The organism is Atopobium sp. BS2, assembly GCF_000565075.1.
GTDB lineage: Bacteria > Actinomycetota > Coriobacteriia > Coriobacteriales > Atopobiaceae > Lancefieldella.
This window is the reverse complement of the sequence record NZ_JDFG01000039.1, coordinates 115,343-166,243: the sequence shown is the minus strand read 5'-3', so window position 1 is coordinate 166,243 and position 50,901 is coordinate 115,343. Positions and strand designations below refer to the sequence as shown.

Annotated in this window: 45 protein-coding genes, 4 tRNA genes and 1 pseudogene (1 of these 50 running past the window's edge); 13 read left to right on the top strand and 37 right to left on the bottom strand. The window is 47.8% G+C overall.

Annotation, left to right across the window (positions count from 1 at the left end; translation table 11 throughout):
* Positions 1-176: pseudogene (locus HMPREF1492_RS07915) on the bottom strand (transposase); the annotation flags it as partial.
* 461 nt (positions 177-637) lie between these two features.
* On the opposite strand from HMPREF1492_RS07915, the gene HMPREF1492_RS05445 reads away from it, so the two are divergent.
* Both HMPREF1492_RS05445 and HMPREF1492_RS05440 read left to right on the top strand, forming a co-directional pair.
* A complete protein-coding gene (locus tag HMPREF1492_RS05445; protein WP_035436700.1) occupies positions 638-1,144 on the top strand; it encodes an EXLDI protein in 507 nt (168 codons plus the stop codon).
* Positions 1,145-1,249: 105 nt separating this feature from the next.
* On the top strand, positions 1,250-2,023 hold the full coding sequence (locus HMPREF1492_RS05440; protein ID WP_035436697.1) for an alpha/beta fold hydrolase: 774 nt from the start codon (positions 1,250-1,252) through the stop codon (positions 2,021-2,023).
* On the opposite strand, the gene HMPREF1492_RS05435 is transcribed toward HMPREF1492_RS05440, so the two are convergent.
* Complete coding sequence (locus HMPREF1492_RS05435) at positions 1,987-2,256, bottom strand: type II toxin-antitoxin system RelB/DinJ family antitoxin (protein ID WP_035436695.1); 270 nt, start codon at positions 2,254-2,256, stop codon at positions 1,987-1,989. The genes HMPREF1492_RS05440 and HMPREF1492_RS05435 overlap by 37 nt on opposite strands.
* A gap of 267 nt (positions 2,257-2,523) precedes the next feature.
* Here HMPREF1492_RS05435 and HMPREF1492_RS05430 point away from each other — a divergent pair, with 267 nt between their 5' ends.
* From HMPREF1492_RS05430 to HMPREF1492_RS05415, 4 genes are all read left to right on the top strand, one after another.
* Positions 2,524-3,132, top strand: coding sequence for an L-2-amino-thiazoline-4-carboxylic acid hydrolase (locus tag HMPREF1492_RS05430; protein WP_035428206.1), 609 nt, complete (start codon positions 2,524-2,526; stop codon positions 3,130-3,132).
* Positions 3,133-3,219: 87 nt separating this feature from the next.
* Positions 3,220-4,209, top strand: a complete 990-nt coding sequence (locus HMPREF1492_RS05425; RefSeq protein WP_035428208.1) for a CPBP family intramembrane glutamic endopeptidase — start codon at positions 3,220-3,222, stop codon at positions 4,207-4,209.
* A 168-nt stretch (positions 4,210-4,377) separates the two neighbouring features.
* On the top strand, positions 4,378-6,957 hold the full coding sequence (locus HMPREF1492_RS05420; RefSeq protein WP_035436693.1) for an InlB B-repeat-containing protein: 2,580 nt from the start codon (positions 4,378-4,380) through the stop codon (positions 6,955-6,957).
* Positions 6,958-7,209: 252 nt separating this feature from the next.
* Entirely contained in the window at positions 7,210-7,473 is a 264-nt protein-coding gene (locus HMPREF1492_RS05415; RefSeq protein ID WP_035428211.1) for a SemiSWEET family transporter, read from the top strand.
* A 141-nt stretch (positions 7,474-7,614) separates the two neighbouring features.
* Here the strand turns inward: HMPREF1492_RS05415 and HMPREF1492_RS05410 are convergent, their stop codons facing one another.
* The 3 genes from HMPREF1492_RS05410 to HMPREF1492_RS05400 are packed head-to-tail and all read right to left on the bottom strand — an operon-like array spanning position 7,615 to position 9,919.
* Entirely contained in the window at positions 7,615-8,304 is a 690-nt protein-coding gene (locus HMPREF1492_RS05410; protein ID WP_035436692.1) for a tRNA (cytidine(34)-2'-O)-methyltransferase, read from the bottom strand.
* Between the two features lie 3 nt (positions 8,305-8,307).
* Positions 8,308-9,303 (bottom strand): inorganic phosphate transporter, encoded by a 996-nt coding sequence (locus tag HMPREF1492_RS05405; protein WP_035431342.1) that lies wholly within the window; start codon positions 9,301-9,303, stop codon positions 8,308-8,310.
* Entirely contained in the window at positions 9,296-9,919 is a 624-nt protein-coding gene (locus HMPREF1492_RS05400; RefSeq protein WP_035428216.1) for a DUF47 domain-containing protein, read from the bottom strand. Before HMPREF1492_RS05400 ends, HMPREF1492_RS05405 begins: the two co-directional genes overlap by 8 nt.
* 149 nt (positions 9,920-10,068) lie before the next feature.
* Between HMPREF1492_RS05400 and HMPREF1492_RS05395 the strand changes: the two genes are divergently transcribed.
* The 3 genes from HMPREF1492_RS05395 (at position 10,069) to HMPREF1492_RS05385 (ending at position 11,246) form a co-directional block, all read left to right on the top strand.
* The gene (locus HMPREF1492_RS05395) at positions 10,069-10,422 is read left to right on the top strand and encodes an MmcQ/YjbR family DNA-binding protein (RefSeq protein ID WP_035436690.1); all 354 of its coding nucleotides are present in this window, start codon (positions 10,069-10,071) and stop codon (positions 10,420-10,422) included.
* A gap of 68 nt (positions 10,423-10,490) precedes the next feature.
* On the top strand, positions 10,491-10,775 hold the full coding sequence (locus HMPREF1492_RS05390) for a SemiSWEET family transporter (RefSeq protein WP_035436688.1): 285 nt from the start codon (positions 10,491-10,493) through the stop codon (positions 10,773-10,775).
* Between the two features lie 57 nt (positions 10,776-10,832).
* Positions 10,833-11,246 (top strand): hypothetical protein, encoded by a 414-nt coding sequence (locus HMPREF1492_RS05385; RefSeq protein ID WP_035436685.1) that lies wholly within the window; start codon positions 10,833-10,835, stop codon positions 11,244-11,246.
* Positions 11,247-11,262: 16 nt separating this feature from the next.
* Here HMPREF1492_RS05385 and HMPREF1492_RS05380 read toward each other — a convergent pair whose 3' ends face one another.
* The 6 genes from HMPREF1492_RS05380 to purE form a co-directional block, all read right to left on the bottom strand.
* A complete protein-coding gene (locus tag HMPREF1492_RS05380) occupies positions 11,263-12,396 on the bottom strand; it encodes an acyltransferase family protein (protein WP_051479413.1) in 1,134 nt (377 codons plus the stop codon).
* Positions 12,397-13,011: a phosphoribosylglycinamide formyltransferase gene (gene purN / locus HMPREF1492_RS05375; protein ID WP_035436683.1), complete on the bottom strand. Its 615-nt coding sequence runs from the start codon at positions 13,009-13,011 to the stop codon at positions 12,397-12,399.
* Complete coding sequence (gene purM / locus HMPREF1492_RS05370; protein ID WP_035436681.1) at positions 13,001-14,089, bottom strand: phosphoribosylformylglycinamidine cyclo-ligase; 1,089 nt, start codon at positions 14,087-14,089, stop codon at positions 13,001-13,003. The genes purN and purM overlap by 11 nt, the downstream gene beginning before the upstream one ends.
* An 11-nt stretch (positions 14,090-14,100) precedes the next feature.
* Positions 14,101-15,594, bottom strand: coding sequence for an amidophosphoribosyltransferase (gene purF, locus HMPREF1492_RS05365; protein ID WP_035436679.1), 1,494 nt, complete (start codon positions 15,592-15,594; stop codon positions 14,101-14,103).
* 219 nt (positions 15,595-15,813) lie between these two features.
* A complete protein-coding gene (srtB, locus tag HMPREF1492_RS05360) occupies positions 15,814-16,752 on the bottom strand; it encodes a class B sortase (protein ID WP_035436676.1) in 939 nt (312 codons plus the stop codon).
* Positions 16,753-16,986: 234 nt separating this feature from the next.
* Positions 16,987-17,448: a 5-(carboxyamino)imidazole ribonucleotide mutase gene (purE, locus tag HMPREF1492_RS05355; RefSeq protein ID WP_035428223.1), complete on the bottom strand. Its 462-nt coding sequence runs from the start codon at positions 17,446-17,448 to the stop codon at positions 16,987-16,989.
* 116 nt (positions 17,449-17,564) lie between these two features.
* Here purE and HMPREF1492_RS05350 point away from each other — a divergent pair, with 116 nt between their 5' ends.
* On the top strand, positions 17,565-18,434 hold the full coding sequence (locus HMPREF1492_RS05350; RefSeq protein ID WP_035436673.1) for a pyridoxamine kinase: 870 nt from the start codon (positions 17,565-17,567) through the stop codon (positions 18,432-18,434).
* Positions 18,435-18,996: 562 nt separating this feature from the next.
* Here HMPREF1492_RS05350 and HMPREF1492_RS05340 read toward each other — a convergent pair.
* The 14 genes from HMPREF1492_RS05340 to HMPREF1492_RS05275 all read right to left on the bottom strand — a co-directional run bounded on the left by HMPREF1492_RS05340 (position 18,997) and on the right by HMPREF1492_RS05275 (position 33,113).
* On the bottom strand, positions 18,997-19,911 hold the full coding sequence (locus HMPREF1492_RS05340; RefSeq protein WP_035436669.1) for a hypothetical protein: 915 nt from the start codon (positions 19,909-19,911) through the stop codon (positions 18,997-18,999).
* A gap of 211 nt (positions 19,912-20,122) precedes the next feature.
* Positions 20,123-21,931 (bottom strand): ABC transporter ATP-binding protein, encoded by a 1,809-nt coding sequence (locus HMPREF1492_RS05335; RefSeq protein ID WP_084054991.1) that lies wholly within the window; start codon positions 21,929-21,931, stop codon positions 20,123-20,125.
* A 6-nt stretch (positions 21,932-21,937) separates the two neighbouring features.
* Positions 21,938-22,783, bottom strand: a complete 846-nt coding sequence (locus HMPREF1492_RS05330; protein ID WP_035436664.1) for an NUDIX domain-containing protein — start codon at positions 22,781-22,783, stop codon at positions 21,938-21,940.
* Between the two features lie 14 nt (positions 22,784-22,797).
* Positions 22,798-24,912 (bottom strand): phosphoribosylamine--glycine ligase, encoded by a 2,115-nt coding sequence (gene purD, locus HMPREF1492_RS07880; RefSeq protein ID WP_084054990.1) that lies wholly within the window; start codon positions 24,910-24,912, stop codon positions 22,798-22,800.
* Between the two features lie 3 nt (positions 24,913-24,915).
* Entirely contained in the window at positions 24,916-26,196 is a 1,281-nt protein-coding gene (locus HMPREF1492_RS05320; protein WP_035436662.1) for an adenylosuccinate synthase, read from the bottom strand.
* Positions 26,197-26,337: 141 nt separating this feature from the next.
* Positions 26,338-27,777: a replicative DNA helicase gene (gene dnaB / locus HMPREF1492_RS05315; RefSeq protein WP_035436660.1), complete on the bottom strand. Its 1,440-nt coding sequence runs from the start codon at positions 27,775-27,777 to the stop codon at positions 26,338-26,340.
* Between the two features lie 500 nt (positions 27,778-28,277).
* Positions 28,278-28,802 (bottom strand): 50S ribosomal protein L9, encoded by a 525-nt coding sequence (gene rplI, locus HMPREF1492_RS05310; RefSeq protein WP_035427096.1) that lies wholly within the window; start codon positions 28,800-28,802, stop codon positions 28,278-28,280.
* 32 nt (positions 28,803-28,834) lie between these two features.
* A complete protein-coding gene (locus tag HMPREF1492_RS05305; RefSeq protein ID WP_035436658.1) occupies positions 28,835-29,893 on the bottom strand; it encodes a DUF2232 domain-containing protein in 1,059 nt (352 codons plus the stop codon).
* Positions 29,894-29,925: 32 nt separating this feature from the next.
* Positions 29,926-30,198: a 30S ribosomal protein S18 gene (gene rpsR / locus HMPREF1492_RS05300; RefSeq protein WP_012808120.1), complete on the bottom strand. Its 273-nt coding sequence runs from the start codon at positions 30,196-30,198 to the stop codon at positions 29,926-29,928.
* A gap of 48 nt (positions 30,199-30,246) precedes the next feature.
* Complete coding sequence (locus HMPREF1492_RS05295; RefSeq protein WP_035436655.1) at positions 30,247-30,699, bottom strand: single-stranded DNA-binding protein; 453 nt, start codon at positions 30,697-30,699, stop codon at positions 30,247-30,249.
* Positions 30,700-30,751: 52 nt separating this feature from the next.
* On the bottom strand, positions 30,752-31,045 hold the full coding sequence (gene rpsF / locus HMPREF1492_RS05290; RefSeq protein ID WP_035427103.1) for a 30S ribosomal protein S6: 294 nt from the start codon (positions 31,043-31,045) through the stop codon (positions 30,752-30,754).
* 307 nt (positions 31,046-31,352) lie between these two features.
* The gene (locus HMPREF1492_RS07825) at positions 31,353-32,774 is read right to left on the bottom strand and encodes a DUF4013 domain-containing protein (protein ID WP_051479412.1); all 1,422 of its coding nucleotides are present in this window, start codon (positions 32,772-32,774) and stop codon (positions 31,353-31,355) included.
* A 119-nt stretch (positions 32,775-32,893) separates the two neighbouring features.
* Positions 32,894-32,984, bottom strand: a tRNA-Ser gene (locus tag HMPREF1492_RS05280).
* 38 nt (positions 32,985-33,022) lie between these two features.
* Positions 33,023-33,113, bottom strand: a tRNA-Ser gene (locus HMPREF1492_RS05275).
* A 126-nt stretch (positions 33,114-33,239) separates the two neighbouring features.
* Here HMPREF1492_RS05275 and HMPREF1492_RS05270 point away from each other — a divergent pair.
* Positions 33,240-33,983, top strand: a complete 744-nt coding sequence (locus HMPREF1492_RS05270; protein ID WP_035436652.1) for a trimeric intracellular cation channel family protein — start codon at positions 33,240-33,242, stop codon at positions 33,981-33,983.
* 176 nt (positions 33,984-34,159) lie between these two features.
* On the opposite strand, the gene typA is transcribed toward HMPREF1492_RS05270, so the two are convergent.
* The 5 genes from typA to HMPREF1492_RS05245 all read right to left on the bottom strand — a co-directional run bounded on the left by typA (position 34,160) and on the right by HMPREF1492_RS05245 (position 39,599).
* The gene (gene typA / locus HMPREF1492_RS05265) at positions 34,160-35,998 is read right to left on the bottom strand and encodes a translational GTPase TypA (RefSeq protein ID WP_035436650.1); all 1,839 of its coding nucleotides are present in this window, start codon (positions 35,996-35,998) and stop codon (positions 34,160-34,162) included.
* 127 nt (positions 35,999-36,125) lie between these two features.
* Positions 36,126-36,584 (bottom strand): hypothetical protein, encoded by a 459-nt coding sequence (locus HMPREF1492_RS05260; RefSeq protein ID WP_035436648.1) that lies wholly within the window; start codon positions 36,582-36,584, stop codon positions 36,126-36,128.
* A 169-nt stretch (positions 36,585-36,753) separates the two neighbouring features.
* Positions 36,754-38,034 (bottom strand): class II D-tagatose-bisphosphate aldolase non-catalytic subunit, encoded by a 1,281-nt coding sequence (locus tag HMPREF1492_RS05255; protein WP_035436646.1) that lies wholly within the window; start codon positions 38,032-38,034, stop codon positions 36,754-36,756.
* Positions 38,035-38,163: 129 nt separating this feature from the next.
* A complete protein-coding gene (locus HMPREF1492_RS05250; RefSeq protein WP_049754767.1) occupies positions 38,164-39,234 on the bottom strand; it encodes a PTS fructose transporter subunit IIC in 1,071 nt (356 codons plus the stop codon).
* 44 nt (positions 39,235-39,278) lie between these two features.
* Complete coding sequence (locus HMPREF1492_RS05245) at positions 39,279-39,599, bottom strand: PTS fructose transporter subunit IIB (RefSeq protein WP_035427112.1); 321 nt, start codon at positions 39,597-39,599, stop codon at positions 39,279-39,281.
* A gap of 251 nt (positions 39,600-39,850) precedes the next feature.
* Between HMPREF1492_RS05245 and HMPREF1492_RS05240 the strand changes: the two genes are divergently transcribed.
* Positions 39,851-40,849, top strand: a complete 999-nt coding sequence (locus tag HMPREF1492_RS05240) for a LacI family DNA-binding transcriptional regulator (RefSeq protein WP_035436644.1) — start codon at positions 39,851-39,853, stop codon at positions 40,847-40,849.
* A 60-nt stretch (positions 40,850-40,909) separates the two neighbouring features.
* Here the strand turns inward: HMPREF1492_RS05240 and HMPREF1492_RS05235 are convergent, their stop codons facing one another.
* From HMPREF1492_RS05235 to HMPREF1492_RS05215, 5 genes are all read right to left on the bottom strand, one after another.
* Complete coding sequence (locus tag HMPREF1492_RS05235; RefSeq protein WP_035436642.1) at positions 40,910-41,989, bottom strand: ABC transporter ATP-binding protein; 1,080 nt, start codon at positions 41,987-41,989, stop codon at positions 40,910-40,912.
* Between the two features lie 3 nt (positions 41,990-41,992).
* Positions 41,993-43,702, bottom strand: coding sequence for an ABC transporter permease (locus HMPREF1492_RS05230; RefSeq protein ID WP_035436640.1), 1,710 nt, complete (start codon positions 43,700-43,702; stop codon positions 41,993-41,995).
* A 139-nt stretch (positions 43,703-43,841) separates the two neighbouring features.
* Entirely contained in the window at positions 43,842-44,981 is a 1,140-nt protein-coding gene (locus tag HMPREF1492_RS05225; RefSeq protein ID WP_035436638.1) for an ABC transporter substrate-binding protein, read from the bottom strand.
* Positions 44,982-45,170: 189 nt separating this feature from the next.
* Positions 45,171-45,246: transfer RNA gene (locus HMPREF1492_RS05220), tRNA-Ala, on the bottom strand.
* An 88-nt stretch (positions 45,247-45,334) separates the two neighbouring features.
* Positions 45,335-45,411 (bottom strand) — tRNA-Ile (locus tag HMPREF1492_RS05215).
* A 153-nt stretch (positions 45,412-45,564) separates the two neighbouring features.
* Here HMPREF1492_RS05215 and HMPREF1492_RS05210 point away from each other — a divergent pair.
* Positions 45,565-46,071 (top strand): bifunctional nuclease family protein, encoded by a 507-nt coding sequence (locus HMPREF1492_RS05210; protein ID WP_051479411.1) that lies wholly within the window; start codon positions 45,565-45,567, stop codon positions 46,069-46,071.
* Positions 46,072-46,219: 148 nt separating this feature from the next.
* Here HMPREF1492_RS05210 and gyrA read toward each other — a convergent pair whose 3' ends face one another.
* Together gyrA and gyrB are read right to left on the bottom strand one after the other, a co-directional pair.
* Positions 46,220-48,982, bottom strand: a complete 2,763-nt coding sequence (gene gyrA / locus HMPREF1492_RS05205; protein ID WP_353573410.1) for a DNA gyrase subunit A — start codon at positions 48,980-48,982, stop codon at positions 46,220-46,222.
* Between the two features lie 62 nt (positions 48,983-49,044).
* On the bottom strand, positions 49,045-50,901 hold the 3' portion of the coding sequence (gyrB, locus tag HMPREF1492_RS05200) for a DNA topoisomerase (ATP-hydrolyzing) subunit B (RefSeq protein ID WP_035436625.1). It continues 87 nt past the right edge of the window; only the last 1,857 of its 1,944 coding nucleotides appear in the window; its start codon lies beyond the right edge, outside the window — the gene reads right to left on this strand; the stop codon is at positions 49,045-49,047.

Genomic DNA, 50,901 nt, shown 5'->3' with positions numbered 1-50,901 from the left:
TTACTTACGATATCGTCAGGAAAATAGGTTCCTTCACGGAGCTTAGGAATTTTTAAGGTAAGAGTTCCAACTGACGTTACAAGCTTTCGCTCACACTATCCATTGCGAACACAACCAAGCTCTTCTACTTGTTCAACCATTACGGTATTTACTAAGTCTTCAAGTAGTGTTCGTGCCATACCGTTTAAATCTAATTTGTGATCTTGGGTGTAGGAGACTCAGTTTCGTGTAGAGTTTGCATTGCGGTTATTTCCTTTCTGAATTGGTTATGGTGACTATATTTTAGGAAATAACCGCACTTCTTTTAAACACCTGAAATGCTTGCTTACACCACTTTTCGGGACACGACCAAAATCAATTAAGGGAAATGTTTATAACTGGAATACTACGAATCAATTTATGCAACAAGATAGTAGATACTTTACTGAAGGTGTAAAAGGTGCAAAAACGAAGAACTTTGTATATTGCATTTTGATATTAGGCTCCCAGTATCAGTGAAGAATCACAGTCTTCAACATCATAATGATGGAAAGAAAGTCTATTTTGACAAAATACCTCTATATGATTATAACTATGTTCATAGTTATATAGATACTAAACTTAAGATACAAGTTACAAAAAATAAGGAGGTATGGTTATGGCCACAAAAAATATTTATGTTGCAGAAGCAGACCTACATTTATTTGATGATGCTGCCAAGTACGCCGGAAGTGTTTCTGCCGCTGTGATACAGGCACTTCAGGACTTTCTAAGTGTTCAACGCAACAAAAGCGAAGGATATGACAAGATTGAGTTAAACCTCTATGAAAAAGGGATAAGAAGAAAGGTAATGTTCTATGGTATGGAGATTACTCGTGTAGAACGTCCGGTAGACGGTGGAATAAGGATTGACACGATTTATAAAACTGCAAAAGGGCAGCTTGCGGTGGCAACCAAGGTTCGCAAGGAGCTTCCGAATTGGGCGAAAGGAAATCCACGCGTATGGGAAAACCCGCAGTCTTGGTCACATGATTTTTGGAATCTGGGGGACAGAGTGTTAAACGTATATCCGGACGTAGAGGGCCTAGAGGAGAAGGACGCGTATCTTGCCGAGTGCTGCGAATCTTCTCTTTCGGAAAAGCCTTATGAGTTTTTGGATATTTAGATTAGGCATAAATGCTAGATTTACAGAACTATAACAAGCAAATAATGAGATAGCTTTGTGTTTATATATCACTTAGATTAAAGTCGCAAATTGAATTGAGCAGCTATGAAAACGGTAGAATTTGGAAAACAACATAACGACGTAATCATGCTGCTTCATGGTGGCGGTTTATCTTGGTGGAACTATAAAGCCGAGGCTGAACTGCTGAAGGATCAATATCACGTTGTGCTGCCAATTCTTGACGGACACGCAGGTAGTGACGATGATTTTATAAGCATCGAGAAAAACGCAAGTCGGCTCATTTCTTTTATCGATAAAGAATTTGGAGGCTCAGTTCTCCTTATTGGAGGGCTGTCCCTTGGCGCACAGATTTTAGTAGAAATGCTGACGCAACGAAACTCAATTTGTCAAAACGCTGTCATTGAAAGTGCATCTGTCATTCCGTCCAAGCTGACAAATGCCCTAATTAAACCAATGTTTTCTCTAAGTTATGGCTTAGTGAAAAAGAAGTGCTTTGCTCAAATGCAATTTGACTATCTTCATATTCGTAAAGATTTATTTGAAGACTATTATCGGGACACGTCACAAATCTCAAAAGAAAACATGATTGCATTCTTGGAAGCAAATACATCCTATGAGATAAAACCCAACCTTCAAAATGTCCACGCCAAAGTCCGTATACTTGTCGGAGAAAAAGAACAGAAAAAGATGATCCGTTCAGCAGAGCAATTGCATAAGGCACTGCCTGGTAGCGTTCTTGAAATAAAGAAAGGCTTATATCACGGCGAGTATTCCATCAATCATCCCGAAGAGTATACAAAAGAACTCCTAGACATGATTTGCTACATATCTTTAAACAGCTCATCTGTAGTGTTGTAGGATGTTGCTTGAATTTTACCTGACATGATATCGCGTGCTTCTTCCATGGCAGCCAGTGTTTCAGCATTAAACTTTGGGATTTCCACTTTAAAAGGAAGGCCACCGTGCAAAACGCACTGGCGTAAGAAGATGTTTACGGCGCTTGACATATCGATGCCGAGTTCTTTAAACAGTTCATTTGCTTCTGTTTTGACATTACTATCGATGCGAATTTGAGTAGGACTTGTTGCCATAGTATCAGCTCCTTTTTTAGGTGATTTTGATACAAATGGTATACGTTGTCAATCAAAAAACAGATGTATTATTTATTTCACATGGCGAGAAAATCTGTTTAGTTCAATCCCCTACTGGATCTGCTTCGCCCATACAGGTTATGAACATACTGGTTAGCCGTGGATGCAAGAAAGTAATTGCAGTTGATTCAAAAAATTTAAGCATACAATTGTTAGCATGTTCTACTTGCTTTTCATCAGGGCATTTCTACAAATAGTGAGGCTCATATGAAAGTACAGCAGCTCATTAAAGATACATGTGCGATAGTCTCCGAGGACATCGGCACAGCAAAGGCAGAGCAAATTGCACGGGATGCTCAAAAGCGATACGAAGCGCTCTGCACAGAAAACGCGTCCGATTCTAAAGAGCTCCGCGCCCACTCTTACAAGCGTATTTACCCTGGTATTGCAGTATATGAGGCTCTGCGTGCGGAGGGTATTTCTCAAGAAAAGGCCGTCTGGTATATTCGCGAATACTTCCAGCGCTTTGCCGCCAAGCGAGTTCCTCTGTTCCAATGGGCCATTAAAACGTTTGGCCTTGCGCGCAAGTTTCCTAGTCTCTTTAAATCAGGTATCGAGAAAAGCTGCACATCAAGCGCAGGATTTGCCTTTGAATATCCAGATAGTCATGGTAACGAAGCTCGCCTCAATATTGTGAGCTGCCCCTACTATGAGATAACCAAAAAATACGGCTGCCCCGAAATAACCGCTGCATACTGTGACAGTGACGATGCGGGATATGGCAATCTGCATCCGCAGCTTATCTGGGGCCGCACAAAAACCATAGGCCATGGTGGCGATTGCTGCGATTTTCTTTTAGAGTATAAAGAAAACTAATCACAGGTAGACGCTGTTTGCCTGCGCCGCCGCTAGAAATTCTGTCATCTACATGACGCGCTTTGAGCACCTCTACTAGGAGTTTTTATGCAAGAAAATCGCATGTTTTCCGACGTCAAGCTGGCAAAAAGACTGACTCCGGCTTGGCTTAGTCCTTTTCTGGCTGTGTTCTTGTTGATTGTTGGGCAAATTATTGGTGCTATTGTAATGACCATTTCAGCAGCTCTTATTATTGCCCCTTACTACATGGCGCACCCAGATCTACCAGATCGTCTTTCTGATTCCCTCAATCTGAGAGAGATTTTTGGAGACTACTATCTTCTGATAACGCTTCTTTCCTTTGTCTTTATCGCAGGCCTCTTTTTCCTGTGGGTAAAACTCTTTGAAAAACGTCCGATTGTCACTCTGGGATTTTACAAAGATAACTGGAAGAAAGAGCTACTCAAGGGCTTTGGTCTAGGAATTCTTCTCTTCTCTATTGTGATGTTGATTCTCATTTTGACCGGATCTTATCAATTGGTTGGCACTACTTTTACGCCTTATGCCTTCGGTTTTGTTCTTCTCACCTTTCCGTTTTGGCTGATTCAGGGAGGAACAGAAGAGCTTGTTACCAGAGGCTGGCTTCTTCCTGTCATGGCAGAAAAATCCAACAAAATTATTGCAATCGTGGTTTCAAGCAGCCTATTTGGTCTTCTGCACATGTTTAACAGCGGCTTTACTATGCAATCCCTGATCGACCTAATTCTTTTTGGCATCTTAGAGACGTTCTACATCATCAAAACTGACAATCTCTGGGGAGCTGCTGGCATTCACGGAGCCTGGAACTTTGCTCAGGGCAATCTCTTTGGCGTTCTGGTAAGCGGTAGCACTACAGGCAGTTCTTTGCTGCAGTTTGCTCCCGGCAATGGGCCAGATTGGCTTACCGGCGGTAGCTTTGGCGCAGAAGGCTCCATCGTCTGCACGCTTGTTATGGTGGTAACTGTCTTGATTCTTGCCTATCAGCTCAAGAAATCTGGCAAACTTTTTGTAAAGAAATCTGCCGAGAAACCCGTTGAAGCCGAAAGCAACAATTTATAACTCCTATAGTTCTATGAATTTTACAGATAGACCGATTTTCTCGTCCACTTCTCCTGCAACTTAAGGAGAAGTGGATTGTGTATATACGGTCAATTTGCAGCTTGAACAGCAAATCCTTCTCGCCATTTATTATGATTTACCCATCTTGTTGCTGTTTGAGGAGAAATAATGCGCGCCAAGAAAGTTTTGAGCATTTTATTTGCTCTTGCTCTTGTTTTGAGCAGTCTTCCTGCATCTGCTATTGCAGAGTCTATTGAAGACGCAGGTAAATACTCTGTTGTAATCTCGTACGTTAATGTACTTACCGATGAAGAGATTCATGCGCCTTCTAAGCAAGTTGTAAATGAGGGAGAATCTTGGTCTGTTACAGCTCCAACAATCACCGGCTATGACCTGGAAGATCCTGCTCAAGCAACTGTTACTGGCGTTGCTTCTGGCTCAGATCACTACATCAAGCAGACTGTCTATTACATGCCTGGTTATGTTACCTACACCGTTAAGCGCATGAAGGAAATGACTACCGGCAATTATGTTGAGGCGTCCTCCGAAGAAAATTACGGTGTGCCCGATTCGATTGTTACCGCTTCCGATGTCACCTATCCAGGTTTTGTGCGCACAACTACAGACCTTTCGCTCAAGGTTACCGCAGATGGAAAGGCTGTTAAGTACATCTATTACGATCGCAATCCTCGCAGCGCAATCTACTTCTCAACTTCCGGCAGTGAGCTGTCTCCTGTAATTGGAAATCCAGGAGATCCTGTTCCTGCCGTCCCCAACCCAACACGAACTGGTTATACCTTTGCTGGTTGGGACCTTAATGACGATGGTATTGCAGATTCTTTACCTACCGCAATGCCTCAAGAGCCTGTTACTGCAAAGGCACTTTGGACTCCAGCAACAGCAACGTATCACTATGCCTATTTTATTCAGGATCCAAACAACCCTTCTGACTACAACTACGTTACAACCACCGCAGCTTCCGGAACTGTTGGAACAATGACTGCAACTGCTCCCGTCCAACCAAATACAGGCGTTTTCCGCTTTGAAACATACAGTCACGAGAGCGATCCAACTCCTATTGCAGCAGATGGTTCCACCACTATTAACGTTTACTACAACCTTGCAACTATCACCGTTAACGTGCGTCCAAAGAGAAATGGCTCCATTCTTGCAACGCTGACGCTTCGTTATGGTGACTCATTTAATCCTTACGCCATCAACCCCAATACCGGCAACAAGTACAGCGACGACATGCTCGCCGCCATGCGTGCAGACGACCCTTCTGGAACCTACTATTGGTATGGCATAATCCCTGGTGTTGGCGGTACTGCAACCACCGTCCAAGCAAAAACAACTGACCCAGGAGCCGCAATTACTGCAGATAATGTGCTTGAAATTTTTGGTCGCTATACCAATTCCACTGCTCTTGGTCCACGTTATCGCTTCTACTACTATCAAAATCTTGATGGTACCTACGATATGGGCGGAGATCACACGCTTTCTCGACCTGGCATGATTACAGAAATTGCAAACAACGATGGTGACGGATATCTTGAAAGCGAGAATAAACATCCTGGTTTTTCGTATGACGGCTACCGCATGAGCATTGGCCATTTTGATGGAACCAATTACGATGCACTTGGTTGGACCAGTTGGCAGCCATACAACTTCGACTACCTCATCACTGATTACAATTCCAACTTGATTGAGCACCGCTATAAGCGCAATACCTATACCGTTACCTACGTAAGCTCTGGTACAACTGTTGCTACGCACTCTCATCTCTTTGGAGAGCCCTTTAATGCCAGCACCGATGTTCCTGGCACCTCTTTAACTTCTCCACGTCCTGGTTATGTTTTCAAGGGCTGGTACGACAATTCAGAGACTGTGGGCACTCCTGTTACCGACACCACTATGCCTGCAACCAATACCGTGTTGTATGCCAAATGGGTACCTCTAACCGCAACCGTTACCTTTGACTCTGAGGGTGGCTCACCAGTCAACTCGCAGGAGCTCACCTACGGAGATGCAGCTACCAAGCCTGCCGATCCTGTACGAGAGGGCTACACCTTTGCTGGCTGGATTCTCTACACCAACGGAAACCCCTCTGTTTACAGCTTCTCCGCAGCAGTTACAGGCGATATCACCCTGCACGCACTGTGGAAGAAGAATGATTCTTCCGTCTCCTACACGGTCATTCACCAAACAGACGATGGTCAGATTCTCTCAACCACAACCGAGACTGCTCCAATCGGTTCCCTCGTCAGCAAGTGGGCTCTCGACGCAGCTGATCGCGGAGACTACGCCTATGTAGACGTTTCTTCTCGCTCTATGATTCTTGACGAGAATGCCGAGAATAACGTCTTGACCTTTACGTATAGCAAGGAAGCTCGCTACAGCTATACCATCCATTACGTTGATGCACAGACCGGTGAGCAAATCCATTCCGACGATATTATTGGCAGCCAGACGCTCAACCTGCAGAATGTTTCTGCTCGTGAGATTGACGGTTACACACTTCAGGGTGACAGCACCGGATATGTTTCTGCTGACCAGCTTGAATACACGTTCTACTACACAAAGAACCCTGAAGCACCTGCAGCACCTCAGGCCCCAGCAAAGCGCAAGAGCGCTCTGCCCGAAACTGGCGATGCTTCAAGCGTGATTCTTGTTAGCACAGCGCTGACCTCTGTGGCTTCCTTAGGAACCTCTCTTGTTTTGCGCCGTAGGAAAAGAACCGAAGCATAACAGAAAGCTCTAATGCAACTACAAAACCCGGGTGCCTCGCACTCGGGTTTTTTGTTTGCGTATTCTTAAAGTAGCTACAGGCGGGCACAACTCTACAATCAGAAAAGCCTAATGAGGCTCATTACTTTAGCCATAAATCTGTAAACCAATCTTCACAACTAAAGCAACAGTATTAAATTCTGATTTCACAGGTAGTTTGATTTTCTCGTTACCTCATCCTTGTAATTAAAATAACGAAGGAGGAGGTGTTTTATGTCAAAGAAACAAATCAATCTATTTGTAGGCTCTATCGGAGCTTTTATCGGAGTATTTGTTTTTATCGCTTATATTCCACAAATTATTGCAAATCTACAGGGAGTAAAGGCTCAACCTTTTCAGCCACTATTTGCAGCAGTTTCTTGTCTCATTTGGGTCATTTATGGTTGGACTAAAGAGCCTAAAAAGGACTGGATTCTCATTATTCCAAATACTGCTGGTGTAATTTTAGGCGGATTAACATTCCTCACCGCTTTATAGTGATTAAGCAGCAAGTTTAATTTAGAAATCCGACAGCACCTAATGGTGTTGTCGGATTTTAATTAACACGCATCTCACCTCTGTAGCCATTCTTGACACTTTTTTCGTTCTACATCATAAACAAACTCAACAAACTAATTCTTAGACATCCATTCCCGGAAAGCCAATCTGTCGCAGCGCCTCATACAGCACAATGGCGGCAGCATTTGAAACGTTTAGCGCACTGACCGAGAACTCGTTAGGATCGATAAAGTTTCCGCAGATATCCTGCTGCAAAAGCGCTGGGTGAGCATACTGGTCATCGCCATCAAGCGCATCGTGTTTTTGACTCCAGTCCTCACGATTAACCAGGCTTGCGGAGTCTTGCAGCATTGGGATTCTCTCGCACTCATCTGCGTGCTGTGCCAGAAGCTCCTCGGATAATCCCAGGCTTTCCTTACCAAAGATGAGATAATCTCCATCACGATACGTTGCCTGAGTGTAGGTCTTCTTAGCTTTCTTAGTCAGGAAGTGCAGCGGAGATCTACTGGCCGTAAGAGTGCCGTTGACAGCGGTGCCTGCAGCGGAGACAGCGTCGTGTGCAGCGTCCCCAGTAGGTGCGCCAGATGCTTGGGCAAGACCGTTCTTCTCCAGAAATTGATCCCAGTTATCGTAGACAGAAACGGTAAGGCTTTGCCAGTAGGCCATGCCTGCTCGTTTGAGGCTTTTGTCATCAAGCGAGAAGCCCAATGGGCCCACTAAGTGCAAGTGAGTCCCACTCACTACGCAGGTGCGACCAATGTTTCCCGTATTTGCAGGAATCTCGGGCTCTACCAGTACAACATTGAGCATAGGTTATGCCAGAACAAAGCTGGTCAGGAATGCAATAAGTCCGCCGAGCGCCATAGTAGCTGGCAGCGTCACAAACCAAGCAGCAATAATCTTGCGCGCAACGCCCCAGCGCACGGAGCTGCGACGACGAGCAGATCCTGCGCCCATGATGGATGTGGTAATGACCTGCGTAGTGGAAACTGGTGCGCCAAGAGCGGTCATAATCTCGATTGCAACGGTAGAACTTGTTTCGGCGACAAAACCAATAACTGGCGTGAGCTTGGTGACGCCGTCGCCAACGGTGCGCATGATGCGGCCGCCGCCAATGGAGGTGCCCAAAGCCATAGTAGTTGCGCAGAGAAGCTTGACCCACAGAGGAATGCCAGTAGAAGGGTCGTGAAGACCGGCGGTAACCAGCGCCAACGTGATGATTCCCATAGTCTTCTGAGCGTCATTATTGCCGTGGCTGTATGCCATAAAGGCAGCTGAAAGCACCTGAAGACGGTGGAACAGGCCATGTGCCTTTTTAGGTGGCCAGTCAGCAAAAATCTCAAACACCAGCTTCATAATAAAGTAGCCCAGTGCCATACCAATAAGTGGTGAGGTAAACAGTGGAATAACGACCTTCTCCACAACGCCAACCCAGAGGATGTGACCAGTGCTGCCGGTAAAAACAATGGTTGCACCAATAAGGCTGCCGATGAGCGCATGCGAAGACGAACTTGGGATTGAGAACCACCAGGTAAAGAGGTCCCAAATAATGGCGCCCATCAGTGCAGCAAAAATAACGTAAAGCTGTAGCTGAATATCAACCAGACCAGACGCAATGGTCATAGCAACTTTCTCGCTCATAAGCGCGCCGATAAAGTTCATGATAGCCGACATGATAATTGCTGTGCGTAGAGGCAAAGCCTTGGTATACACCGTGGTAGCAATAGCATTTGCGGTGTCATGGAAGCCGTTAATGAATTCAAATATCAGAGCGGAAACAAGTACCGCAATAAGCAAGATACTAGCCATTTTTCACAATGACATTCTGAACGGCGTTTGCAACGTGCTTGCAAGCGTCAAGAGTAGACTCAAGTCTATCCAAAAGGCTCTTCCACTTAAGAACCTCAATCGGATCATCAACGTTTCTGAAAATAGAGCTCAGGGCGTTACGATAAACAACATCACCCTGGTCCTCATACTCATTTGCAGAGCGTGTATGGCGAATGACCGAGTCATCCTTGTGATAATCAGGGAGACGATCAAAGGCCTTTTGCAGCTCCTCTGATGCAAACAGAATCAGATGGGCTACCTGAACAGCCTCTGGGCGCATTTCTTTGATGTCATACATGCTGAGGTGTGCAGAGACGCTCTCAATACCATCTGCAATCTCGTCCATTAGCAGAGCAAGACGCGAGATATCCTCGCGATCAAATGGCGTGATAAAGGATGTGTTGAGGGTGGAAATAATCTTTCCTACCTGGTCATCGCAGAGTGTCTCGTAGTTCTTGATTTGGACTTCATAATCTTCTGAACTTGGGAATGACTCCATATAAGAGACAAACAGTTTTGCTGTTGAAACAATCAACGCTGAAAACTCAGAAAACATGCTGTAGAACTCATCTTCTCTACGAGAAACTCGGCTCATATGGCGCCCTTCGCTCGGACTTTTTATTACCTATACAAACACATTTAGTATAGCTGTTTAGGGCGCATATGCTGGAGATAATGACAATTTCAACTTCTCCATAGAGAAGCTGCCGATCATAATAAGATGTGGACGAGGGAGGCCAGATTATGCGAGAAAAGCTGTTTGAATACGTTGCAAATCAGTACGGTATAAACCCCGACTATCCCTTCTCGACAGCTCCAACCTATGCGGTTTTACGGCACCCTCACAATAACAAGTGGTTTGCACTTGTTGCCGATGTGTCCGGTCAAAAGCTAGGATTAAAAGAACCCGGCCGCTTTGATCTTGTTAATGTGAAAATAGATGATCCATTTCTTCTAGAAATGCTTCTGCACCAGGAGGGTTATCTGCCTGCATATCACATGAATAAAGAACATTGGATTTCTGCACTTTTAGATGGCTCTGTTGACTTTGATGAGCTGTGCCAATGGATTGATGCAAGTTATTCTGCAACGAACTGACGAATATCTTGTTTAGTACTTGGGTAAGTATCAGCAATCTGTTTGTTAGGCATTGGAGGTTACTTTACATGACAGAAAAGCACGCACTTTCTTTTGACGAGAATTTCTTCAACAAGCTAGGTCAATTTGGCAGCATTCTATCAGTCATGATGTATGTTTCTTATATTCCGCAGATTACCAACAATCTTGCTGGCAATAAAGGTAGCTTCATCCAACCACTAGTTGCCATGATCAACTGCACTGTCTGGTTTGTTTACGGCGCTTTCAAGAAAGAACGCGATGTTCCCATTATGATTGCTAACGCCCCTGGTATTCTCTTTGGACTTGTTACTGCGCTAACCGCGCTACTATAATCTGGCAGTCGGTCAGGCCTATCAGCTTACTAAGACTCAACGATAAGGACGGTTCATGTGGCACTTATAGGTTTTTTTAAAGTTATCTATATTCCCCTGGCCGTCCTGTATCTCATAGCGGCATATGTCCTTCTTGCAAAGCAAAGCTTGAGCAAAATCTTTAAGCGCACAAATTTTGACCTCTTCCGCGGTGGAGTGCTCGCACTTTATTACTTTTTTATAGCTATGGTCTTCTTTGTAAACATAATGCTTCTTACCACTAAAACTGTAGTTAAGCAGCAATTTCTTGTTCCTTATATAGTTGGAATTATTGCTATTGCTGTTGCGTGCGCAATCTTTACGCAAATAGCAAAACACTCTAAATCAGATTGTTTTATTACTATTAGAGACTTGGTTGTTCCGCTTATTTGGCTTGTTTCCTCATTTGTTTATACGCAAAGAATATTTGAGCTTTTACTTGCAACAAAATAGTAACGCAGCCGTTCCATTACTGCTTAATGGACTTCTCGCCTTTAGAAAGTTCCTTATTCTTGTCGGCATTATTTTGCTCTTCGGAAGATTTCTGCGCATCAAGAGCTTTCTGACGGCGCCCTTTAAGGAATCTTCCAAGCGGAGCAGTAACAACAAAATGATTCACAAACGCTCCGCAAGTTGCTAGCAAAGCTGCAACCAGCGCATTTATGTAAGGATGCCATGCTGGGAAGAACTGAACTAATACTTGCTGAATAGGAAAAGCCCAAAGGTAAATGCCATACGAGAGCTCAAACTTTGTGCCAAATTTACTAAAGTGGTTGCCCATTCCGTATGCAAGGCAGAAGCAAGCGATAGGGAAAACCGTCAGCATTGCCAGATTATCGATACCGCGGAAGACCATAACAAACCACAGAACAATCGTCGCAAGGCCCAAAACAGGCGAGATAGTAATATGGTCTCTGAGCACCCAAATCAAAACACCTAAGTAAAACAGGAGAACCGCGCGCACAACACTGAGCTGAAGCGGAGAAAATTTCACGTAATACACTGCTGCCAACGCAAAAACAGGTATCGAGAGCAGCAAAAATTTCTTTTTATCAAACTTGGTGAGTTTGTAGCTGATAAAACACAGGATATAGCAGATAAACTCAACAGGAAGCGTCCATAGTGCAGCATTGACCACATCGCCCGAAGGATTGTTGGTAAACACTCCCGGCAACTGATGAACCATAATCAAGACACCATTGAACAGGTACTTGTACGTCTGTGGATTAGTAAAATACTCCACAGGTGAAAGCGTTGAGAATAGTGGGCCAAACACAAATGCGGTCAGAATCACAACAAACAAAAGCTCCGGAAAAAGCCTCAAAATACGTGCCGAGAAAAACTTTTTTGCCTCAGGATGGTGCTCACAGCTGCGTGCAATCAAAAATCCACCAAAGAGGAAGAAAACGCCAACAGAAACACCGCCTGGACTCAAGCGGTCACCAGTAAACTTCAAGAGATAACTACCGGCATCGCCACCCAAAACAACTGCATAGCAGTGAGAAACAATGACCATCAGTGCGGCAACAAACCTTATAAAGTTCAGGTTATTGACTCGCGATGTAGCAACGTCGCTCAGCTTAATCCGGGCACTTCTCGACATTTACTCACCTAACTCTATGCGAACCTTTTGACCCTCAACGTGGACTCTGTCTTGGGCAAAGAGCTGCAAAACCTCTGGATAAAGCTTGTGCTCTACCTGGTGAATTGCCTCTTCAAGCTGGTCAACAGTCCAACCCTCTTCAACCACAACAGGTCGCTGGGCAATAATAGGACCGCGATCATAATCAGCGTTTGCCAGGTGAACGGTGACGCCCGTCACCTTGACGCCGTACTCATACGCATCTTGAATAGCGTGCGCACCACGGAAGCTTGGCAGCAGCGCTGGGTGCAGGTTGAGAACGCGATTAGGGAAGGTGTTCAGAATAGGAACGCCAACTTTACGCATGTAACCAGCCATAACAACGTAATCAACGTTATAGCGCTTGAGCTCGGTGGCAATAACCATATCTGCAACAAACGGATCCTCGTACGTCTCTTTTGAGAGCGTCAGAGTTTGCAGACCGGCTGCCTCCGCCCTCTTCAGACCATATGCATCGGGGCGAGAAGAAACAACCAGTTCAATGGTTGCGTCTAGCTTGCCAGCATCAATGGCGTCAATAATGGCCTGCAGGTTGGTACCTGAACCGGAAAGAAGAACGCCAAGCTTAATTGGCATCGTTGTAGACCACCTTTCCGGTGCCTGGGATAATCTGGCCCATGACAAATGGCTCAAATCCCTGGTCAGAGAGGGCTTCTGCTACATCGTCAACGTCATCCATGTCCACGATAAGAGCCATACCAACGCCCATGTTGAAGGTGCGATACTGCTCGTCAAGAGACAGGTTTGCAGCGTTAGAAACGTATGAAATAACTGGTGGAATATCCCATGCAGGACCAGCCTCTCCACCACGATCAACCTCTGCGTCAAGGTGAGCTGGCAGTGCACGGTTAAGGTTCTCGGTGATTCCACCACCGGTGATGTGTGCCATAGCCTTGATAGGAGCTCCTGCGCGGAGTGCAGCAAGCAATCCACCTGCGTAAATAGTAGTTGGACGCAAAACAGCGTCTGCGAGTGACTCTCCACCGAGTTCCTCTAGTGGCTGGTTAAGCTCCTCGACAGTCTTACCCTCAATGGCTACCTTACGTACCAGCGAATATCCGTTGGAGTGAATGCCAGAAGAAGGAAGTCCCAGGATGACGTCACCTTCACTGACCTTCTCGGGACCTAAGATCTTTGGTTTGTCGACAACGCCTACGACAAAGCCAGCAAGATCGTAGTCGTCAGGATTCATAACACCTGGATGCTCGGCCATCTCGCCGCCTACCAGCGCACATCCGCTCTTGCGGCAGCCTTCTGCAATACCACCAACAACTTCGGCGACTGCCTCGGCTTTAAGCTTGCCCACAGCAACGTAATCCAAGAAAAACAGCGGCTCGGCGCCCATGGGAACAATGTCGTCGACGCACATGGCAACCAGGTCCTCACCTACCGTATTGTGGCGATTGAGAAGCTGAGCGATGGCAAGCTTAGTGCCAACGCCGTCGGTGCCACTGACCAGTACAGGCTCTTCCATGTCCTTCAGAGCCGCTGCCGAGAAGCAGGAACCAAAGCCGCCCAAGCCACCGATGACCTCGGGACGAGTAGTTGTAGCAACAGCAGCCTTGATGGCGTCGACCGCGCGAGCGCCTTCATCAACGTCAACGCCTGCGTCGGCGTAGGTAATCTGCTTGGTTGGATCAGCGGAAGTAGTCATTATTCTCCTTCTTACTGCTTTGAGGGGACAAAGCCCTCGTCAATTAACTGCTGTTCTACCTGGTCAAACTTACGTGCAAAAGATGGGTTTAGATTATCTGGAGTGTTTTCTGGCAAGAACCTCTGGTGGAAGTCTTCCGGAATTGCCACAGGATACCTACCGCTAAAGCAAGACTCGCAATAACCGCGAGAAGGAACGCAGGCAAGCAGACCTTCTAGGCTCAAAAAGCCTAAGGAATCTGCACCGATATATTCGCAGATCTCTTGAGTAGTCATTTTTGCCGCAACAAGCTGGTGCTGATCGGCAGTATCAATACCGTAGAAGCACGGCCAGATAACCTTTGGAGATGCACTTCTGACGTGTACTTCAGTAGCTCCTGCGTCTCTAAGCAGTTGAACAATCTGCTTGGAAGTAGTGCCGCGAACAACAGAATCATCTACCATTACGATGCGCTTACCTGCAACAACGTCCGAAAGCGCATTGAGCTTCAAGCGTACACCCAGCTCACGAAGCTGCTGTGTAGGTTGAATGAACGTTCTTGCAACGTAGCGGTTTTTGATCAAGCCAGTGCCAAAAGTCACGTCCAGCTCTTGTGCAAAACCCTCAGCTGCAGGAACGCCGGAATCAGGTACACCGATTACCAGGTCAACGTCTGCTGGGGTCTCTTTTGCCAGTTGGCGACCCATCTGATGACGGACAGAATATACCGAGCGACCACTAATAATAGAGTCAGGGCGCGAGAAGTACACCTGTTCAAAGATGCAATCTGCTTGCTGACGAGGAGAAAGTCCCATCTCAGAAGATAGGCCGCTGTCGGAAATACGGATAATCTCGCCAGGAGCCACCTCGCGCACATACGTAGCGCCCACAATATCCAGCGCGCACGTCTCAGATGCAACTACCCAGTTATTCTCGCCTTCCTCGCCAATATGGCCGAGTACCAGCGGGCGAATGCCGTTAGGATCCCTAAACGCATAGAGGGCGTTCTCGCGGATGAGCACCATGGCGTAACCACCCTCAATGAGGTTCATGGTTGCGGCAATACCGGTGCGCAGACGGTGTGTACGACGAGTAAAGTAGCCGATGAGCTGGGCTGCTACCTCGGAATCCGTGTGCGATCTAAAGGAAATCTGGCGAGAAGACAGTTCTTCTCGCAAGGAGTCAAAGTTAACGAGGGTACCGTTATGCGCTAGGGCAATGAGGGTCTCGTCGATGGACGACATGTGAGGCTGGGCCGACTCCCAACCCTTGGCGCCTGCGGTGCCGTAGCGGCAGTGACCGATAGCCACTTTACCTGGCATTGCGTTGAGGTCGTCGTTGTTGAAAACTTCGGTTACGAGGCCCGTATCTTTTCTGATAAGCACGGTATGGCCGTCGCCGACAGCTATACCTGCGGAATCTTGTCCGCGGTGCTGCAGGGCGTGCAGCGCAAAATAAGTGAGTCGAGCAACGTCACGGTCAGGCGCCCATACTCCAAAGACGCCACATTCCTCGTGAAGTTCCATTGGATCCCCTCCGGATGCCTCAGCTTGAGCCACCCTTGATCAAACGCCTCTCACGTCTGGCAACAATACATACAGTGTACCTGGAAATTTACAAGAAAAAGCGCTCCGAACAAATATGTTCGGAGCGTGTAACAATTTTTTAAGAAAGTAGCATTTCACTGCCCTGACTGGAGGCTTCTTGCTGTATCCAATATTCCTTCTGAACCGCCAGTATACCGGCTACTGAGCCTTTGGCTGTGCCTCAGTCTTTGGAACACAGATGAGCATGGTGCGACCATACTGATCAGTATAATTGCAGGTAAAGAGCGTAAGAACATGATCCGCGCGAGAAATAACCTCTGCTGCATCTGAACGAGAGCTTACTGCCCTTGAGAGCCTGTCCTTCATATAAGACCTGAACTCATCAACAGAAGCAAAGTTAAACTGCCTGACTTCCTCGTCGTCTTCGTCGGTGTGATAGGTGAATACCGGCTCAAGCTCATATGTCTGAGTAGGCGTGACGTACCAGATGGTCTCAACCTTATCGAAGGTAGATTGGTCATTCATTGCTCCAATGTACTGGAACATGGAGCCGTTTCTCATGTGGTGACCATAGAGAATGGTTTGCTGGTCAGTGAGGCCATTTGGATTGTTTTGGTAGTCCATAAAAATCTGACCACCGATTGACCACTCGCCCTTTGCGTTTGTATGCAGGTAGTGATCGTTATCTGTGGTCTGATACACAGGGTAGTTAACCTGCGTATCTGGAATCTGAATCCAGCCGACAACCTGGTTGTTTACTGCCTGAAGACCAGCCCAATCAATAACTGGAGCCTCGTCTTTTTTCTCGGAAACTGTTGCGTATGTAGCGAGTTCTTCGTTGATGACGTCTTGCTCGTGGTATTCAAGCTGAGTCTTGCCAAACATGACGCCAGCGACAACCAAGAGGCCAATGCCAACTACCAGCAAGAGCGTGGAAAGAATATAGGCAAAGCCCTTCTTCTTAGCGGGTTTCTCGCCAGACTTTTTAGGAGAGGTTTTTTTGTTTCCCTCTTTTTTTGAAGACGCGGAATTTTTCATAGAAACTATCTCGACGGATGTTTTTGAGGTGTGAGTATTTCCAGCCGTCTGATCGTCAGCGGCGAATGAAGCAAAATGCTTGCCGTTTTTTGATTCCATGCACTTCCCTTCTGAAGGTACTCTTTGTCATTCCTTTGTCATACCCTTTAAAAGTTTAGCTATGCACGAAACAAAAATCTCTGTACATCTTATGAAGTCATCGCATAATCACATTTTGCGGTATGCAAAACCCGCGCCTCAGGTCTCCTAAAGCGCGGGTCTCGTGTGCGATTGCGGGTGCAAGTACGCATGCGAGTTCTATTTGCGGACTACGTGCGTGCGGTACGCGTTAGCTTATGCGTCAGCCATCTCGGCTTTAAGCTGGACGATCTTCTCGCGATACTCTGGAAGAGATGCGCCCAAAATTTGAGTGGCGTAAATAGCTGCGTTTTTGGCGCCGTTGATGGCAACGCAGGCAACGGGCACGCCGGATGGCATCTGGACCATGGAAAGCAGGGAGTCCATGCCGCCGAGGTCAGAGGTCTTCATTGGAACGCCGACGACAGGCAGTGGGGTGAATGCAGCAACAACTCCACCCAGGTGAGCAGCCTTTCCTGCGGCCGCGATGATTACCTTGAGGCCGCGGTCAGCAGCGGTCTCGGCCCACTGATGGACCTTGTCTGGAGTGCGGTGTGCGGATGCAATGACCAGCTCATATGGAACGCCAAGGCGCTCAAGTTCAGCGGTACATCCCTCCATAGTTGCAAGGTCGCTCTTTGATCCCATGATAATGCCGACAACAGGCTGATCTGCCATCTCTGCTCCTTTGTTACGTCTCATAAAATAGGCGGATACGTCAAATATCCATCTCACAGTATAGAGTATGATTTTCTAGAACGTTGGTCCATCAGTCCACGTGAAAGGAAACTGTAATGAATGAAACCAACTCTGTTCTGTACCAGCGAGAAAGCTCGTACATCCCTCGCATTGCCGCAGTGCATGACCTCTGCGGATACGGAAAATGCTCGCTTGGCGTAGCTATTCCGGTTCTGTCAGCAGCGGGATGTGACGTTTGTCCAGTACCTACGTCGCTTTTCTCGGCACACACCAAGTTCCCTACGTTCTACATGCACGACACCACCAACATGCTCGAGGATTACCTGAATGCATGGCAGGAAGAAGGTATTGACCTGGACGTCATTTATTCTGGCTTCCTTGGTGCAGCAGAGCAGGTTGCAAGCATTCAGCGCTTGTACCAGGAGCATCCAAAGGCACTCCGCGTTGTTGACCCAGTTATGGGCGATGGCGGCAAGATGTATCCAACCTATACGCAAGAGCTTTGTGACGCAATGAAGTCCCTGGTAAACGGCGCAGATATTTTGACACCAAATCTTACTGAGGCTTCAATTCTGACGGGTATTCCATACGCTGGTCAGGATTTGACTGATGAGCAGGTAGATGAGCTACTTGATTCGCTGCTTGCAATGGGTGCAAAGTGCGTCGTTCTTAAGGGTATCGTTCGTGGCGACGGCCTCATCCGCAACTTTGTTGCTACTGAGTCCGAACGAGGCGAGATTGTTTCTGAGCTTCTGCCTTACATGCTGCACGGCACCGGCGATTTGTTTGCTTCTGCGCTTTTAGCTGCAGTTATGTGTGGTCAGGAAATCGCTGACGCCGTTGAATTTTCTGGTGAGTTTGTTTGCGAATCCATGGAAATTACTCGTGAGCAGCCAAACTTTGAGCTTCGTGGCGTTTCGTTTGAGACAAAGCTTGGCTTGATTGCCCAGCTTCTGCAGGAGTAAGACGCTTCTACAAAAGCAAACTGCTTCCGCAGGCCTTTGCGTCGCAGAGAAGTATTCTTTTTCTTTGTCGTAGGTGCTCACTCGCGTAGAGTGGGCACCTATTTTTACGCAAGCAATCTTTGCTATGCATGAAAATGTATTTTACAGGCACTTTATTCGTTTCATTTTTTATCAAGCAAACATTGAGTTCCAAAATAGGGCGAAAAAGGTAAAAAAGCCGTTTAGTTGGGGATCGAGGGAATTAATTAAAGATTTGATATTACTAAAAGGCCAGTTGGCGCTAATCGAACGGCACATTACTGGCTCTAAATGGCTCAAAATCGTCATGCATAAAGACTAAAACCTCCAACTAAACGGCTTTTTTACCTTTTTGGGACCAAAATTGTCTTGGAAACACCAATTCTGCGATTTTCAGCGAAATTAACGTGCAAAATCGTTCGCCGTGACACCATTTTGAGGCGCGCCAACCTTCTGGTAAGTCACTTCCAGTAGCGTAAGTAAAAGAGCCGCTGGTGTCAGCGGCTCTTTTGCACGTTTTACTTTGTTGTTCGCGGTGCGTAGGTTACTTGGTGCTTGAAGAACTGTCTGATGTTCCTGTGGTGTTAGTGGTACCAGTGGTTCCTGTTGTTCCAGTTGTGGTGTTCTTCTTTGTTGAAGAATCTCCACCAACAATACCGCCAAGCACGCGGACCGGCGTAAATGACGTTGCAATCTGGTCACGCAATTCTTTTTGGATGGTGTCGTTTGCACCAGTAATGACCATGGTGATATTTACTCCATCAGAAGATTGCGTCTTTGAGAACGTAAAGGTAAAGATAGGTGTTGCATCTCCGCCAGGTTTAAGGAATCCAAAGAGCTGAGATTTCTGAAGCTCGCCCTGATCATTCCTGTGAACACTGACGTGATAGACAACGGTATTGATTCGTGGGTTGAGCAGCGCGTTAATTGCAAACGCCTGAGCCTGGACACTGGATCCCGCATAGCATTCAAGCACGTCTTTTGAGGTCGTATCGGTAACTGTTACCTCAACGCGACCAGTGTTCTCGTCAGCTTCCTGAACCGAGAAATCCTCGGGGAACTGCGTAAATCCATTACCCCACTCAACACCGCCACGCAATGCAGATGCAACAGATCGCACCGTAACTGATTCAGTTAGATTTGCTGTGTTAGCTCGACGAATAACACCACAAGAGACCTGCATCAGAACCACGATTACCAGGAAAACCAAAACAAAAAGGACCGCCGTCTTTGTAATGACCTTCTCGATATTTGAGCCTGAAGGATCAGATCCCGAAAGTGGATCAACGTCCACTGCCACAGCTCCGCCCTGCCTGCGAGCACGCTCTAGAGCTGCGCGTTCCTCGTTAGGATGACCCGTCTCGTCTACCTTGGTAAACAACTCTTCAGCTGCGTCAGCATCAAGCGCGCCCTTCTGGCGGCGCGCGAAGCGTGAACGTTCTGCATCATCTTTAGCCATGTAGCTCTCTCATTCAACCTGCATAAACACACTTTAAAGCGTGTGATGCGTTGACTTTTGATCTTTAGTTCCACTCGTCGGTTTACAGGCCGCAACTTGCAGCCGCAAGTTGCGGCCGCAAGTTGCAAACCACAAACCTACGGTTAAGCGCATCGCGAGAAGAACGATTGCTGCTGCAAACCACAGTTCGCAAAGCACTTAAGGCTCTATTTTACCGCCTTGCGATGTTTGGTGCACCACCAAACTGCATTTGATAGTAATGAGCGTAGATTCCGCCTTTTTCTAGCAGCTCATCATGGGTTCCACGCTCAACTGCACGGCCTTGGTTGATGGTAATAATCTCATCAGCGCCCATAATAGTCGAGAGTCGATGGGCAATGACCAGCGTAGTTCTGTTCTTTGCCAGCTCGGAAAGGGACTCCTGGACCGCACGCTCGGACTCGTTGTCCAAAGCAGAAGTTGCCTCGTCTAGGATGAGCAGTGGCGGGTTCTTCAGGAACACACGCGCAATAGAAATGCGCTGCTTCTGTCCGCCGGAAAGTCTGGTTCCACGCTGTCCTACCTGCGTGTCATATCCATCTGGCAGCGATTCAATGAACTCAGCGATGTTCGCACGCTTTGCTGCTAGTGCAATGTCTTCTGCAGAAGCTTCAGGGCAGCCGTATGCAATGTTCTCCGCGATAGTGCCGTCAAAGAGGTACACGTCCTGCTGAACCATGCCAATTGCCGAGCGCAAACTGTGCTGCGTAACGGAGCGAATATCCTGCCCATCAATGGTGATACTTCCACTTGTGACATCATAAAAACGCGGCAATAAAGCACAGGTAGTTGACTTACCTCCACCTGACGGACCAACCAGTGCAACAGTTTTTCCACTCTCAATATGAAGGTTCAGGCCGTCAATAACCTCTTCAGCATTGTTGTAAGCAAAATGAACATCCTGGTAGATAATCTCACCCGCGGTAATTTGAATGTCCCGGGCACCAGGTGCGTCTTGAATGTCAGGCTGCGTTTCAAGAATCTCTGTGAATCGTTTAAAGCCAGCAAGGCCCTTCTGGAATGTCTCGGTAAAATTCAAAATGTTCATGATTGGCGTGGTAAACAGCGAGATATAGAGTGCATACGTAGCCAGGTCAATGGCTTGCATCTGACCCTGAGCAATCATCCAGCCGCCCAAAACCAACACAACAGTGTTCAAAACACCCATCATGCCTGAAATTGCCGCTTGATACCTGCCCATAGCCTGGTACATATTGGCCTTGGAGTCTAAGTATGCCGAGTTACTTGCTCTAAATTTCTTACGCTCGTGATCTTCCGCCGCAAAGCCCTTAACCACGCGAATACCAGAAAGTGAGTCTTCTAGCTGGGTATTTACGTCGGAAATTCGCATGCGGTTCTCTTTAAAAATGCCGCGCATGTGCATGTTAGCAAAGAAATTGAACACTACCAGCACTGCAGCGATTCCAGCAAGCACCAGCGTAAGAGGCACGTTAATAAAAGCCAGAATGACAAAAGAGCCGGCAATCTCAAGCAAGCCAATAATCAGGTACTCAGGACCATGATGCGCCGTCTCTGAAATGTCAAACAAGTCGGATACCAGGCGACTCATCAGATCGCCCGTCTTGTGACGGTCGTAATACGAGAAGCTCATGCGCTCGTAGGCGTCAAACAGGTCTTCTCGCATCTTGCTTTCCATGCGCGCGCCCATGATGTGTCCCCAGCTAATAACAAAGTAGCGACACAGAAAGTGGACAGAGTACATGACCACAAGGCCAACGGCAATGAACACTAAGCTGCCGAGAATGGCATCTTTACCCTGCACAAACAGTCCCTTGGTGAGCGAGCGCAAAATCTGGGGGAACGCGAGCTCGATACAAGCCAAAATGATGGCGCAGATAGTGTCCAGAATAAACAGATGCTTTTGCGGAGCGTAATAAGAAAGAAAACTGGCAAACAGCGATTTTCGATGTTTGCCAGAAGCGTTGTTACCAGGTACAGGGCGAGAAGAACGATCAAGCATGCGTAATTACTCCATAGGCAATCGGTGTGAAATTGAATCGCAGATAAGAGCTCCAATGATAGTCTTTGCGTCCTCGATTTTGCCATCGAGAACAGCGTCTACCAGCTCAGATAGTGGAACAAGATCCACGTTTATAAATTCGTCGGCATCTGGGTCTGATCCCTCAAAGGTCAACTCAGTTGCCATATAGAGGTGAATAAGCTCGTCAGTAAATCCATCGGAAGTGGCGGTAGTGGTGAGAAAAGCCATCTTTCCCGCCTTCATTCCGGTCTCTTCCAGCAACTCACGGTGAGCGCAATCAAGAGGATCCTCGCCTGGATCAAGCTTTCCTGCAGGCAGCTCAACTGTTACGCGACCAAGCGCAGTTCGGTACTGACGAACCAGACAAATTCTACCCTCATCAGTCAATGCAACAATAGCCACAGCACCGGGATGACGCACAACATCACGAAGAGCAGTGCGTCCATCAGGAAGAGAGACGCGCAGACGATTCACGTCAAAAATGCGACCAACCCAAACGGTATCTTCAGAGAGTGGCTTCTCTTCTAGAGAAGCATCACGCGCATCCTCTGTACCTGCAACAAAGCTGCGCTTTTGTGGCTCCCCAGAATGATGGTAGGCAGCATCGGCCACAGCAACACGCTCACCGTCGTAGGTAAGCGAATCAACTGCCGAGTGCAAATCATTGCGAGCAGAATCAAATACCTCAGGAGTTACCTGCATGTCAGCGTCGAGAATCTCTGGCTCAGCAGACTGCATATCATCAAACACATCACTTAGCTGCGCGTTATTGTGACCTTTGTCCCATACGCCATCCTGTACGTTGGTTTTCTCGTCATTTTGATTTGCCATAAGCGCTAACCTAACTATTTTTCTGGACGACCTTGAAGAGCCTTAAGTCCAATATCGTGCCTGAGCTGCTTGCCTTCAAAGTTGATAAGGTCGCAAGCCTCATATGCACGAGCGCGAGCTTCCTCAAAGGTTGGTGCAAGCGCAGTGACGTTGAGCACGCGGCCGCCTGCTGTGACAATCTTTCCGTCATCGATCTGAGCAGTTCCGGCGTGATACACAGAAACACCCTCAAGCTGCTGAGCGGCCTCAATACCGGTAATCTCCTTGCCCTTCTCGTAAGAACCAGGATATCCGGCGCTTGCCAGAACAACAGAAACAGCCACTGTATCAGACCAGGAAACCTGCTGATGACGGAGGGTACCGTTATCGCAAGCCATCAAAATTGAAACCAAATCGCCCTGGAGGCGAGGCAGTACAACCTGAGTTTCTGGATCGCCAAAGCGAGCGTTAAATTCAAGAACCTTAGGGCCGTCTTTGGTCAGCATAAATCCGCCGTAAAGGCAACCAGAATAGTTGATGCCCTCTTTTTTGAGCTGGTCAACAACGCGCTGCTCAATGGCAATCATCTGGGAAAGTTCTTCATTGGTCACAAAAGGAACAGGAGAATAGACGCCCATTCCACCGGTGTTAGGTCCCTTATCGTCGTCGTAAGCGCGCTTGTGATCCTGGGCTGTTGCCAGCGGAACAACATACGATCCATCAGTCAACGCAAGTAGCGAGCACTCTGGCCCCTCAAGGAACTCCTCGACAACAACGGTTGCTCCCGCATCGCCAAAGTGACCCGAGAAACACTCGCGGACGCCTTCGAGGGCCTGCTCAAGCTCAGTTGCAACAATAACACCCTTACCTGCAGCAAGACCGTCTGCCTTAACAACAACAGGTGCGCCGATATGGCGAACATATGCCTCGCAAGACGCCTGGTCTGTGAAAGACTTCCATGCAGCAGTTGGAACGTTTGCTCGCTCCATAACGCCCTTAGCAAACGCCTTTGAGCCCTCCATCTGCGCTGCATTCTGATTAGGGCCAAAGCATGCAATGCCGGCCTGGCGAACAGCGTCTGCAACGCCCACAACAAGAGGCGCTTCGGGACCAATAACTACCAGGTTAACGCCTTTTTCCTTGGCAAAAGCAACAACCTCGTCAGGGTTATTTTGATCAATAGGAGCAATCTCTGCCTGGGCAGCCATGCCACCATTGCCTGGAGCAACGTAAATTTTTCCAGCGCGCGGTGACTCCTGCAGCTTTGTCAGGAGCGCGTGCTCGCGACCGCCCGCACCAAGCAACAAAATATCAACGGTGTCATTCATAAGTACTCCAGCCTTCTGATACAACGCCTTTGGGATACAAGCAACGCCAACAGCGCCTTCTCCAAGATGTTTTTTAAACTCAGGGGAAGCAAGTCTTTCTGCAATACATTCTGCATCATATTCATTGGTTTTAAGCGGCTTTTTGAGATGCTTTTCTATGCGTTTCTCGCCACTTGAAATCACTACATACTTGAGCTCGCCACGCTTTACAAAACAAGCGCTCATAAGGCGAGAAATTCTTGCTGCTAGATCGGTAAAATCTGATGAGCGAGCCACCTCTGTACATTTTCCGCCAACCAAACGATACAAATACATATCGTTTGAGATGCGCCTATGCAAATGCTCAAGTCGAAGTCGCAACGAAAGCCTGGGGCGTTTGTCCTTGCTTTTATGAAGGACAACCTTGTTCATTGCAATGTACATTGTGGCAACTACCTCAGCAAGCTCTTGTGCATACGCGCAAGCAGCTTCAAATGAAGCTCCAGACTTTCTTGCCACACTTAAGCGCTCAAGCATGATTCCCATAGCAGTGGGCATATTTCCGCTATCTACCAGGCAAATTGAGCTTGAAATATCAGGATTGTTCTGACAAGCCTTTTTTGCCGTAAGAAGCGAGTCAGAAAATTCTGAATACACATGGAGCGAGAGGATCTTTTGAGCTCCTGACTCAATAATGCCTCGGTAAAACTCGCCCACCTGATCAGCATCTGAACTCAGAGCTCCAGGTATTACAGAAACCCCCAGGGCTTCAAGCTGGGAAGCTTCAAGCCCACAGGGGTTATCGCAAACTATTGCAAAAGTTGAGCAGTCCGAAGACGCCACGGGTTACCTCCAGTAGCGGTCGATTGTCTGCTCGCGATCTGGACCAACGGTGATGATAGAAACGCGTACACCAGCAAGTTGCTCCAGGAAGTCAATGTAGTCCTTAGCCTCACGAGGCAGCTGGTAGAAGTTACGAACGTTAGAAATGTCGCACTTCCAACCAGGAAGGGTCTCATACACAGGCTTTGCGTGATAGAAGACGCTCTGGTGCTCTGGGACGGTCTTGTAAATCTTGCCATCGCACTCATAAGCAACGCATACCTTAATCTCATCCAGGCAGCCAAGAACATCAAGCTTGGTAATTGCCAGGTCAGTGAGACCATTGATACGAGCTGCGTAGTTAACAACTACTGCGTCATACCAACCGCAGCGGCGCTTACGACCAGTAGTAACGCCATACTCATGTCCAACTTCGCCAAGAAGTTCGCCCGTCTCGTCAAAGAGCTCTGTTGGGAATGGGCCAGAGCCAACGCGTGTGAGGTATGCCTTTGCAATACCCAGGACACGGTCAATGTTGGTTGGGCCAACGCCAGAACCAGTTACTGCGCCACCAGCGGTGCAGTTAGAAGAGGTAACAAATGGATAGGTGCCGTGGTCAATATCAAGCATGGTTGCCTGAGCACCCTCAAAGAGAATGTTCTTACCAGCCTCAAGCTCTTCATTGAGGAAGAGAGAAGACTCAACAATGTAAGGACGAATGCGATCTGCATAAGGCAGGTAGGTCTCGCAAATTTGGTCAACGGTATAGGTTGGAAGGCCATACACAAGGCTCAAGATTGGATTGGTGTACTCAAGTGCAGCTTCAAGCTTCTTGCGGAAGATCTTCTCGTCAAGCATGTCCTGAATACGCAGGCCAGTGCGGTTCATCTTGTCCATATACGTTGGACCGACACCGCGCTTGGTGGTGCCGATAAGGTTCTTACCCAGCTTCTTCTCGTGGACGCCGTCAAGATCTTTGTGATATGGCATAACAATGTGAGCGTTGCCGGAAATCTTAAGCAGATTGCAGGAAATACCCTTGCTCTCCAGCATGTCAATCTCGCCGAGAAGAACCTCTGGGTCAACAATGCAGCCATTACCAATAACTGGATAGGTGTTCTCGTACATAACGCCAGATGGAACCTGGTGAAGCGCAAGCTTTGTGTCTCCAGCAATTACCGTGTGGCCCGCATTTGCACCACCTGCGTAACGGCAAACAACGTCAAAATCTCCGGAAATGAGGTCGGTAACTTTACCCTTACCCTCGTCTCCCCACTGAGCACCAACAAGTACGGAAGCTGGCATAAGTTCTCCCCTATCGCAGCTATCTACAAACACGACCATTACATGACGGTTGCAACCTCTTTAGGGGTTGCTTCATAAGTATATCTAATACCACTCGCAAAAGCACAGAAGCGCAGAGGTTTTGTCACACATAAGAAACGATTAATGTGTAGGGTTTGCCATCGCAGCGTACTGAGCGGCTTCACTTTCTGAGTAATTATTTCCCTGGTAGATCTCAACAAACTTAGTAGATGTTGGCATAAACATAACAGGAACATCCCTCAGAGCACCTGCACGGTTCTTTGCAACAATGATGTTAGTAACGTCTTTATCAGGACGGTCATCTCGTGCGGCTTCTTCATCGCTCAGTGAGCGGTCAAGCAGCAAAACAATATCTGCATCCTGCTCGATTGCACCGGACTCACGCAGGTCAGAAAGCTGTGGACGCTTGCCATTTCTGTTCTCAAGCGTACGGTTGAGCTGAGAAAGTGCAATAACAGGCGCCTTGAGGTCTTTAGCCATAATCTTAATGCCACGAGACATCTCAGAAACCTCAGTTGCACGACTGTCTGCACGGCCCTTCTCGGCTGGTGGAGAAAGCAGCTGGAGGTAGTCGATGATAATGACGCCCTTCTCGGCCTTATTAAGCATTCTGCGGGCTTTTGCGCGGATTTCTGTGACTGTTGTGCCCGGAGTATCGTCAACGATGATTTTAAGGCGAGAAATGCGCTCTGCTGCCTCCAGAAGGGTGGGCCACTGCTCATTTCTGATGTTGGAAGAACGGATGGTCTGCAAATCAACCTTTGATTCAGAAGCCAACAGCCTCTGCGCAATCTCAATCTTGCTCATCTCAAGCGAGAAGAGCGCAACAGTTGCACCGGAAACTGCAGCGTTATAAGCCATGCTGAGAGCAAAAGAAGTCTTACCAACACCAGGACGAGCGCCGATAACAACCATCTGACCAGGACGAAGACCTTGGAAGAGGTTATCTAGGGTTGCAAATCCAGTTTGGACACCCAACTCCGACGCATCTTTACCAGCATTTTGCTGAAGCTCTTCAAAGAGATCAGTCATGATGTCTTCAATGCCCTGCTCAGACTGCTGAACATCTCTGTTGGTTACATCAAAAATGAGCTTCTCTGCCTGGTCAACTACTTCTTTTGTATCTTCTGGAGCGTTGTAGGCAAGCGCAGAAATCTTTGCAGAAGCACTAATCATCTTTCTGAGCGTAGTATCACGGTGCAGCATAACGGCGTGGTTTTCCCAACCAACCATAGCAAGTGGGTTGTTTCCAAGCTCTGCTAAACGGACAGCTCCTCCAGCGCGCTCAAACTTGCCGTTACTCTTAAGGTGGTCTGCAAGCGAAATGACATCTACTGGCTTGTTATTGTCAAACAGAGACTTAATTGCCTCAAAAATAATTTGATTGGATGGAATATAGAAATCCTCGGAAGAAAGCCTAATGAGGCACTCTCCTCTGATTTCTTCCGAAAGAATCATTGCAGAAAGAATGGAAAACTCGGCATCAGAATCTTGTGGCATAGAGGCGTTCTCTAGGGCCGTCAATTGCGTAGGATTCATCTCAAACGAGTCTTGTGCCATCGTCTTTTCCAATCATGTTTTTTGGGAATGAATCTGAATAGTAGTGTACTTTTCAAAAAAATAAAGAGTCATTTTGGCTTGCAAAATTCGAAAAGTTAAGTCTTCAACACAATTTTCCAAAACTCGCATACCCTGAGCGGGATTTCCTTGAGTTTTCAACGTTTTCAACATTTTTTAGACTTTTTTCGACACGTGGTATTTTCTACACAATTGCTTATCTGCATTTATACAAATCAAATTACAATTCCGCAGGTTAAGTGAATATGTTTTACATAACATTTTGAATAACCGCAGGTAGAGTATAAGAAAATATACCGTTCTGTCTACACATAAAAAGACCACCCCTTTGTTATGTTTCACAAAGGGGTGGTTCGAACAAACATTCCATTCTTTTAAGATGGCCTTGCTTTTTCTAAAAGCTTACAAATCTGTAGAAAACTGCAGAAATTGTATAAACCACCAAAAAATGCAGGAGAACAGTGTTTTATGCATGCATAAAACTACTCTGCGGACTCAACCTCAACCTCGACGGTTGCCTCAGCGGCGACCTCCTCGGTCTCCTCCTCTGCAGGAGCAGCATCGTCCTCGCCAACAAGAACAACGACGGTAGCGGTGATGTCACGGTAAAGCTCAATGGTGACATTGTGGCGACCAGCGGTCTTGATAGCAGCGCTACGAGCAATGCGCTTACGATCAACGGTGACGTTGAGCTGTGCCTCGATTGCGTCAGCAATCTGAGCGGTGGTGACGGAGCCAAAGAGCTGGCCCTCCTCGCCAATGCGAGCGTCAACAGTTACGAGCTTGCCATCAAGAGCTGCCTTGGTAGCATTTGCGTCAGCAATACGCTGCTCTTCGCGCTTAGCGATATTGTGACGACGCTCCTCAAGCTGCTTGATGTTACCCGGTGTAGCAGGCTGGGCAATCTTGTTGGGGAACAGGAAGTTCTCCGCGTAACCCTGTGCGACCTCTACGATGTCGCCTTCGCCGCCCTTACCGCGAAGCTCGCCCAAGAGAATAACTTTCATGGGAAACTCCTTTGATGAGTCGATGGTATCGACTAGTTGTTGTTTATCGTGGACTCTGAATCCTGGCTTCCTAAGCGATTAAGCTTTCGGAAGTTTGCCCAGGCGTCAATAAGTCCTACGAGAGCCATAACGCCTAACTGAACTTCTAACATGCCTGCCAATACAAACAGTGACAGAGAAAGTGCTGGCGAGAAGTGCTTCTCGCGCACAAACCATGTGAGCACCGCAAGGCCCTGAAGAGCAAACACAACCCTAAGAGCCATAAACACATTCAACGTAATAAGCTGAAGTATGTCTTGTGCAGGCAAAATGGTGCTTGAGAGTGCATATACAAACAAGTTGGCCACGGTAAGAACACACATCCAAAATGGAACGTCCATCAGTTGGAACTGTGGTAATTTCTGTGGGTCTCTTGTCAGTGCTTTATACACTGTTCGAGCTCCAAAACGCGCAATTACAAAATATAAAAGCGCCATGCCGGTATAGCTGGTTGGCCAAAAGAGCATAAAGAGTGCCTTTGCTGTTGAAAGACCTTCTTGGATCTCTGGAGAAGCACCTGAGACCTGCGAGGCGTATTGATTAAATACGTTCTGAGCAAGCTCGGGAAGAGTTGTTCCTGCCATTGCGGCAAAGAACGCGTCGTATCCCAGAAGTGCCAAAGCCGTTGCTCCTACAAGAAGAGATCCAACACCAACGGTGAGTTTCTCTGTTGCAAAAGCGTAGCCAACTCCAAGAGCAAGTGCACAAGCGGTAACTGAAGTAGCCGCCTCCGTTGGTCCCGAGAGCAAATAAGCTGCTACACCCGTAACAAGTACTGAAGTAATAGCAGGACCAAACCATCCGTGCCCTTTTTTGCAATAGACAGCAATTACCATGCCATACGCAACCAAAGCTGCTCCAATAAAAGAAAGGAGTCCGGTAATTACTCCGCCAACAACGCAAAGAACAAAGCCTTGCTTGTAGGTTGGAGCTTCAAACGGACGCGGCTTGCCTCCGTTTTGGTTGCTTGGACCAGTAAAATTCTGTGGGCTACTCTCTGGGCGAGAATACCCTTCAGGTGCCTGAGGAATATTTGAATCCGGTCTATCCATTGCTAACCAACTCTACCTGAAGAACAGATAGGTTATCCGCGACTACGGCCACCGCGGCTGGAAACCACAGGGACAGTGTAGGGCAGAAGTGCCATCTCGCGTGCGCGCTTGATAGCAAGTGCAATGTCGTGCTGGTGCTGCGTGCAGGTGCCAGTGACGCGACGAGGCTTAATCTTGCCACGGTCGGTCATGTACTTACGAAGAAGCTGAGTATCTTTGTAATCGATGAACTCAGTCTCCTCCTTGCAGAACTGGCAATACTTGCGACGCGGCTGGCGCTGGAAATCTTGTTTCTGCTGAGCCATGTCTTTTACCTTTCAGATGACAGTAACGTCTGTGTTGCTGTCTGACGTTTAAAACGGAATATCAGCATCGTAGAACTCCTCGTCTGGCGGAGCCGGAACGGGAGCGGGTGCCTGTGGAGTTGGAGTTGCATAAGATGGTGCACCCTGTGACATAGGGGCTCCACCCTGCTGATTCCTAGAAAGGAACTCGACCTCATCAACAACAACTTCAAGCTTGCTGCGACGCTGTCCTTCCTTCGTCTCCCAGGAGCTGAAACGAAGTTTGCCTTCAATAGCAACCTTCGAACCCTTGGAGAGGAAGCGGGAAAGTGCTTCAGCACGCTGTCCAAATACTACGCAGTCAACGAAATTGGGAACATCTTCCCACTCACCGGTCTGCTGGTTCCTGCGACGATCGTTAACCGCAACGCCGAAGGATAGAATCTGGGTACCGCCTGCTGTGGAGCGAAGCTCCGGGTCACGGGTCAGGTTGCCCGAAATGTTAACCCTGTTAATACTCATAAATCTCACTACCTCTCATCGTGGAATAATTCCACTTTTCCATTACAAGGACTTAGTCCTTATCGACTCGACGCACGATCATGTGACGCTTAACAGCATCATTAATTCGCAGGACTCGATCGAGCTCTGCAATCTGCGTTGGATCTGCATGGAAATTGATGAGGGTATAGTCACCCTCGGTAAGATCGTCGATCTCAAAAGCAAGCTTACGCTTACCCCAATCCTCGACGCTGTCGACTACTCCGCCGTCAGTGGTGATAGCAACGTCAATACGCTTCATTACACCAGCGCGGACTTCCTCGGTGGAAGCCGGGTCAACAAAAAACAGCAGTTCATAGGCCTTCATATTGTCACCTCCTCTGGGCTAATGGCTTCGGGAAGTGAAGGTGCACCCGAAGCAGGAAAGTTCGACCAAGCATCATACCACATAAATGCTCAAATACGAAACTGACCCACAAACTTTCTCACATGCAGTCCACATATAAAGCTTAAATTGGCAATTTGTCAGTAATTTGCCTCTAGTCTTGCAACTATCTGACGCGAATCTTTTCAAGGCATGGTCACTCGCTCAATTTTAAAAACATGGGATTGAAAAAGAAAAACGACCATCACACAATCTGCATGATGGCCGTCTCTTTTATAGGTGCTCTACTCTACTGAGCTGCAGGTCCCTCAGGATTCTGAGTTGGTGCGTCTGCTGGAGCAGCTGGTGCCTCAGGAGCCTCTGGAGTTGTTGGGATAATTGGCTCAACAACAACAGTTGAAGCAGGTGCAGGCTCTGGAGCTGCGGGAGCGACAGGAGCCTCTGGAGCTACAGGCGCTGCTGGCGCAACAGGTGCGACTGGTGCCGCAGGTGCAACAGGTGCTGCAGGTGCTGCAGGTGCTGCTGGAGCAGCAGGAGCCACTGGTGCAGCAGGTGCCGCAGGAGCAACAGGTGCAGCAGGTGCAGCAGGTGCAGCAGGAGACACTGGTGCAGCAGGTGCTACTGGAGCCGCAACAGGCTCAACTGGAGCTGCAACAGGGGTTGCAGGTACAACTGGAGCTGGAGCAGCAACTGGTGCAGCAGGTGCTGCAGGTGCTGCTGGAGCTGGGGTTGCTACTGGAGCTGGGGTTGCTACTGGTGCTGCAACAGGAACAGCAACAGGTGCTACTGCAGGAGCAACGGTTGCTGCTGGTGCGGTAGGAGCAACTGGTGCTGGAGCTGCATACGTAGCAGCTGCGCCATCACGAGGATCGTTAATGAATGGTGGCAGTGGATCGTTGCTCTGTCCCCATGCAGCAACGTTGAACTGACGCATCCAAAGAGCAATTGCGTTCTGCATAAGAAGCATAACGATAAGACCAACAACGTTACCAATATAGCCAATAATCAGGAAAATTGGTCCCATCTGAATGACGCCACGTGCAAGCAGGGCAAGCATGATAAGACCCACCTGGCTCTGGTCGGTAACGTTCTGAGTTCTTGCAATGGTTAAAGCCTGAGTGCCAATGTTAACAATCATGCTAATTGCAGCGCTACCGCCGATGATGCCCATAATAAGTGAGGTAGCAATGCCAAGCACAATGCCCATACCAAAGATACGGAACAGACCGCCCATGTCATGCTTGATCATCTCAAAGATGTTCTTAAAAGCAAAACCTGCAGAGATGCGACCATAAACTGATGCGCGAACCTGAATAACATTGATGCACAGTGGATAAACAAATGCTGCAACAATAAAGACTGGGATAAGAATCAGATTGATAACTGGAATGAAAGAAAGAATTCCAGTAGCAATGCTGTATGCCAGACCAAATGCAAGTGCAATAACAACTGCCTTGAAGCCGGTAACAATATAGGTACCAAACTTAAGGTCTTTCTGCTTTGGACCAGCGTTGATGCCCCATGCAGTTACGCGTGCAGTCTCAAGTGCATAGCCAACAAGTGCAAGAATTCCGACAACTGGAATAAGACCAAACAGAGCCATAATAAGGACAGGCTTCCACCAACCCTTTTCCAAAGTCAGAAGTGCCCAGGAGCGTGCAAAGTAGCGATCGCGCCTGTAGCCATTCAACTCATCTGCTGAAACAGCCATTTAACTCTCCCCTCGTGTCAAAAAAGATGACATCGAATTACAAAGCCTAAACATTCTATATAAAATCGAAAAATAAATATATCTTTATTGGTAACAATTAATCAAATGAAAATGTTAAATGGCGGAGGAGGAGGGATTCGAACCCTCGTACCCCTAGAAGGGGTAAACGGTTTTCGAGACCGCCGCATTCAACCACTCTGCCACCCCTCCGAAGGGTGAAACGGCGCCCGTAGGCGCCGTGAAAATTCTGGCGGAGAGTCAGGGATTTGAACCCTGGAGACGCTTTAGACGCCTACACGATTTCCAATCGTGCTCCTTCGGCCACTCGGACAACTCTCCATATAAAACCGCACGGGACAGTATAGCGGATTTCTTACCAATATAGGGCGAGAAGTTCTGTGTATTTTTAATACTTGTGTAGTATTGTCATACTAATAAAAACAAAAACACCAGTAGGAGGTATGGATGCCATCGTTTTTCTCGCCATATGGCACAGATGCAATTTCTGTGGGCATCCCCTACTGGCTAGACCTTCTAACGGTAATTATTGGTGCAATCTCGGGAATTTTGGTTGCAAGAGATCGTCACTTAGACCTTGTGGGCTTTGTGGGTCTTGGTCTTTTGGGTGGTCTGGGCGGCGGGCTTATCAGGGACGTCATGATGCAAGAAGGTGGCGTCTATATGCTCAACTCGCCCTACGCCATTCCGGCTGCCGTTTTTACCGCTGTCTTGCTGTTTATGTTCCCTGAGCCGCTTGATAGATTCCCTCGCATGCTTGAGTGGACCGACATTATTTCCGTTGGCCTCTTTGCTGTCGTTGGTACCGATAAAGCCCTGGTATATCACCTGCTTCCTTTCTCGGTCATTCTGATGGGAAGCATTACGGGCGTTGGTGGCGGTATGCTTCGCGATGTATTTCTTGGCGATATACCTCGTATTTTCCAACGAAGCAATCTCTACGCGTTTTGCGCAGTTGCTGGCGCCACCTCATATTGGGCACTTGTTTCCTACGCTGGAGTCACCAAAATCTGGGCAGCCGTTGTCTGCGTTGCAGTTACCGTTGGCCTGAGGCGTTGGTCGCTCAAATACAACGTGCTTTCTCCGGCCGACGTTGACCTTACGCCGCACGTAATGCGCAGTGTTAACAAGCTTCGTCACAAAGCTCAGAAGCCAGGTAAGCAGCCTGAGCAGAACACCCCATCAAAGTAGCATCCAGCCACAATCGGACGGTTTTGGATGTTTTTGGGCGGTTCTGGGCGGTTTTGCATCGCCATCACATGCCGTTTAACAGCACTTTATTTAAAATCTGTCTAAAACAAAACTGGCGAGAAACCCTTGCAGCTGCAAGTTCTTCTCGCCAGATTGGCTATCTGTAAACGACGCTGTTACTTCTTGACCATGCCGTTGCGGACTGCCCACTTACGGCGCTCAGTCTCGGAAAGAATACGCTTACGCATGCGGATGTTTTGTGGCGTGATCTCAACAAGCTCGTCGTCCATGATGTACTCCAGAGCCTCTTCCAGCGTAAACAGGCGTGGAGGAGTCAGCTGAACTGAAATATCTGCAGTTGAAGACCTCTGGTTGCCCAAAGACTTGGTGCGTGCAATGTTAACAACCATGTCACCTGGCCTTGAACGCTCGCCAACCAGCATGCCTTCGTAGCACTCAACGCCTGGAGAAACAAAGAGCTGGCCGCGCTCCTGAAGCGTACCAAGTGCGTAGGCAACAGCCTTCTCGGTGGACATGGAGATCATGGCACCGTTCTGGCGACTACCAATATCACCTGCAAAAGGACCGTACTCAAGGAAGGTGTGGTAGAAGACAGCGTCACCGTGGGTGACGTTCATGACGCGCGTCTTGAGGCCCATGATGCCGCGGGTTGGAATCTTGAACTCAAGGTGCGTCTGAGTCTCACCGGTATCCATGATGGACATGGTGCCGCCAACGTTACCAAAGACCTCAATAACCTTGCCAGCATACTCTGGGTTGCACTCAACAACAGCCTGCTCAATAGGCTCAAGCGTGTGGCCCTGAGCATCCTTCTTGAACAGAACGCGAGGACGACCAACCTGGAATTCAAAGCCCTCACGGCGCATGCTCTCCATAAGAACAGAGAGGTGGAGAATACCGCGGCCAGAAACCTCAATACCCGTCTTATCAGGAAGCTCCTCGATGCGCATGGTGACGTTATTCTCGCGCTCTGTCATCAGGCGCTCTTTAAGCTGACGGCCACCAACAATGTCTCCCTCACGGCCAACAAGTGGCGAGGTAGAAGGCTCAAAAATAATGGAAAGAGTTGGTGGATCAATCTCAATTGGATCCAGCTCAACAGGGTTCTCTGGATCAGTGTAGACGTCACCAATATCAGTGTTATCAACGCCAACGATTGCCGCAATATCACCTGCGTCAACCTCGCTGCACTCCTTACGGCCAAGGTAGTCAAAGGTGAACAGCTGCTTGACCTGGCTCATAGCGCGGGAACCGTCGTTTTTGACAACAAGAATCTTGTCGCCAGTATGAACAGTTCCGGAATAGACACGACCAATTCCAATGCGACCCAGGTAGTCGGAGTGATCGATGGTAACGCACTGCATAGCAAGAGGTCCGTCAATATCAACATCTGGAGCTGGAAGGCCGTCGATAATCATGTCGAGAAGTGGGAACATGTTGTCGTTGTCATCATTTGGATCAAGGCGAGCGTAACCGTTAACGCCAGAAGCAAAGATGACGTGCTCCATGGTGAACTCAAGCTGCTCATCAGTTGCGCCGAGGTCCATCATCAGATCAAGAGAATCGTTGACAACAGCCTCTGGACGAGCGCCGTCACGGTCAATCTTGTTGACAACCATCATGATAGAAAGGCCTGCGTCGATAGCGTGGCGCAGAACAAAGCGAGTCTGTGGCATAGGGCCCTCAGCTGCGTCAACCAGCAAAAGCGCACCGTCAGCCATCTTCAAAACACGCTCTACCTCGCCGCCGAAGTCAGCGTGGCCAGGGGTATCAATAACGTTGATTTTGACGCCCTTGTACTCAATAGAGATGTTCTTTGCCAGAATGGTAATTCCGCGCTCACGCTCCTGATCATTGGAGTCCAGAATTCTCTCTTGAACCTGCTGGTTCTCGCGGAATGCATCGGTTGCCTTAAGCATCTGGTCAACCATGGTGGTTTTACCGTGGTCAACATGGGCGATGATAGCAATATTTCTGATGTTGTCTTGACGCATAAGTCTCTATCTCTCGAAGGTATGTGTTTGGACTTGCTACTTCAGGTCCAATTTTTATCAGCTTTAGAACTTTAGTGCAATTACGTGCCTAGAGCGCCCAGAAATTTCAATGAACGCAGCTTTTTCATTACAGAAGTGGCTCAAGCTCCCCTGCTGGAGCGGGATCAGACCACACAAACTGGTCGCCTTGGCCTTTTCCGTGAACTAAAGAATATGCCGAGAAACTCTTATAGCCCTTCTCGCCAAACTCAAGAAGCACGGCATCTTCGTAACCGCCCTCTTTAATTAGCTGGATAGCTCCCTCATATACAAGCGCATAGCGGACAGGCTCTTCAAGTCCTGCTTCTTTGTCGCCCTTCTGTTTGACCAGGTCAAGCACGCGCTTATGAGCACCCTCAAGCAGCTCCTCTGGACCGTCGTCAGAAAACTCATAACTTGCAACGGTGCCTGGCGCATCCTCAACCACAAGCAAAACGTTAAGTGATTGGCCATCTGCAAGCAGGTCAAACGCATCCCCAAGCAGCTCAGTTGAGAGCATATCAAGCTGGGGAGAAACTCCATCTTTGCGCTCGTCGTTTTCAGCCATGCCGCTCCTTAGCATCGTTTTTGTAACTATTGTTCTCTATGATACATCGCACAAGAAAAGAGGTCGAAAGCAAAAAGCCTTCGACCTCTTAGGTTTGTCAGATATCTGTCCAAAATCTGACAGCAAGGATGTCGCAACGGTAAAATGCCGTGCCTAAAAGCACGTGTGTTTACTCTGCCAGTGCCTCACGAATACGCGTGGTAACTCCTTCAAGCCTGTAGCACTCAACATACTGACGAAGAGGACGCTTGATGTGATCGACAACAAAGCGCTGGCCATCAATATTGAACTGAGAAAGGTTCTTGTAGAGGTGCTCAGTTGCTGCCTTGACCTCCTCATCATTGAACGCGTAATGGCCAGAAATATCAAGAATATCCAGAGACAGTTTGTGATCAGCCAGAATCTGCTCAACAGTCAGATTGACCTGGTCACCCACCATCCACTTGCGCCAACGCTCAGTCTCAATTGCCTTGACCAACAGGGTGTTTCTCAAGCCAGAGACCTCGTCTGCCTTCAGGAGACCTTCTTTAACCAGAAGATCCTCTACATCGCAAAGCTTCAAATATGCGCGAGTCTCCTCTGTTCCGTACTGTGGAGCTACGTTTGAAGCGGTGACATTTGCAGGAGTATGCTCAAGCAGCGTCACGTCATCAAGGTAGTCTGCGTTGTGCTCCTTAAGACCAACACCGTAGCTCTTGGCCATCTCAGCAAGGCTAATAGCAGCCTCAAAATCGTAGTGACCAACCTGCTCAGTAAGGCGGGTAAGCGTTCCGGTCTGTCCAACAATAAAGGTTGGCATAGGCAGACCCTTAGCGGTCAGCTCGCTCTTAAGCTGCTCAATGAAGGTGTGATACTTGTCGGTAGAGGTCAAGCCACCATTTGTTTCCTCGGTACCAACCTCATAACCAATCTCGGGAAGACCGCGAGAAACACGTTCTTTCTCGCACCACTCAATCAAATCAACCGTACGACGAAGAACCACGTCAAGCGGAATAACCTTGCCAATCTCAAAAGGATCCTTAGTTGGGTCAATCATCAGCAGGTCAAAACCATTAAGCATGTCGGCAAGATAGGACTTCTTGGCAAGCTCCATAGCCTCATCTTCTGGAAGGTGAGCGTTGCGCTCCTCGTCGCGCTGCCAAGGACCACCGTGGTCGCGGCAGAGGTAATACAGACCGTCAAAGCCAACCTTCTGAGCTGCTTCAGCAATATCTTCCGAGAAACGCTTCTGATCCCAAGAATTTACGTATCCTCCACCAAGTTCATCAAGGTCTACCTGGTTTCGAGATGCAATAAACATCAGAGGAAAATCGCAGTCTCTACCAAGTTCAAAAGCTGCCTGGAGCAGGTTGGGCGACATTGGTCCAATTCCTAACAGCGTGGCGGACTTTCCTGTGTCCTGAAGCTTAAGCAACCCTTCAACAGCTTTTTTGATTGGTAGCTTTTCCATATTTACCCCTTCCCAAGAGTGTTTCTTGGTAATAAGAAGGGCGTGGGGGTTGAATCCCTACGCCCCTCTCCTTTTAACTTCAATTTTTATGGCCTAAGACCAAAAGGTACATGCGTTTCTCGCCGTGTGTTACTTGTTGTCCTCAAGCTTTGGCTTAGTAAGAACAAGAATTGCAACACCTACTGCAACACCAATTGCCATATCAAGGGTGTAGAGGGCAATGTTGTTTGTAGCTGCAGCAACAATCATGCCACCGTGAGGAACAAAGCACTCAATACCATGCCAAGCAGCAAGGCCAGCACCAACTGCAGAACCAATCATGATTGCAGGCAGGGTGTGTGCAAGATCCTTAACAGCAAATGGAATTGCGCCCTCGGTAATGCCAATGAGTCCCATGAAGACTGCGGAGATACCCATCTGCCTATCAGTGTCGTCAAACTTGCTGCGAGCAATAAGAGATGCAACACCGCAGACCAGTGGAGGAATAGCAACTGCAACACGGAATGCGCCGTTAGGACCATAAACACCTGCGGTCATAAGAGCCATGGTAAAGGTAGAAGCAGTCTTGTTGACTGGGCCGCCCATATCAAATGCGGTCATAAGGCCAATTACAATGCCGAGTACAACTGCAGAACCACCCTGAAGGCTTGAAAGCAGGCTGGTCAGCCAATCCATGAAAGCGCCAAGTGGAGCTGCCAAAACATAGATGTAAAGCATGCCAAGGGCAAGCGAAGACAAGCTTGGGATGATCAGAATTGGCATGATGGTACGAATGGTGCTATTGACCTTCCAGCTCTTCATCCACTGGACAAGGTAGCCAGCAGCAACGCCAAGGACCATTGCGCCCAAGAAGCCAGTAGAAACCTGGACCTCACCTACAGGAACAGGATTGCTTGCCAGGTAACCAAGGACAAAGCCAGGTGCCAGAGCAGGCTTTCCGCCCAAAGAATAGGCAATGTAGGCAGCAAGGACTGGAATCATCATCTTGATGCCGGCCATACCAATAAGGTTGAGGCTCTGCATCAAAGGATTGGTGACTTCAATACCGTCTTTTCCTGCAGTTCCTGTAGCTAGCGAGAAAGCCAGGAAGACTCCGCCAACTACGACAATAGGAATAAAGTACGAAACACCAGTGTTAAACGCCTTTAGAAGGTCTTTTCCGACCTTGCCCAAAACTGAGGGACTCTTTTCCTCTGCCATGGGTTTCTCCTCTCTTCTTCCTTGCGTTATCACTTATGCGCTTGCTACTCAGCCAGCGCAACTACCTGATCAATAACCTTTGCTGGATCTGCGATAGCCAGCGAAGGATCCAACGTAAGAACACGTCCCTCATCGCGTTTCTCGTCAAAACGCTCATCGCCTTCGATGCCAATTGCAATGGCGAGAAGAACAACGTCGGCAGCGTCAACTTCGTCCTGCTCAAGCTCGTTCTCAATACCGTAACCGCCCTGAGCCTCTACCTTGAATTCATAGCCGCGACGTTCACACTCTTTTTCAATGGCCTCTTTTGCCATCCAGGTGTGAGCAATTCCAACCGTGCAAGCGCATACAGCAACGACGTTCATGGTTATGTCCTCTCGCAAAGTAAGTTGTGAGCCCCTATGCGGGGCGCACGAGCACGTCTTTTACGACGTACGTTTCCAACTCATACTTTGCATTGTTTCAATCTTTTTTAAAAGAGGATTTCGGTAAACGTCTAATCTACCTTGTGTTATGATGAATTTTGTTAAACGTTTAACCAACGTAGAATCCAGCACACTCACTAACGTTGGTATTTTGCAAGTACATTGTAAGAATTTCGGTGAAATGAGTGCCAATGTCTAAGACCACTATCATTGACCTTGCAAAATTAGCAAATGTTTCTATTGCTACTGTTTCAAATTACCTTAACGGACACTTTGAAAAGATGTCCGAAGCAACTAAGCAACGTATCAAAAAAGCAATCGAAAATACGGGATATATTCCAAGCGCTCAAGCTCAAGCCATGGTTAAAAAGAGCTCTGGAATTATTGCTGTTCTCATCCTAGACAACACTAATGCCTGGGCAGCTCAAATGACTAACGGTATTGAAGATGCAGCTCTTGAAGCTGGATATCAGACAATTATTTGCAATTCTCGTTTTGACCCCACGCTTGAAGCTGACTGGGTTGAGAAAATGCTTTCAATTGGAGCGGATGGCATGCTTATCCAGCCCACCAATCAGTTCAGAGCGGTAGATAGACGAATTGCTAAAGTTGGTAAACCCGTTGTCTACTTTGACTGCGACCTTCTTGCCCTTAATACTTCCTGGATAAAAAGTAACCTCTACGACGGCGTTTATTCAGCAGCGACGCATTGTGTTGAATGCGGATACGAAAACTTTTTAATCATTGGTGGAGAGCCAAAAGGTCGTACCAGAATTGAACGAGAATCTGGCTTCACTGATGCTTTAGAAGCCTTAAATAAACCTCATGAGCGTCTCACCATGGAGCAAAGCACGCTGTCTATCTCTGACATCACGCAATGGCTCAATAATCACATTCTTCCGTCAAAGAAAACACTGGTATTTGTGCCAAATCAATGGGCTCTTAAAAGTGTCTATAATGCCTTGCAATCCTACGAGACAGTAATTCCAAAGCAAGTTGGCCTGTTGGGATTCAATAACACCGATTGGACTGACCTGCCCGTTAAAAGCATCTCAACCATTGTCGAGCCTGTCTATGAAGAGGGCTACGCCGCTTGCAAGATGCTCCTTAAAAGAATCAAGGACCCCTCTCTTGAGCCCGATCACAAGCTGCTCACCTGCAAACTAAACTGGCTCAAATCAACCATCTAACAAAATGGCGAGAAGACCAACTGATCTTCTCGCCATACGTTACTGCTTTAACCAAAGCGCTTACAGAACGTGGACCTCATCTTTGGTGAAGTCAACAAAGGCGTGGTCACCAACGTTGTAAATCTTGTGGGTACGAGGATTGAAGTCCGTAATCTTGATGAGAGTGTCTCCTACCATAACGTGATAGTTCTGGTAGTGACCCATGAATCGAGATAGAACTACCTCACAGGCAAGTGTTCCCTCGTCAGCAAGGCGTGCGGACTCTGGACGAAGAACAATGCAGCACTCTTTTCCCTTGTCCAGGTGAGAACATCCGCTGGCCTCAAACTCATGGCCCTCAAAGCGGCAAAGTGCAGTCTCAGAATCAAGCTTGTCTGCAATGGTTGCATGCAGGAAGTTTGACTCACCAATAAAGTCTGCAACAAACTCGTCTGCTGGGTGATAGTAAACCGTCTGAGGATCGCCAACCTGGTCCACAACACCCTTTTTCATAATGATGATGTTGTCTGAAAGTGCCATTGCCTCTGACTGGTCATGTGTGACGTAGATGGCGGTAATGCCGGCCTCCTGCTGAATACGACGGATCTCATTACGCATGTCAACACGCAGCTTAGCATCGAGGTTTGAAAGAGGCTCGTCGAAGAGGAGCACGCTTGGCTCAATAACCAGAGCACGAGCTAAAGCAACACGTTGCTGCTGACCGCCAGAAAGCTGGTTGGTCATGCGCTCTTCCATGCCCTCAAGTCCAACAAGACTAAGGATATGAAGGACCTTCTCGCGAATTACGTTCTTGTCCATCTTGCGCAGCTTGAGGCCATAGGCAACGTTATCGAAGATGTTGTAGTGAGGAAGCAATGCATAGCTCTGGAATACCATTGCCGTGTCGCGCTTGTTTGGAGTGAGCTCATCAATCTGCTCATCGCCAAGAAAGATCTTTCCCTCATCAGGGCTCTCAAAACCAGCAATCATGCGCAGAATAGTGGTCTTTCCGCAGCCAGAAGGGCCAAGCAGCGTTACAAACTCGCCAGGAGCAATAGTGATGTTAGCGTCTTGAACTGCGTAGAAGTCTTTTCCAGTCTTCTGATCCTGATAAATTTTGGAAATGTGCTCAAGGCGAACGCCTTTTTTCTCTGTAGCCATGTGTTACTCCTCCTTGAGTGCTCGGCTGGTGCCAAAGTGTTTGATGGCCCAATTCATAAGCAATACCGAGCCATAGGTAATAACAATCAGAATTGTTGCAAAGGCGCAGGCCATACCATATGAACCCTTACCAGCAAACTCATTAATCTGAACGGTGATGAGCAGGAACTCTGGTGTGACCAAGAGGATAACTGCAGAAATTGCGGTGATGGAGCGGACAAACGCCGTTACCAAGCCAGACAAGAACGAATCTTTAATCAGCGGCAACGTGACGGTCATAAACACCGTAAAGCTGTCGGCGCCCATGTCGTATGCGGACTCCTCAATTGATTTATCAATCTGTCGAAGTGCCGAGATGCCCGATCGTGTTCCTGTAGGAAGCGAACGCACGACAAAGACAATGATCAGGATAAGTCCTGTGCCATACAGGCCTTGCAAAAATCCTGTGTGCATGACACCACTTGAGAAACCACGAATATAACCAACGCCCAAAACCGTACCAGGGACTGCCATAGCAAGCATGGATACAGCCTCGATAAAACCACGGCCACGGAAGCGACGTTTTACTACCAGGTAAGAAATAATCATCGAAAGCAGAGCGGTAATTGGTGCGGCAATAAGCGAGAGCATGAACGAATCGCTAAATGCTTGCAAGCCGTGATACTTGGTAAATACCTGCTCAAACCATTTAGTAGTTAGTTCGTAATTAGAGCCCCAAGAACGGACAAACGAGCCATAAGGAACGCAGAGGTACATACCAATAACAAAGAGTGCAACCAGCGCGCAAAGGATAGTGAGCGGGATGCGAACAGAGTTGTCTGTAATAAGCATCCTGGCTCGCGTTGCTTTGCCCGAGAGCGTAGACGTGCTCTTTGCTTCTAGCACAAACTTCTGAACAACAAACATAAGCAGCGTGATGGAAAGAAGAACAACAGCCATAGCCGCTGCGCCCTGCTTGTCGTATGCGCCGGTGATTTGCAGGTAGATGGTTGTTGCCAGGGTATCGTACGAACCACCAATAATCATTGGGTTAGCAAAGTCTGCGATTGACTCAATAAATGAGACGAGAAAAGCGTTGCCCAAGCCAGGCAAAATTAGAGGAAGAGTAACGCTGGTAAATACCTTCCAGCGGCTTGCGCCCATATCACGTGCTGCTTCTTCAAGAGATGGATCAATATTTTTAAGCAGACCCTTAAGCATCATGTAGCACACAGGGAAGAACGACATGGTCTGAACAATAAAAATGCCCCAGAAACCATAGATGTTGTTGTCAAAAATTCCCAAAAGACCTCGAGTAATCAGGCCTTTCTTACCAAACATCATGATCATGGAAAGCGAGAGAACAAATGGCGGAGAAACAACAGGAAGCATGGAAACCACGCGGAAAAGTCCTGTCATAAACTTTGTACGAAGCTTTACGTACACTTCAACATATGCAAAAAGAAGACCAATAAGCGCTGATAAAATGCCTACCGCAAAACCAACTCTGAGCGTATTGGTAATTGCGCGATCAAACGAAGGCAAAGCCAAGATGCGCGTAAATACATCAAAGCTAATCCCATTATCGGAGACTACAGAGTCAACCATAAGAATGGCAAGTGGATACAAAATAAATAGGGTTAAGAAGGCGATAAGAACGACAATGGTCGTTATCAAAATTGGATCGCCAAGGAGCTTTTTTCGCTCAAGTCGAGCGCTCTGGGATTTTGCCATGCTGGTCCTAACTCTGAAACACTAAACCTATACGCAAAGCTGTATGTGGAACTGGGTAGGCAGATCTCTGCCTACCCAGTATAATCTGCCACTCAAAGCTTGAGCAACAACATTGTTTGTTTGCTCGACGGCGCTGGTTTTACTCTGTCTTGAAGCGACTGTCTCCGCCACCAAGAGCTTCCATAACGTCCTTGACATACTGCTCGGTATGCTTCTTAGCATCCTCGAAGTTGTAGTCCATGACATTGTTTGGATCAAGGCCGTACTCAGTAGCAATTTCAGGCTGCTTTGCGTTGTCAAGTACCAGGAACTGATAAGAGCCATTCTTCTGAGCAAGGTCAACGCATGCTGGTGAAAGTGCATACTCGATCCAGAGCTTAGCGGCGTTTGGATGTGCAGCACCCTTGAAGATTGCAGTTGCGCCAACCTCATATGATGCACCAGAGCTTGGAATCTGAAGACCAACATTCTCATGCTCTTGGTCAACAATCTGATAAATGCCGTCGTGGAGCATACCAATTCCGATGGTGCACTCGCCTGTTCCGATAGCCTTGGAAGGACCAGAACCACTCTTGGTGTACTGAGCAATGTTCTTATCAAGGTCAACAAGATACTGAATGCCCTGATCGTGACCGTACTTCTGAATAACGGTGTTGATGATCAGCTTTGCAGTACCGGCAGTGTTGTAGTTAGAAGACCAAATAAGACCCTTATATTTAAGATCGATAAGATCTTTGTAATCCTGAGGAACATCAAGCTTAAGGCGCTCAAGCTCTTCCTTATCGTACAGAATGCCCAGGATGCCCTTATAAATTCCGTACCAGTCCTTATTTGTACTCTTGAACTTGTCGGAAATAAGGTGAGACGCATTCTTTGGCTCGTACTGCTCAAGAAGACCCTTTGAGGAGGAGACATTGTAAGGATCGGTTGTTCCGCCAAACCATACATCTGCTGATGGATGACCGTTCTCTTCCTCAATCTTTGCAGCAACTTCTCCGGTTGAGAGACGCTGTGCCTGAACATCAATGCCATACAGACTCTTGAAATTAGCGCAAACTGCGTTTAGATACTCTTCCTCACAAGAGCCGTAAACAATCAGCTTACCCTCTTCTTTTGCTGCCTTTACCAGCTCTTCTGGTGCTCCAACCGCGTCTGTAGAGTTGGTGTCAGATTCTTTTTTATCGCCAGCATCAGAATCGGACTTTTTGCAGGCAGTGATGCCCAGGCCTGCTACAACTGCGCTGACTCCAAAAAAGTTACGACGAGTAAGGTTTGACATAAGAACTCTTTTCTCTCCTTGTGGTCACCCACAGCTCCAATGAAAAGAACATACTCCTGTGTAAATCGTACTCAAACTTTTTCGAAAATATTTCAACTATTCGATAAGTGGCTGATATTGGCGGCTATCGGTATGTTTTTGCATATCTAAGCAAAAAGGCCAGGGACAAAATCCCTGGCCTTGAACATTTGGTGGAGAATAGGGGGATCGAACCCCTGACCTCAGGCTTGCAAAGCCCGCGCTCTCCCAGCTGAGCTAATTCCCCGTACTGACTTCTGGTTGGGCCCAGAAGGTTTTAATAATCACCCCAACGGCGACTCGGCTAACGTTGGGGTGACTATTGTCACATAAAGTGGTGGGCCTGACAAGGTTTGAACTTGTGACCTCCCGGTTATCAGCCGGACGCTCTGACCAACTGAGCTACAGGCCCAACGCAGGGAAAAATAATACCTCCATAATTCTCATAGGTCAACACTTTTTTTGTTTTGTTTTAAAGTTTCTTGAAATTGGGTATGAAAGCAGAACAGAGAGTCGTAGACTATCTGCCCAAAGATTGATAAATGGCGTGCTATTTGGAGTATTTGTGTCACTAAAGCGGATGGACATACAGACGGTTGTTGTCGGAGGAGGTCCTATCTCTTCCGTTATTGTCCTGCGTCTTCATGACCCACGCGGCGTCTCTTCCTTAAGCCTTCCTATCAAGATTGGCAACATTGAAGCCTCTGCTATCAGTCTTGGCATAGATCAAGAGTCTACCCAGAGACCACTCACACATGACCTTCTCCGCTCCGTTCTTGATTCTCTGGACGCAGATGTTAAAAGTGTGCGCATTGTAGGCGTTCGCGGCACCACGTTCTTCTCGCAAATTGAGCTCATCTCTAAAGAGGGAGAGCATATCTACGTGGATGCTCGTCCGTCAGACGCAATTGCGCTGGCTGTAAGAACAAACGCTCCCATCTTTGCTGACGAGAGCGTTCTAGAAATTGCTGCTGCTCCAGACTTTACTGATGTCGAGAAGGACGTTCAGGCCCAAGAGCTTGAGGAGTTCCGCCAGTTTATTGAGGATGTCTCTCCTGAGGATTTCTCATAAGCCCTGCTCTATGGCTTACTTTTAAACAACTGACTCATCTTTTATATAAAAATCACTACCGTTAGCGTGCTGATTTTCTCGGTAAATAACGAAAAGAGCTCAAGGGAATTACCCCTTGAGCTCTTCAAATTACGTATAGCTGAAATGCTTATTCGTCATCATCCAGCAGTGAATCGTCCAGTACTTCCTCTTCATCTCCAAGGTCAACGGACTCTGTCTCATCAGCATCGCGAGCACCTGCTGCCATCAGATCAAGCATACCTTGGTTCTCTGCGTGCTTTGGAGCCTTCTTTTTGTTGGCAACCATACGAGCAACTGCAGAAACAACGTCGCTACCAGAGAGGTTCATAACCTTGACGCCCTGAGTGGAGCGGCCCAGCTTGGAGATGTCGCCAGCCTTGACGCGGATTACAACGCCCTCCTCGGACATGATCATAATCTCGTGCTGAGGACCAACAACGCGGCAGGCAACCAGGTTACCCTTCTTCTCCGTCATTGTGATGGTAAAGACGCCCTGGCCACCACGCTTATGGACTGGATACTCAGAGATTGCGGTGCGCTTTCCGTAGCCCTTCTCGGTAATAACGAAGAGGTCGCCATTGCCGTTGGTAATCTCCATGCCAAGCATAGTTGCGTCGCCCTTGAGCGTAATACCACGGACGCCCGAGGTGCCACGGCCCATGCTTCTTGCCTCAGCCTCGTCAAACAGGATTGCCTTACCGTCGGAGGAGCACAGAACAACCTTGTCACCTGGGTGGACACGACGGACGTTAACAAGCTCGTCGCCATCCTTAAGGTTGATGGCAATGAGGCCGTCCTTACGGGTACGGTCGTACTCAGACATTGCTGTCTTCTTGACCATTCCCTGCTTAGTAGCAAACATCAGGTAGTTGTCTTCTGGGAAGTCTCGGGTTGTAATAACTGCCTTGACCTTCTCGCCCTCTGCAAGCGTCTCGATAACGTTGATGATGGCGCTACCCTTAGTAGTTCTGTTACCAACAGGAAGCTCGTGGACCTTGAGGCGGTACACCTTACCAAAGTTGGTAAAGAACAGCACGTAATCGTGGGTAGATGCAACAAAGAGATTCTCGACAAAGTCGTTCTCTTTGAGAGAGACGCCCTGAACACCCTTGCCGCCGCGCTTCTGAGAGCGATAAATCTCAACAGGAACGCGCTTTACGTAACCTGCGTGAGTAACGGTGACAACCATATCCTCTTCGGCGATAAGATCCTCGACGTCCAGGTTCTGAATATCCTGGTCAGAGATTTGCGTACGACGCTTGTCAGCGTAGCGGTTGGAAATCTCACGAAGCTCATCGGCAATAACAGCCAGAATCTTTTCCTCGTGAGCGAGAAGATCCTCGTAGTAGGCAATATCAAGTCTGAGCTGGGAAATCTCGTCGACAAGATCCTGACGAGCAAGACCGGTGAGGCGGCGCAGACGCATCTGAAGGATTGCCTCGCCCTGAATCTCATCCAGGCCAAAACGCTCGTTCATGCGCTTCTTTGCCTCAGCATCATCCTGCGAGCTGCGGATGATGTGGACAATCTCATCGATGTTATCAACTGCGGTCAGAAGGCCTTCCAAAATGTGGACACGCTTCTGTGCCTTATCCAGGTCAAACTCAGTACGACGGCGTACGACATCAATCTGGTGATCAATGTAGTGACGCAAAATCTCGCGAAGAGAAAGCGTACGAGGAACACCGTCAACCAAGGCCAGGTCAATGATGCCAAAGTTGGACTGGAGTTGAGTCTTCTTATAGAGATTGTTCAGAACAACCTGTGGTACAGCATCACGCTTGAGGTCCAAAACAATGCGCATACCCTTACGGTTGGACTCATCGCGCATGTCGGAGATGCCTTCAATTTTCTTCTCGTTGACTGCCTGAGCAATCTTCTCCTGGAGAAGGCCCTTGTTAACCTGGTAAGGAATCTCGGTAACAACAAGGCGCTGGCGACCGCTCTTGACCTGTTCAACGTGAACCTTTGCGCGGACTGTAATAGAACCGCGACCAGTCTCGTAGGCATCCTTGATGCCCTGAGTGCCCATGATGATGCCACCTGTTGGGAAGTCAGGACCAGGTAGAACGGTCATGAGCTCCTCAGTGGTAACGTCAGGGTTCTCAATCATCATGCAAACAGCGTTGGTTACCTCACCAAGGTTGTGAGGAGGAATGTTGGTAGCCATACCAACTGCAATACCTGAAGAACCGTTAACCAAAAGATTTGGGAAACGCGCAGGAAGAACTGCTGGCTCTGTCAGTGATTCATCATAGTTTGACTGAAGATCAACGGTGTTCTTGTTAAGCTCTGCCAGCATCTCCATAGCACTTCTGGTAAGACGTGCCTCGGTATAACGCATTGCTGCTGGTGGATCGCCGTCGATAGAACCAAAGTTTCCGTGACCATCAATCAGAGGAAGTCTCATCGAGAAATCCTGAGACATACGGACCATGGAGTCATAAATAGCGGAGTCACCGTGTGGGTGGTACTTACCCATGACTTCACCGACTGCCCATGCAGACTTCTTATGTGGACGGTTTGGCGTAATGCCAGCCTCGCTCATTGCGTACAAAATACGGCGGTGAACAGGCTTAAGGCCGTCTCGAACATCTGGAAGTGCACGAGCAACAATAACGGACATGGAATACTCGAGGAAGGAAGTCTTCATCTCTGAGGACAAATCGGTTGGCTTAAGCGTGCCACCGTGAATGTCTGAGAGGTCAAGACGAGTACCAGCCTCATCAGAGATAATGTGTGAAGTTTCTCCCGTTATGAGATTTTCCCCAGTCTCTGGGTCAAACTCGTCAGAGTCTTCTTCTACCTCATCGTCTTCGTATTCTTCATCCATATCATTTTGTGCATCAAGGTCTTGGTCCTCATCTGCATCAAAAAGATCGTCATTCATATTTTTATCGTCTGCCACAAGTTACCCTTTCATTTTCTGTCTAATGATTTAGCGAGAAACCATTAAATGTCCAGGAAGCGGACGTCTTTTGCGTGTGTTTGGATGAAGTCTTTACGCTTCTCAACCTGGTTGCCCATAAGGTCAGAGACCGCGCGATCAGCGGCAAGAGCATCATCAATGGTTACCTTCAGAAGAATGCGGTTCTTTGGCTCCATAGTGGTTGCCCACAGCTGCTCTGGGTCCATCTCACCAAGACCCTTATAACGCTGAATAGTGAACTTGGTGTTGTCCTCAAACTTCTTTGTCTCAAGAGCAAGCTCTTCATCGGTATAGATGTATTTGCCGTTCTTCTTACCCTTTGGCTTGATCTGATACAGAGGAGGCTGAGCAACGTAGATATAACCTGCGTCAATCATTGGCTTCATATAACGATAGAAGAAGGTAAGCAGAAGAATTCTAATGTGAGAGCCGTCAACATCAGCATCGGTCATGATGACAATCTTGTGATAACGAGCTTTCTCAATATTAAATTCATCACCAACACCAGTACCAATAGCAGTAATCAAGGAAGTGATGGTGTCAGAAGAAAGCGCACGGTGAGCCTGTACGCGCTCAACGTTCAAAATCTTTCCGCGAAGTGGAAGAACTGCCTGGATAGAACGGTCACGTGCCATCTTTGCAGAACCACCTGCGGAGTCACCCTCGACGATGAAGAGCTCAGTCATCTCTGCATCACGAACAGAGCAATCCGCAAGTTTTCCTGGAAGAGCCGCAGACTCAAGAAGTCCCTTACGACGTGTTGCTTCACGAGCTTTACGAGCAGCAAGACGGCCCTTTGCAGCCTGAGATGCTTTTTTTAGAATCTCTTTTGCCTGGTTTGGATGCTCTTCAAGGTACTCTGAGAGACCCTGAGTAACAATCTTGTTGGTAAGCGTTCTCATGTAAGAACTACCAAGCTTTGCCTTTGTCTGGCCTTCAAACTGAGGATCTGGAAGCTTAACTGAAATAACTGCAGTTAGACCCTCACGAATATCGCCACCCTCAAGCTTAGGATCTTTCTCTTTAAGAATTCCCTGCCTGGTGCCGTAATCATTTATTACCTTAGTAAGAGCGGTACGGAAGCCCTCAAGGTGCATTCCGCCTTCCTCAGTAAAAATATCGTTAGCAAAAGAAAGAGTTCTATCACTGAATTCAGTATTCCACTGAATAGCTACCTCAACCTCACCCATCTGAGACATTGGAGCATCAGGGTCAGACTTACCTTCAATATAGATAGGGCGAGAAAGTCCTGGTAAGACGGTTTTCTCGTCATTAAGGTACTTAACAAAGTCGATGATGCCACCAGCGTACTGGAAGTCAACCTGACGAGGAGTAAGCTCACGCTCATCAACGAGGGTAATCTTAAGATTCTTGTTAAGGAATGCGGTCTCCTGCAGGCGATCACGAAGCGTATCAAAGTTATACGTAGTGGTCTCAAAGATCATGTCGTCTGGCCAGAAGGTGATAGTAGTTCCATTAGATTTTGAAGTACCAATTTCCTTCATCTTCTGAACGGTTTTACCGCGCTCAAAGACCATCTCATAGATTTTGCCATCGCGCTTAACCTGCGCAACAAGCTTCTTTGAAAGTGCGTTTACAACAGAGACACCAACGCCATGAAGTCCACCAGAAACTTTATAAGCATTGTTATCAAACTTACCACCTGCATGAAGGATGGTAAGAACAACCTCAAGAGTTGGAATTTTCTTCTGAGGGTGGAGGTCTACAGGAATACCACGACCATTATCTTCAACAGAAATAGAGTTATCTGGATGAACGGTTACCTTAATTTTGGAGCAATAACCAGCCATTGCCTCATCGACTGAGTTATCTACAATCTCCCAAACAAGGTGATGCAGACCAGAAGCTGAAGTTGTACC

Coding starts and splice junctions, on each gene's coding strand:
- rpsF (WP_035427103.1), bottom strand. CDS start 31,045: ATGAAGGCCTATGAACTGCTGTTTTTTGTTGACCCGGCTTCCACCGAG.
- HMPREF1492_RS05430 (WP_035428206.1), top strand. CDS start 2,524: ATGAAAGTACAGCAGCTCATTAAAGATACATGTGCGATAGTCTCCGAG.
- HMPREF1492_RS05410 (WP_035436692.1), bottom strand. CDS start 8,304: ATGCTCAATGTTGTACTGGTAGAGCCCGAGATTCCTGCAAATACGGGA.
- purN (WP_035436683.1), bottom strand. CDS start 13,011: ATGCCAATTAAGCTTGGCGTTCTTCTTTCCGGTTCAGGTACCAACCTG.
- HMPREF1492_RS05295 (WP_035436655.1), bottom strand. CDS start 30,699: ATGAGTATTAACAGGGTTAACATTTCGGGCAACCTGACCCGTGACCCG.
- HMPREF1492_RS05420 (WP_035436693.1), top strand. CDS start 4,378: ATGCGCGCCAAGAAAGTTTTGAGCATTTTATTTGCTCTTGCTCTTGTT.
- HMPREF1492_RS05395 (WP_035436690.1), top strand. CDS start 10,069: ATGCGAGAAAAGCTGTTTGAATACGTTGCAAATCAGTACGGTATAAAC.
- HMPREF1492_RS05240 (WP_035436644.1), top strand. CDS start 39,851: ATGTCTAAGACCACTATCATTGACCTTGCAAAATTAGCAAATGTTTCT.
- gyrA (WP_353573410.1), bottom strand. CDS start 48,982: ATGAATGACGATCTTTTTGATGCAGATGAGGACCAAGACCTTGATGCA.
- HMPREF1492_RS05225 (WP_035436638.1), bottom strand. CDS start 44,981: ATGTCAAACCTTACTCGTCGTAACTTTTTTGGAGTCAGCGCAGTTGTA.
- HMPREF1492_RS05415 (WP_035428211.1), top strand. CDS start 7,210: ATGTCAAAGAAACAAATCAATCTATTTGTAGGCTCTATCGGAGCTTTT.
- HMPREF1492_RS05305 (WP_035436658.1), bottom strand. CDS start 29,893: ATGGATAGACCGGATTCAAATATTCCTCAGGCACCTGAAGGGTATTCT.
- HMPREF1492_RS05320 (WP_035436662.1), bottom strand. CDS start 26,196: ATGCCAGCTTCCGTACTTGTTGGTGCTCAGTGGGGAGACGAGGGTAAG.
- HMPREF1492_RS05445 (WP_035436700.1), top strand. CDS start 638: ATGGCCACAAAAAATATTTATGTTGCAGAAGCAGACCTACATTTATTT.
- HMPREF1492_RS05250 (WP_049754767.1), bottom strand. CDS start 39,234: ATGGCAGAGGAAAAGAGTCCCTCAGTTTTGGGCAAGGTCGGAAAAGAC.
- purF (WP_035436679.1), bottom strand. CDS start 15,594: ATGGAACTTCACGAGGAATGTGGCGTCTTTGGAGTATGGGCGCCTGAC.
- HMPREF1492_RS05245 (WP_035427112.1), bottom strand. CDS start 39,599: ATGAACGTCGTTGCTGTATGCGCTTGCACGGTTGGAATTGCTCACACC.
- HMPREF1492_RS05255 (WP_035436646.1), bottom strand. CDS start 38,034: ATGGAAAAGCTACCAATCAAAAAAGCTGTTGAAGGGTTGCTTAAGCTT.
- srtB (WP_035436676.1), bottom strand. CDS start 16,752: ATGGAATCAAAAAACGGCAAGCATTTTGCTTCATTCGCCGCTGACGAT.
- HMPREF1492_RS05260 (WP_035436648.1), bottom strand. CDS start 36,584: ATGGCTGAAAACGACGAGCGCAAAGATGGAGTTTCTCCCCAGCTTGAT.
- HMPREF1492_RS05350 (WP_035436673.1), top strand. CDS start 17,565: ATGAATGAAACCAACTCTGTTCTGTACCAGCGAGAAAGCTCGTACATC.
- HMPREF1492_RS07825 (WP_051479412.1), bottom strand. CDS start 32,774: ATGGCTGTTTCAGCAGATGAGTTGAATGGCTACAGGCGCGATCGCTAC.
- HMPREF1492_RS05230 (WP_035436640.1), bottom strand. CDS start 43,702: ATGGCAAAATCCCAGAGCGCTCGACTTGAGCGAAAAAAGCTCCTTGGC.
- HMPREF1492_RS05235 (WP_035436642.1), bottom strand. CDS start 41,989: ATGGCTACAGAGAAAAAAGGCGTTCGCCTTGAGCACATTTCCAAAATT.
- purE (WP_035428223.1), bottom strand. CDS start 17,448: ATGGCAGATCAGCCTGTTGTCGGCATTATCATGGGATCAAAGAGCGAC.
- typA (WP_035436650.1), bottom strand. CDS start 35,998: ATGCGTCAAGACAACATCAGAAATATTGCTATCATCGCCCATGTTGAC.
- HMPREF1492_RS05440 (WP_035436697.1), top strand. CDS start 1,250: ATGAAAACGGTAGAATTTGGAAAACAACATAACGACGTAATCATGCTG.
- HMPREF1492_RS05405 (WP_035431342.1), bottom strand. CDS start 9,303: ATGGCTAGTATCTTGCTTATTGCGGTACTTGTTTCCGCTCTGATATTT.
- purM (WP_035436681.1), bottom strand. CDS start 14,089: ATGACTACTTCCGCTGATCCAACCAAGCAGATTACCTACGCCGACGCA.
- HMPREF1492_RS05380 (WP_051479413.1), bottom strand. CDS start 12,396: ATGTCGAGAAGTGCCCGGATTAAGCTGAGCGACGTTGCTACATCGCGA.
- HMPREF1492_RS05340 (WP_035436669.1), bottom strand. CDS start 19,911: ATGGCTAAAGATGATGCAGAACGTTCACGCTTCGCGCGCCGCCAGAAG.
- rplI (WP_035427096.1), bottom strand. CDS start 28,802: ATGAAAGTTATTCTCTTGGGCGAGCTTCGCGGTAAGGGCGGCGAAGGC.
- HMPREF1492_RS05335 (WP_084054991.1), bottom strand. CDS start 21,931: ATGCTTGATCGTTCTTCTCGCCCTGTACCTGGTAACAACGCTTCTGGC.
- HMPREF1492_RS05330 (WP_035436664.1), bottom strand. CDS start 22,783: ATGGCAAATCAAAATGACGAGAAAACCAACGTACAGGATGGCGTATGG.
- HMPREF1492_RS05270 (WP_035436652.1), top strand. CDS start 33,240: ATGCCATCGTTTTTCTCGCCATATGGCACAGATGCAATTTCTGTGGGC.
- HMPREF1492_RS05400 (WP_035428216.1), bottom strand. CDS start 9,919: ATGAGCCGAGTTTCTCGTAGAGAAGATGAGTTCTACAGCATGTTTTCT.
- rpsR (WP_012808120.1), bottom strand. CDS start 30,198: ATGGCTCAGCAGAAACAAGATTTCCAGCGCCAGCCGCGTCGCAAGTAT.
- dnaB (WP_035436660.1), bottom strand. CDS start 27,777: ATGGCACAAGACTCGTTTGAGATGAATCCTACGCAATTGACGGCCCTA.
- HMPREF1492_RS05390 (WP_035436688.1), top strand. CDS start 10,491: ATGACAGAAAAGCACGCACTTTCTTTTGACGAGAATTTCTTCAACAAG.
- HMPREF1492_RS05435 (WP_035436695.1), bottom strand. CDS start 2,256: ATGGCAACAAGTCCTACTCAAATTCGCATCGATAGTAATGTCAAAACA.
- HMPREF1492_RS05425 (WP_035428208.1), top strand. CDS start 3,220: ATGCAAGAAAATCGCATGTTTTCCGACGTCAAGCTGGCAAAAAGACTG.